A 54,971-nucleotide genomic window follows, 5' to 3' on the forward strand; every position below is an offset into this window, starting at 1 on the left:
CCGCCCGCCCGCGCCCGGCGCGCGCAGCAAGGCGCTGGCCGTCCGCTCCCATGCGGCAAGCAATGTTCCGCCCTCGGGCTCGGGCGGCATGTTCATGCCGGTGTCGCGCGGCGGCGGCCCGGCGGCAATCGCATCCTGCGGCAGCACGAAGCTCCCCGCCCGCCCGCGCGCACCGATCAGCCCGCGCTCGCGCGCCTGCTCATAGGCTTTGGTGACGGTGGTAAGGTCGATCCCGAGCCGTGCCGCGAGATCGCGCTGCGGCGGCAATCTGTCGCCCGCGCGGAGCGTGCCGGTTGCGACTGCCTTGGCGATCGCTTCGGCGATCGCGACATATTTGGCGCCGCCCGCCCGGGCGAGGTCGGGAATCCAGCCGTCAGCCATCGCCCTCGACCGCTTCCCCCTTCGCGCGCGCGTTGAGCTTCGCCCACAGCGCGTCGGTCCCCGCTTCCTGCGCCCGGTTCACATATTGCGACGCGACGAGCCAGCCCTTGATCGGCTGCAGCACCGCAAGGCACGGAATCACCATCAGCGGCACCGACACGATCAGGTGCATCCACCACGGCGGGTTCAGCGCGACCTCGAACCAGACGACGAGGAACAGCAGCGGGAAGGCGATGAAGCACAGCGAGAAGAAGGCCGGACCGTCGTCGGGCGCCGCGAAATCATAGTCGAGCCCGCAATGCGGACAGCGATCCTGCACCTTCAGCCAGCGCCGGAACATCCGGCCCTCGCCGCATTGTGGGCAGAGGCCGTGCAGCCCGGTCCGGTAAATCCACCGCCATTTGTCGCGGCCTTCGAGTTCGGTCGTCGTCATCGACTCACATCCTGTATCCATACACAATACCATACATAATGCCGGACATGACAAATGTCGAGCGGCGGATTACGTCCGGATCATGAGCGACGAGAAAATCTACATCAGCGCGAACGAGCTCCTCGCCGACTCGCTGCGGCTCGGGATGCAGGTGGTGGACAGCGGCTTCCGGCCGACGCATCTCGTCGGCATCTGGCGCGGCGGGGCGCCGGTCGGCATCGCGGTGCAGGAACTGCTCGACTATCACGGCCACCACTGCGACCATATCGCGATCCGCACCTCCTCCTACAAAGGCATCGACGATCAGGACCCGCAGGTACGCGTGTTCGCGCTCGGCTATCTGATCGACACGCTCGATCCCGAGGACCGGCTGCTGATCATCGACGATGTCTTCGATTCGGGGCGCAGCATCCGCGCCTTCATCGCCGAGCTTCGGGCGCGCTGCCGCCACAATATGCCGCGCGACATCCGCATCGCGACCGTCTGGTTCAAGCCGCGCCGCAACGTCACCGACCTCCGCCCCGACTATTTCGTCCATGAAACCGACCGCTGGCTGATCTTCCCGCACGAGATCGACGGATTGACCATCGAGGAAATCCGCCGCCACAAGCCCGAGGCGGCGATCATCCTGCGCGAGGAGGGGGTGTCCGATGCCTGATGGTTTCGCCTCGGCCGCCGACCGCGCGACCTTCATCGCCGGCCTCCCCAAGGCCGAGCTCCACCTCCATATCGAAGGCTCGCTCGAACCCGGGCTGATGTTCGAACTCGCGCAGCGCAACGGCGTCGCGATCCCCTTCGCCAGCGTCGAGGAGGTGCGCGCCGCCTATGCCTTCTCCAACCTTCAGGATTTCCTCGACATCTATTATCAGGGCATGGGCGTCCTCCGGACCGAGCAGGATTTCCACGACCTCACCGCCGCCTACGTCGCCCGCGCACATGCCGACAATGTCCGGCATGTCGAGATTTTCTTCGACCCGCAGGGGCACACCGAGCGGGGCATCGCCTTCGCGACCGTCGTCGCGGGCATCACCCGCGCGCTCGACGCGGCCGAAGCGCGCCACGGCCTGACCTCGAAGCTGATCCTCTGCTTCCTCCGCCACCTCAGCGAGGCCGAAGCCGAGGCGACGCTCGACGAAGCCCTGCCGTTTCTGGATCGTATCGCCGGTGTCGGCCTCGATTCCTCCGAGGTTGGCCACCCGCCCGCGAAGTTCGAGCGCGTCTTCGCACGCGCCCGCGCGCTCGGCCTCAAGATCGTCGCGCACGCCGGCGAGGAGGGCCCGCCCGCCTATGTCCGCGAGGCGCTCGACCTCCTGAAGGTCGATCGCATCGACCACGGTAACCGCAGCCTCGAAGATCCCGCGCTCGTCGCGCGCCTCGCGGCCGAGGGCATGACGCTCACCGTCTGCCCGCTCTCGAACCTCAAGCTCTGCGTCGTCGGCGACATGGCGGCGCATCCGCTGAAGACCATGCTCGATGCGGGCCTGAAGGCGACGGTGAACAGCGACGACCCCAGCTATTTCGGCGGCTATGTGAACGCCAATTATCAGGCCGTCGCCGACGCGCTCGACCTGTCGAAGGCCGATCTGGTCACGCTCGCGCGCAACAGCTTCACCGGCTCTTTCCTGAGCGACGCCGACAAGGCGAAACATCTCGCCGCGATCGACGCCTACGCCTGATCTCTGGAATTGCCATTCCCGCTGAAGCCGGAACGACAACGGATATAGGATTCGCTTTCAAAGGCAATGTGTCCCCGCGAAGGCGGGGACCCATCTCCAGTCGGTTCAAGATGGCACCGACCGGAGATGGGCTCCCGCCTTCGCGGGAGCGCGCGGCATGACGATCTAGCGCGGGTGCAACCGTGCAAGCGCAATCCCCGCCAGATTCTGCGCGCGTCCGATATGACGGACCCGCGGCGCCGGGCCGGCGCCCACAAGTGCGCGAAACACCGCCAGATGCGCCGCCGCCTCGCCCCGCGCCCGCACCCTCCCGGTCGCTTGCGCGACCACCGCCGCGGCATCGCCCAGCAACAGGAAATCCGTGAGCCCGCGCTCTCGTGCCAGCCGCAGCGCTGCGATCAGCGCCAGCCATTCGGCATCGAAGCTGCTTCCGACGCCAATATCGCGTTCGATCAAGACCGCGCCGCCGGTCGCCACCGCAATCTCCATCGGCCCGGGGTTCGGCCGGCATCCGCCGTCGAAATAGATTTTGGCCGGCCGCGCGATCATCCACCCGTCCTAGCTGGCGGAGAGCGCGATGACATCAAGGGAGTCGTCATTGCGAGGAGCATAGCGACGAAGCAATCTCCAGCTATCGTCGCCAATGAACGCGGACTGGAGATTGCTTCGCTTCGCTCGCAATGACGATAGCTGATGCAGCTGATCTTAGAATTTCCCGCGCACCGAAAAGCCGAAGATCGGCCCGATCAGGCGGTCGCGTTCCTCGACGAAGGCGATCTCGCTCGCCCCGCGCACCCCCTGATACACCGTCCGGTCACGCTTCGACCGCGCGTTGAAGATATTGTTGATCGACGCCCGGACGGTCAGGCCCATGACATTCTTGTGCTCGACGAACACCGACGCCCACACCGGGCCTTCCCACACCTTGTCGGTCTGGTTGCGGCGATAATTGGGCTGATTGTGCGAATATTCGGCATGGCCGCCCCACGCCCAGTCGCTGCCCGGAATGTCATGGCGCAGATCGATGCTCATCGAAGTGTCGGTAAAACCGCTCCATTGGCGTTTCTCGCCGGTGAAGGGATCGCGCAGCGAGGATTTCTGGAACAGGACGCTCGTGTCGATCTTCACGCCCTTCAGCCCGGCCGGGTCGAGGTTGATCGTCGAACTCCATTCGACCGCGCCGGCCTTCGCCTTGGCGATATTGCCCACGGCCTCGCCGTCGATACCGACCGGGATCACGTCGACGCGGTCCTCGACGTCGCGAAACACGAAATAGAGTTTCGTCGATCCCCACGCACCCAGCTTCCTGTTGATCTCGAGCTCATAGCTCCAGTCCTGCTGCGGCCTCAGATCATTGTTGCTCTCGTTCGCATTGCCGTCGTTGAGGAAGGCGCGCGCCAGAAAATCATAGAAGCTGAGCTGGAGCACCCGCCGCCGGATCTTCAGCGATGCATCGAAATCGGCCGAGGGCGCCCAGGCGAGCGTCAGCGACCCCTTCGGCCGGAAAAAGGTCCGGGTCAGCCCGTTCGGTCCGGTCTGGGTGATCGTCGAATGTTCGGCGCCCCCGGTCAGCTGGAAAGTGAAGCTGTCGGTGATCTTGCGTCCGAAGCTCAGCAGACCTTCGTAGCGATCCTCGCTGACCCCGCCGGTGCCGCCCTCGAACGGCTGATCGACCCACGCCCCCGCGGGGTCCAGCACCGCGATCGATGCGACATTATCGAGCGTATTATAGGCCGCCTCGCCCGACAGCTGCCAGTCGCCGCCTAGCATCTTCCACTGATATTCGCCGCGCGCGATCGTCTCGCCGAGGTCGCCGGTCTGCGCGAAGCGATCGCCGGTCGCGGGCGATCCGTCGTCGGGGGTCGTGACGATCTCCTGCGAATAGGGTTCGTGGCTGAATCGCCTGAGGCCGATCAGCTTGAGCTTGCCGGGGCCGAGCCCGAACTGGTAATCGCCGCCGATCTCATAATTCCAGCTGTCGGCATTTTCGCGCACGGTGCGCAGCCGGTCGGGAAGGCCGGGGCCGGAGCGCACCCCGTCTTCGTAATAGCGGTCATATTTGCGCTGATAATGGCCGCCGAGATTGGCGACCGTGTCGCCCGGCGGGTCCCAGGTGATGCGTCCCGACAGCTTCGGCGTATCGTAATGCGTGTTCCAGATGTCGCTACGCCGCTCGATGACGGCACCGGCACCGGCACCGTCATGGATCAGCGTCGGACCGCCGGCGCCGCTGCGCGCCGAGTCATTATTATTGAGGCCGGCCTCATATTCGATCTCGCCCGTCCGGCCGCGGATCGACACATCGCCGCGCGTGAACAGCGGATCGGTGTAATGCGCGCGGAATTCGGGTTTCCACGAAAATTGCCCCGAGAAGCTGTCGGCGCGATAGACGATATTGGCGACCTGCCCCGACAGGCCGGGAATATCCAGCGTCGCGCCGTCGATAATCTCGATCCGTTCGACATTGCCCGCGGGGATGCGCGACAATTGGGTGAACATGTCGTCGGCCTTGTTCGACGGCCGCTCGCCGTTGAACAGGACATTGCCGGTCGCCTGCCCCAGCCCGCGCCGATCCTCGCTGTCGCGGATCGAAAAGCCCGGAACCTGCGCCAGCATGTCATAGGCATTCTTCGGCGCGTAGCGCGCGAAATCGGCGGGCGTGAAGACCTGCCGCGCCGCGCCTTTGGCCGTCGCGGGAATCGCGGCCGCCGCCGCCGCCGGCGTATCGCCGGTCGGCGCCGCGTCCTGCGCCGCTACCGGCATGGTCGCGAGCGCGGCGGATAGCGCCGCAAGACTGATGACGATTTTCACCGGCTGCTCCCCCGCGCCCGGTTCATCGCCCGGGCATAGTCGGGCGTGACGCCCATCGCCTTCATGCCGACGACATCCTCGGCGCTCAGCTTCCTGTATCCCGCCGCGGCAAGGCCGCGCACATAGGCGCCGTCGACGCCCAGCGCCTTGCACGCGATCGCGTCCTCGACGTCGGTCAGCACCATCGCCTCGGACCTGAGATCGCGGACATAGGCGGGCGTGACCTTCAGCGCCGCGGCGGCGATCAGATCATCGTCGTCCTTCGGCCGTACTCCCGCGGCGGTGAGCCCATCGGCCAGCTCGATCGTCGCATCGACGAGCAGCATCGCGAGCAGATCGTCGCGGTCCTCCGGCGCGAGGCCGCGCGACGCCAACGCGGCCTCGAAACGCGGGTCGGCGGTGAAGCGGCAGTTGCCCGCCCCGTCGAACGCGCCCTTCAGAGTGCCCGAACAGGTGAGTGTTCCCGAATCATGCACGATCGTGAACGACACCGGCCCGCCCCCGCTCCGCAGCGCCGCCTCGGTGCCCGCGAGCTCGGGGCGCGAGCCGTCGATCGCGACATCGCTGTTCGACCGCGCCCGGCTGACCCGCAAATGCGGCTTGCCGTTTGCCGAGCTGGCCTGCCAGGCGACGTCGCTCAGCACCAGCGGGTCGGCGGCGGTACTCGGCGCAGCGCAGGCCAGAACCGACAGCAGGGCGGCGCCGGTGGCAAAAATCAGGGTCTTCATGGCACACTCCTCCCTCCGCGCACCAGACGAGCGCCATCGCTCGCCGCCGCGGCGGCAATTCAAAACCGTAACTCGATCAACGGAAGCTAAGGTTGGACGAACGTCCGAACGTCAGTTCTCGGGCGGCGCAGGCGGCGCGGGCGGTTCGGGAAATTCGATCCGCGCGACGCGGCCGTCGGCGCTGCGCGCTTCGAGGCCTCCGCGGCCGATCTCGACGCGCGTCTCATCCTTGCGGGTCGTGGTGCGCCGCTTCGCCCCCGGCGCCATGCCCGTCGCGCGCAGCTCGATCGCGGCGTCCGCGTCCTTCACCGAATAGCCCGCCCCACGCATCCGGCGGACATAGTCGCCGGTGACCCCCAGCGCGCGCAGCGCGTGCAGGTCGTCGATCGACAGGCCGGGGAATTGCGCCTTCATCTCGCGGGCATAGCCGGGCTCGATATGCAGCGCCGACGCGCCGATCACATCGTCCATGTCGGCGCCCGGAAAGATGCCGCGCATCGCGTTGACATAGGCCGCGTCGACCCCGGTCGCCTTCGCGGCGATGATGTCGTCGGGGTCCATCGAGCCGCCCTGCTCGCGCATGTGCGCGACATATTCGGGGGTCACGCCGACCGCGCGCATGCTGACGAGCTGTTCGGCGGTCAGCGGCTTGTGCGTCGCCGCCGCGGGCGCTTCATTCTCGGGCGAGGCCCCGGCCGTGGCGGACGGATGCGCCACGGCCGGGACGGCGGCGGCGAAAGGAACCGGGGAGTCCTTCGCCGCCTGTTTCTGATCAGCAGTCGCCGAAAAGGCGGCGAGCGGCGCGGTGATCCCCGCGAGCAGCACCAGGCTCATCAGCATCCAGCTCGCGCTGGCGGGGCCGCGCTTCAGGCTGCCGTCGAGAACGCGGGTGATCCGGCGCTTGAGGCTGCCCTTGCCGGGCGCGACGCCGTGCGCCGCCATCAGCGCGCCCTGATTGTCGTGGCGCGCCGCGCCGACGAGCAGGGTCGCATAATCGGGACCGTCGATGTCGGCCATCAGCACCGCATCGTCGGCGGCTTCCTCGCGCAGTTGGTGGCTCTCGCGCGCCAGCATCCACACCAGCGGGTTGAACCAGAAGAGCGCGCAGACGGCGCGCGCGCCGAGCAGCTTGGCCCAGTCGAGCCGCGCGACATGCGCCAGCTCGTGCGCGATGATCGCCTCGGCCTCACCGACCGCCTCGACCGCGACCGGGCTCAGCACGATCGTCGGGCGCAGCACGCCCCAGCTGATCGGCGAGCGGAGTTCACCGCTGACGAGCAGCGCGGTGCCGTGCTTGAAGCCCATGCGGCGCTGCGCCTCGGCGAGCGCCGACAGCCACGAGCCTTCGGTCAATATCTCGGCCCGGCCGCGCATCGCGAACAGCCGCACGATCGCGATCAGCATCACTCCAGACAGCAGCGCCAGCGGGATCGCATAGAGAAAGGGCGCGAAATCGCCGACCTCCGGCAGCGTGAAACGCGCTCCGTCGCTCGCGACCCCGGTCGCCGGTGCCGCCTCTGCAATCGGTACGGCGCTATCGGCAACCGGCGCGGCAACCACCGGCGCAGGCGCGGCGCTCCAGCTTTCGGGAAGCGGGTTCCACGACGGAAGCAGCAGCATCGCGGCGGGCAAGGCGAGCAGCGCGACGATCCCGGCGTGCGCGATCATCGACCGCTCGCCCGCCGAACGCGCCCGCGCGAGGCGCAGCAGGCCCAGCGTCAGCCCCGCGACGAGCGCCGATTTCCAGGCAAGGCCCAGCAGCAGGACGGTGGTGATCATGATGTTCTCCCTTCGCGCGCTTTCGCGATCATCTTTTCGAGCTCGTCGAGTTCGTTCGTGCTCATCTCGTCCTGCATCCCGAGCAGCGCGGCGGCGGCACTCGTCGCCGATCCGTTGAAAAAGACCCGCACGACCTGGCTCAGCGCCGATTTGCGCGCGGTCTTGTCCGACACGCTCGGCGCATAGACGAAGCCGCGCTCCGACGCCTCGCGCGCGACGAAGCCCTTGGCTTCGAGCCGCTTCAGCATCGCGCGGATCGCCGATCCCGACAGTTCGTCGCTCAGCGCCTCGCCGATCTCGGTAACCGTCGAGGCCCCGCGCTCGTAAAGGACATCGACGATTTCGCGTTCCCGCGGGGGCAGACTCGACAGCATTCCGAATCACTCCAATGCGCTACATTTGTAGCGTGCTACATTTGTAGCGCGAACATGGCAAGCAGTTTTATTCGGATAATACACACCGGCGACCGGCAGCAATCGGGATTGCAGCTTCGCCAGCGCCCGCTAGATTCCTCCCATGACCGAAGCCGTCGAAGTGATCGTGAACGACCGGATGCAGAAGGACTACCGCTACACGCGCACGGCCCCGGAGGGACAGGCCTTCGCCCCCGATTTCCAGCCCGAACTGACCCCCGCGGAGATGCTTCGCCTCGGGGTCTTCTGCGGCAGATATATGCGCGACTGCACTGGCGAATTTCCCGCGGCATGGTTCGAGGGCGCCCGGATCGCGAAGGGAGACGCCGACTGCTCGCTCAACTATTTCGGCGTCCGGGCGAGCGCGCCGCTTCGCGTCTGGATCGCGAAGGGATGGATACATCCCGACGATCCGCGCGGCTGGTTCCAATGGTATTGCCGCTATTATTCGGGGCGGCGGATGCCGGGCGAGGACGACCGCCAGATCGCCCGCTGGCGCGCCTTCCGGCGCCACGCCGCGCAGGTCCGCAGGCATTGCGAGCCCGGCGACCCCTTTTGCCGGCCCCGGCAGCGCCAGGCGCTGCTGCAATGGGCCTATGACAGCCGCACCCTCTAGCTTTCGCCTTTTCAGGAGCCCGCCGATGCCGATCATGGCCGCCCGCCACTATCATCAGGGCAAGCTCGTCCGCGACCTCGGACCCGACGACATCATTCCGGAGGATTGCGACGACAGCGATTTCTTCTGGCTCGGGCTTTACGAGCCCACCAAGGACGAGCTCGCGGGCATCGCCAGGCGCTTCGGCCTTCATCCGCTCGCGGTCGAGGATGCGCTGAAGGCGAAGCAGCTCCCGAAGGTCGAGGTCTATGGCGACCAGCTTTTCGTCATCGCCGCGACCGCCAATCTCGACGGCGACACGATCCAGTCGGGTGAGACCGCGATCTTCCTCGGCCGCCATTTCGCGGTCTCGGTCCGCCACGGCTCGGCGCGCGCGCATACCGAGGTGCGGGCGCGGCTCGAAACCCTGCCGCAGAAGCTCGCGCACGGCCCCGACTATGTCCTCTATGCGATCCTCGATTTCATCATCGACGGCTATTTCCCGGTGATCGACGCGATCGAGGACCGGCTGCTCCTCGTCGAGGAAAGCGTGATGGACACGCCGCTCGACGCCGAGGAAATCCGCCATCTCTATGCCCAGCGGCACGAGATCATCCGCTTCCAGCGCATCGTCGGCCTGATGAAGGACGTCGCGGGCCGCCTCGTCGGCACCGCCGACCTGCCGTGGATCGACGATGCCGTCCGCCCCTATTTCCGCGACATATGGGACCATGTCCAGCGCGCCGAATTCCGCCTGCAGGGCCTGCGCGAGGTCGCCGCCTCGGTTGTCGATACCAATTCGCTCCTCGAACAGCAGCGCCAGGGCGTCATCACCCGCCAGCTCGCCGCCTGGGCCGCGATCCTCGCGGTGCCGACCGCGATCGCCGGCATCTACGGCATGAATTTCCAGCATATGCCCGAACTCGGCTGGACCTTCGGCTATCCGTTCGCGATCGCGCTGATGGCGGGCATCTGCGGCCTCCTCTACTGGCGCTTCCGCAGCATCGGCTGGCTCTGACTTATCGGCCTGATTTATCGGTTCGCCGTATAATCGCGGGGGATGCATTGCAACTTGCCGCGCCTGCGCGCATCTCTTGCCGGCGCGCCGGCCAGGGCACCCCCCGCTAACCTTCTTTTAACCGCTTGCCCCGACACCTCTCCCATGGCCATTCCCGGATATTTCTTTCCCGCGGCGCCCGGCGCCGACGCGCGCGGCAGCGCCCGCCGCAAGCTCAGCCTTCCCGCCGAGGGCAAGCAGAACGGCGACACCGGCATCAAGGTGCTGATCCACAATATCTCCGAAACCGGGCTGCTCCTCGAAAGCGACGTCGACCTGCTCGCGGGCGACCGGATCGAGATCGATCTGCCGCACGCCGGCGACAGTTCTGCCACAGTGGTCTGGGTCAGCGACCGATTGTTCGGATGCCGCTTCGACGCGCCGGTTTCGCCCGCCACCTTGAGCGCCGCCCGGCTCCGCAGCGCCGTGACGCACGATGAGGAGGAGGCGCCGACCCCCGCCGACGAAGCCTTCGGCGCCCGCCTGCAGCGGCTGCGCGTCCGCGCCGGGCTCAACCAGGCCGAGGTCGCCGACCGCATGGGCGTCAGCGCACCCGCGGTTTCGGGCTGGGAAAAGGGCCGCGCGCGGCCCAAGCACGCCCGCATGGCGGCGCTCGCCGAGATCCTCGGCGTCCAGGCCGCCGACCTGCTCGGCGATCCTGCGCCCGAGGAGCTCCACGAGCTGATCGACCGCAGCCGCCGCCAGATCGCCCTCGCGATGGGCATCGGCGAGGACAAGGTGCGGATCATCGTCGAGCTTTAGCGGCAGGTTTCGGCCGAGAGTTGCCGCACTCTCTCCCTTCGTCATTCCCGCGAAAGCGGGAACCCAGGGATGGGTAAGCGGACGGACGCTCTGGGTCCCCGCTTTCGCGGGGATGACGAAGTAAAGAAAGGGCAGCGTCCGCTTACCACCCCGAAACCGGCACCCGCTCTCCCCTTGCCCCCACCCAGATCCGCGCTATATTCGCCGCATCCAAACCCCAAAGGAGTGACAGGATCATGGATCTGAACTGACCGCATCGCCCCAAGCCGTGCCTTCAGGAAAGCTCCATCCATGCCCTCGATCACCCTCGCCAACCTCGGTTGGTCCACCCCCGACAACCGCACTATCCTTTCGGGCCTCGACCTGATTTTCGCGCGCGAGCGCACCGGCGTCGTCGGCCGCAACGGCGTCGGCAAATCGACGCTGCTGCGCCTGCTGACCGGCGAACTCGCACCCGCTTCGGGGACGATCGCCATCGATGGCACGATCGCGATGCTGCACCAGACCGTGCAGGTCGGGCCGCACGAGACGATCGCCGACCTGTTCGGCGCGCGGGGCGGCCTCGCTCTGCTCCGCAAGGCCGAAGCGGGCGAAGCCAACGCCCAGGAGATCGGCGAGGCCGACTGGGCGCTCGAAGCGCGGATCGACGAAGCCCTCGCCGGCGTCGGCCTGCCGCTGCCCGCCGACACGCGGCTGACGACCCTCTCGGGCGGCCAGCGCACCCGCGCCGCGCTCGCCGGGGCGATGTTCGCGGCGCCCGATTTCCTTCTCCTCGACGAGCCCACCAACAATCTCGACCGCGACGGCCGCGCAGCGGTGCGCGACCTGCTCCGCGGCTGGCGCGGCGGCGCGATCGTCGTCAGCCACGACCGCCAATTGCTCGAAGAGATGGACGCGATCGTCGAGATGACCACGCTCGGCGCCGCGCGCTACGGCGGCGGCTGGAGCGCCTACCAGAGCCGCAAGGCCGTCGAGCAGGCGGCCGCCGAAGCCGAACTCGCGGGCGCCGAAAAGCGGCTGGATCACGCGCTACGACAAGCGCAGGCGGCGACCGAGAAGCAGGACCGGCGCGATGCCGGCGGGCGCCGCAAGGGCGCGCGCGGCGACATGCCGAAAATCGTCATCGGCGGCCTCAAGCGCCGCGCCGAGGAAACGCGCGCGGCAGCGAGCCGCCTCGCCGGGCGCCAGCGCGAGGAGGCCGAACAGGCGCTGGACGCGGCGCGCAGCCGGGTCGAGGTGGTCGATCCGCTCTCGGCCGGGCTCGCCTCGGCCGGCCTTCCCGCGTCGCGCACCGTGCTCGAACTCGATCATGTGACCGCGGGCTATGCGCCGGACCGGCCAGTCATCGACCATCTGTCGCTGACCGTCACCGGACCCGAGCGTATCGCGATCACCGGCCCCAATGGATCGGGCAAATCGACGCTGCTCGCGCTGGTGGCGGGGAGACTCGCGCCGTGGTCGGGGCGCATCCGCACCGCCGTGCCCTTCGCGATGCTCGACCAGCGCGTGTCGCTGCTCGATCCCGCCCGCTCGATCGCCGACAATTTCCTCGCGCTCAATCCCGGAACGACGAACAACCGGTGCCGCGCCGCGCTCGCGCGCTTCCGCTTTCGCGCCGATGCCGCCGACCGCATCGTCGGCACCTTGAGCGGCGGCCAGATGCTCCGCGCCGGCCTCGCCTGCGTCCTCGGCGCGCCCGAGCCGCCGCAATTGCTGATCCTCGACGAGCCGGGCAACCATCTCGACCTCGATTCGCTCGCCGCGGTCGAGACCGGTCTTGCCGCCTATGACGGCGCTTTACTCGTCGTCAGTCACGATCCGGACTTTCTGGAGGCGATCGGAATCACCCGCGCGGTCGCGCTCGGCTGACGCGACACGGCAATATCCGTCATCGGCCAGCCGCCGCTCTGGGGAACCGGATATTTGAGCCCGTGCAGCGCGACGACCCTGTCGCCCTCGCAGATCGGTGCCGCGACCAGCCGAATCCAGCGCGTGCGCGCCAGCGCAGGACCGATCTCGACATCGAGCGTGAAGCCGCGGCGGTGAGCGATCGCATGGTCGCGAAGCCGCTCCATCGCGACGCGCGATCCCTCGCAATAGCACGCGACCGCATCGTCGCGCGCGACCGCCGCATCGCGCGGAAAGCCGAACAGGTCGAACACCGCCTCCGACCAGGTCAGCCGGTCGCCCGCGAGGTCGCAACGCCACACGCCGACCCCCAGCCGCGCGAGCGCCTCTTCGCTGTCGGGCGCCGCCGTGGCGCTCCGGTCGGGCGGACGCACGCTGGTCCGCTGGACCCAGCCAAGATCGAAATGGCGCGCCTCTTCGTACAGCGGCCAGCTATGGTGGAGCGGCAGGGGATATTGGTGTCGCAAGGCGCTCGCTTCCTTCCCGCCCGGGTCTATGCGGTGGGCCTTAAGAAAGTCTCAGCGATCACGCCGCCATGACCTTCGCGATCATCTTTTCCTCCTTCGCGATCCACGGCGCGAGGCTCGGGCGCGACAAGACCGCTTCGCTCCACGCGGCGATCTTCGGATGCGCCGCACCGTCGATGCCCGCGCCGCAGTGACGAATGTTCATCAGCGGCGACGCGACCGCGAGGTCGGCGAGCGTTAAGCGGTCGCCGACGAGGTAGCCCGAGACGGGAATCGCGCCCTCCAGATAGGCGAGCAGCTTCGGCAGTTCCTCGGCCTCGGCCTGCGCCGCCGCCGCGAGGTCGCCTTCGCGGCCGAGAAATTTGGGCGAGACGATGCGGTTGAAGAACATCTTGCCGCTGCACGCCGCGAACACCGTGTCGCCGAACTCGTCCCACCAGATCACGCGCCCGCGTTCCTGCGGGTCGGCGGGGATCAAAGGCGGCGCGGGGTGCTTCGCCTCCAGATAATGGATGATCGCGCTCGAATCGGCGAGGAGGAAGCCGTCGTCGTCGATCGCCGGCATCTTGCCGAGCGGCGAGGCGGCCCGGAACCCCGGATCGGGATCGCCGATTCCGACGCCCTTCAATTCGAAATCGAGGCCCTTTTCACCCAGATAGCCCAGCAATTTGCGCACGAAGGGCGATACCACCGACCCATAGACGATCATCGCGCTCTCCCCTTCCCATTCCCCGGCACCCGCCGCCAGCATAGGATAAAGGTCCTTTTTTGCAATCCGTTCGGGGGGTGCCGGACGCACGATGAAATAAACTTGCCATCGCCCGCGCGCCATGGAACATCTCCGTGCGGAGGGGGGCGCTGCCGAGGCAGCCATCAGGCAGGATTATCGCATGCGCCCTTCGTTCTGGGCAGACCGGCTGATGGCATTGCTCGTCCGCTTTGTCGGCCTTGTCATCCTGATCGCAACGCTGCTCGCGGCGGCCGCCAGCTTCCTCTACAATCAGGCCGACGAAGCCGATCAGGCGGCGCGCGTCGCGGCGCAGGTCAACATGCGGCTGCGCGACCATCTCTCCGTCCTCGAAGCGGTGCGTGCGCTCTACCAGTCCGACAGCGCGCCGAGCGGCCCCGGCGTTCGCGCCTATCTCGCCGCGCTCAGCCCGCAAGTGCGGACGCCCGGAATGGAGGGGATCGGCATCGCCGCCGCGATGCGCGCCGGAGCTCCCGCTGCGATCGAGGCGCGGCTGCGCGAAAATTACGGCGAGGACATCAAGGTCCGGCCCGCCACCGACCAGCCGGTCGGCTTTCCCGTCGTCCTCGTCGAACCCTATACGCCGCGCCGCCACGCCGCGCTCGGTTTCGACATGTACAGCGAGCCGGTGCGGCGCGCGGCGATGCGGCGCGCATGGCAGACGGGGCGCCCCGCCGCGAGCGGCATCGTCCACCTCCAGCAGGAGCGCACCGCCGCGGTCAAACAGCCCGGCTTCCTCATCTATCTGCCCGTCTACGCCCGTACCGGCGAGGCCCGCGGCGGCGCGACCATCGCGACCACCGGCGGCGCGCGCGCGATCGAGGCGTTCGTCTATGCCCCGTTCCGCATCGACGACCTGATACCCGCGGTGTTCGGCACGCAGCTCGACACGATCAAGGGCATCGAAATCCACGCGGGCGCCGGCCCGTCGGCGCCGCTCGTCTTCCGCCGCGGGGCCATCGGCTGGGACGCGCACGAGGAAAGGCTGCGGATCGCCGACCGCGAATGGACGATGCGCATTTCCTACGGCCGCCTGCTCGAACGGCTGGGACGGCCGTTCGCCATCGTCCTCTTCGGCCTCGCGCTCGCGGTCCTCGCCACCCAGCTTCACCGCGTCCAGCAGCGCCGCGTCGGCGCGGCGCAGGCGCTCGCCGAGCAGCAGGCGCGCCACGCCGAGGACCGCGAGTTGATGATCGGCGAAATGGCGCACCGGATGAAGAACGCCTTCGCGCGCATCGGCGCGCTGGCGCGGATCACCTTGCGCGAGTGCGGCAGTCTTCAGGAGTTCGAGACGAAATTCGACGGACGGCTGCGCGCTTTGTCCGACGCAAAGCAGATGCTCGTCACCGGCGCCGTGGGGTTCGTCGAGTTGCGCGCGATCATCCGGCGCGAGCTCGAACTCGCGGGCTGGTCCGCCGAACGGCTGACGCGAGTCACGGGTCCCGAGGTCAGGCTCGATGACGACGCCGCGCAGGCGATCTCGCTCGCGCTGCACGAATTCGTGACCAACAGCATCAAATATGGCGCGCTGGCAGGCAAGGGCGAGCTGACGATCGAATGGGACCGCGAAGAGGGCGCCATCCTGCTGCGCTGGATCGAAAGCGGGCTGTCGTCGACGCCCGCCATCGACACCGAAAGCTTCGGCACCCAGTTCATCCGCTCGCTCATCGAAAGACAGCTCAAGGGCAGTTGGCAACGCACCGCCGTTGACAACAGCCTCGCCATCGTCATTCGATGGCCGGACAATGGCATCCTCGACTGACGATCGCTGGCACATCTGGATCGACCGCGGCGGCACCTTCACCGACGTCGTCGCCCGGCGTCCCGACGGCACGATCGTTACCGCCAAATATCTTTCCGAAGATCCGGCGCGTCCGGGCGATGCCGCGGTCGGCGCGATCCGCGACCTCACCGGCGCCGGAAGCGGCGCGCTGCCGCCGCTCGCGATCCGCATGGGCTCGACCGTCGCGACCAATGCGCTGCTCGAACGCAAGGGCGCGCCGACCCTGCTCGCGATCACGCGGGGCTTCGGCGACGCGCTGACGATCGGCTATCAGGACCGCCCCGACCTCTTCGCCCGCGCGCTGCACCGCACGCCGCCGCCGCACGCGATGGTCGCCGAAATCGCCGAGCGCGTGAGCCCGGAAGGGCATATCCTCACCCCGCTCGACGAAGACGCCGCGCGCACCGCAATGCAGGCGGCGCGCGATCAAGGCCTGACAAGCATCGCGATCGTCCTCATGCACGGCTATCGCCACCCCGCGCACGAGGCGCGCCTCGCCGCCATCGCGCGCGAACTCGGTTTCGCGCAAATCTCGACGAGCCACGAGGTCAGCGCGCTGATCAAGCTGATCGGCCGCGGCGACACGACGCTCGCCGACGCCTATCTCTCGCCCGTCCTGCGCCACTATGTCGATCAATTCTGCGCCCAGCTTGAGGGCGGCACCGATCCGCAGTTCATGAAAAGCTCGGGCGGTCTCGCTTCCGCCACCGCCTTCCACGGCCGCGACGCGATCCTCTCGGGCCCCGCGGGCGGCATCGTCGGCATGGTCGGCAGCGCCGCACCCCTCGGCAAGACGCGCCTGATCGGCTTCGACATGGGCGGCACCTCGACCGACGTCAGCCATTATGCCGGGCGACTGGAGCGCGACAATGAGACCGTCGTCGCGGGCACCCGCATCCGCGCCCCGATGCTGCGCATCCACACCGTCGCGGCGGGCGGCGGCTCGATCTGCCGCTGGGATGGCGCGCGCCTCACCGTCGGCCCCGAAAGCGCGGGCGCCAACCCCGGCCCCGCCGCCTATGGCCGCGGCGGCCCGCTGACGGTCACCGACTGCAACGTCCTGCTCCGGAAGATCCAGCCCGATCATTTCCCCAAGCTCTTCGGCCCGAACGGCAACCGGCCGCTCGACCGCGACATCGTCGCGGAAAAATTCGCCGCCATGGCCGCCGAAGTCGGCGACATCACCCCCGAAGCGCTCGCCGAGGGTCTTCTCGGAATCGCGGTCCAGCAGATGGCGAACGCGATCAAGCGCATCACCATCGCGCGCGGTCACGACCTGACGCAAGGCTACAACCTCGTCGGCTTCGGCGGCGCCGCGGGCCAGCATGTCTGCCTTGTCGCCGACGCGCTCGGCATCGACGAAATCTTGCTCCACCCGCTCGCCGGGGTGCTGTCCGCCTATGGCATGGGGCTCGCGAGGCCGTCGGCGATCCGCGAGCGCACATTGGCGCTGCCCCTCGACGATGAATGTGCCGTAACGCTTGCCGCTGCCGAAGCCGAATTGTCGGACGCGGCCCGAAGCGATCTTGCACCCGACGGCGACACCCTCCGCGAAACCCTGCTCTTCGTCCGCCTCGCCGACAGCGACAATGCGATCGAACTCCCGCTCGCACCGCCCGCCGAGGTCGCGCGGGCCTTCGCTACCGCCTTCCGCCAGCGCTTCGGCTACGCCCCGCACGGCGATCTGGTGATCGACCGCATCCGGGTCGAACTGACCGGGGCGGGCGACGCCCCGCCCGCGCTGCCGCCGCCCGCTGCATCCGCCGAAACCGAACCCGAAATCGTCGCCGCCTGGCTTGCCGGCACACGGCACGACATGCCGCTCCACCAGCGCAGCGCCCTTCCCCCCGGCCGCGGCGTCCCGGGACCGGCGATCATCGTCGATCCGCTCTCAACGACGGTGGTCGAACCCGGCTGGACCGCGACGGTCGAGCGGGAGGGAACGCTGCGGCTCTCGAAAAGCCCCTCCCCTTCAGGGGAGGGGTTGGGGTGGGGTCCAGCGGCCTTGCGCAAGGCCGCTGGACCCCACCCGCGGCTACTCGGCCCGGCTTCGCCGAGCCAAGTCTCGCTGCCCTCCCCTGAAGGGGAGGGCTTGACTCGGCCTCCCGACCCCATCCGCCTCGAAATCTTCAACAGCCTGTTCATGGCGATCGCCGAGGAGATGGGCGGCGCGCTTCAGCACAGCGCCTCGTCGATCAACATCCGCGAGCGGCTCGATTTCTCCTGCGCGATCTTCGACGGCGAAGGCCGCCTCGTCGCCAACGCGCCGCACATGCCGGTGCATCTCGGCTCGATGGGCGAAAGCGTCCGCACGATCTTGCGCCAAAGAACCAGCGACGGCCGCGGCATCAGGCGCGGCGACGCCTACGCCCTCAACGCCCCCTATGACGGCGGCACCCACCTCCCCGACATTACCGTCATCATGCCTGTGTTCGTGGCCAAAGAAGATGAGGGGGGCGAAGAACCGAGCTTCTTCGTCGCCGCACGCGGCCATCACGCCGATCTCGGCGGCATCGCCCCCGGCTCGATGCCGCCGGACAGCACCAGCATCGATCAGGAAGGCGTGCTCTTCGACAACCGGCTGATCGTCGACGACGGTCAATTCCTCGATGCCCAGGTTCACGCGCACCTCACCGCCGGCCCCTTCCCGGCCCGCAACCCCGCGCTCAACATCGCCGACCTGAAAGCACAGGTCGCCGCCTGCCAGCGCGGCGCGAGCGCGCTCGCCGAGCTCAGCGCCGCGCACGGCGCCGCCACCGTCGCCGCCTATATGGCGCACGGCCAGAAGCAGGCCGAGACCGCGGTCCGCCAACTCATCGCCCGTTTGAGCGACGGCCGGTTCCGCTACGCGATGGACAATGGCGCCGAGGTCGCGGTTGCGGTGCGCGTCGACCGCGAGGCACGCCACGTCACCATCGACTTCACCGGCTCGTCGCCGACGCTCCCCGACAATTTCAACGCCCCGCTCCCCGTCGTCCGCGCCGCCGTCCTCTATGTCCTCCGCACCATGCTCGACGACCCGATCCCGATGAACGAAGGCTGCCTGGCCCCCGTCACCCTGATTGTGCCGCAGGATTCGATGCTCAGCCCCAGCTATCCCGCCGCGGTCGTCGCGGGCAATGTCGAGACGAGTCAGGTCATCACCGACGCGCTGTTCGCGGCCTTCGGCGCGATGGCCCCGGCGCAGGGGACGATGAACAATTTCACCTTCGGCGATGAAGCGCGCCAATATTATGAGACGATCGCGGGCGGCTCGGGCGCCGGGCCGGGTTTTGACGGCACCGCCGTCATCCAGACCCACATGACCAACAGCCGCATGACCGACCCCGAAGTGATGGAGACCCGCTTCCCGGTGATCGTTGAGGAGTTCTCGATCCGGGAGAATTCGGGCGGCGCGGGCCGCTGGCACGGCGGCGACGGCGCAAGGCGCCGCATCCGCTTCCGCGAGCCGATGGCGGCGAACATCCTCGCGAACCGCCGCAAGATCGCTCCCGCAGGCCTTGCGGGTGGAGAAGACGGCGCGCCGGGGCGCAACTGGGTCGAGCGCTCCGACGGCGCGCTCGAAATGCTGGCGGCGACCGGGAGCGCCGATCTCGCGTCAGGCGACGCCTTCGTGATCGAAACGCCGGGCGGCGGCGGATATGGCGAAGTGGGGGCTTCGGAATGAAAAGGGTTCACGCGGAGACGCGGAGGCGCGGAGAAGGAAGAAAAGAGAAGAGGGAAGATTCGCGTCGAGGCGCAAAGAGCGCAGAGAAAAGAAAGGCCGTGTCCCCGCGCAGGCGGGGGAACACGCGATATTCAAGATCGCTTTCTCTGCGCTCTTTGCGCCTCTGCGCGAAGCATATTCTCCGCGCCTCCGCGTCTCCGCGTGAACCCTTTTCAAGCCAAAACGGGAGTCGATGATGCTCGTCCTGATCGGCATCGTCATCATCATCGCGGGCTTCCTGCTCCGCTTCAATCCGTTGCTTGTGATCATGGCCTCGGCGCTCGCGACCGGGCTCGCCGCCGGGCTCGACGTGACGGCGATCATCGCCGCCTTCGGCAAGGCCTTCAACGATACGCGCTACGTCAGCATCGTCTGGATCGTGCTGCCCGTCATCGGCCTGCTCGAAGCCTATGGGCTCCAGCAGCACGCGCGCAGCCTGATCGACCGGATGAAGGGCGCGACGCTCGGCCGCCTGCTCACCTCTTACCTGCTGCTGCGCCAGGCGATGTCGGCGATCGGCCTCACTTCGGTCGCCGGCCATCCGCAGACCGTCCGCCCGCTCGTCGCGCCGATGGCCGAAGCCGCCGCCGAGGCGAAGAACGACGCGCTCACCGAAGACCAGCGCGAGGAGGTAAAGGCCTTCGCCGCCGCGACCGACAATATCGGCCTTTTCTTCGGCGAGGATATTTTCCTCGCGATCGGCTCGATCCTGCTGATGAAAGGCCTGCTCGAGGGCTATGGCTATAATATCGAGCCGCTCCATCTCTCGCTCTGGGCGATCCCGACCGCGATCGCCGCCTTCCTGATCCAAGGTTTCCGCCTCCGCCGCCTCGAAAGGCGAATGCGAAAGCGGGAGGCCGGCGCATGATCACGCTCGATTTCGTCTATATTCTCGCCGGCTGGACCTTCGCGCTCTTCGCGCTCCTCGGCCTTTACGACCGCACCAACCCGAAACGCTTCGGCAACGCTGCCTTCTGGGGCCTGCTCGCCCTCTCGATGCTCGGCGGCGACTATCTGAGCGATTTCCAGAACGGCCTGCTCGTCCTCGCACTCGTCGCGATCGCGGGCACAGGGCAGATTGGCCGCGCCCCCGGCGGCGAAGTCGCGGCCGAGGTGCAGGCCGAGCGCGCCGCGCGCTACGGCAATTTCCTGCTCCTCGTCGCGCTGATCATCCCCGCGGTCGCGCTCGCGGGTACTTTTTTGTTCAAATATGTCCCCGGCCTCGCCGATCCGAAGCAGGCGACCCTTATCTCGCTTGCCATCGGCGTGCTGATCGCGCTCGCGGCCGGCATGGCGCGTTTCAAGCCGCCGCTGCTCCTTCCCGCGCAGCAGGGCCGCCGCCTGCTCGACGCGGTCGGCTGGGCGGCGATCCTGCCGCAGATGCTCGCCAGCCTCGGCGCGGTCTTCGCGCTCGCCGGGGTCGGCGAGGTCGTCGGCGGGCTGATCGGCGGCGCGATCCCGCAGGGCAGCCTGTTCGGCGCGGTGCTCGCCTTCGGGCTCGGCATGGCCTTCTTCACCATGGTGATGGGCAACGCCTTCGCCGCCTTCCCGGTGATGATGGCGGCGGTCGGCCTGCCCTTGCTGATCAAGCAGTATCATGGCGATCCCGCGGTCGTCGCGGCGATCGGCATGCTCGCGGGCTTCTGCGGCACGCTGATGACCCCGATGGCGGCGAACTTCAACCTCGTCCCCGCCGCCTTGCTCGAACTCAAAAACCCCTATGGCGTGATCAAGGCGCAGATCGGCACCGCGCTGCCCCTGCTGGCGGCAAACATCCTCTTCATCTGGCTGTTCGCTTTCCAATGACCCGTCTGACCCCCGACCACGCCGCCCGCTTCGCGACCGCAACCCTCGGACACCTCGACCGCGAATATCCGTACAAGATGGACCTCGTCCTGAACGGTCCCGAGGATGCGAAGCCGCCGCGCGAGCATCACCCGATCTTCCACGGCAGCTTCGACTGGCACAGCTGCGTCCACGGCTGGTGGCAGGTCCTCCGCCTCGCGCGCCGTTTCCCCGACCTGTCCGTCGCCGCCGAGATTCGCGCCCGCGCCGCCGCGATGCTCGTCCCCGAAAAGGTCGCGGGCGAACTCGCTTTCCTCGCGCGTCCCATGTCGGCCGGCTTCGAGCGCCCCTATGGCTGGGCGTGGCTCCTCACGCTCCACGCCGAGGCCGCGCGCCACGACGCGCCGTGGGCTGCCGCGCTCGAACCGCTCGCCACCGCCTTTGCCGCGCGCTTCCACGCCTTCCTCCCCAAGCTCACCTATCCCTTGCGCGTCGGCACCCATTTCAACATCGCCTTCGCCCTCCTGCTCGCACGCCATTGGGCCGGGAGCCGCGACCCCGGCCTTATCCGCCTGATCGACACCAGCGCCCGCCACTGGTTCGCCGGCGACCGCGACTGTCAGGCATGGGAGCCCGGCGGCGACGAATTTCTCTCCCCGGCGCTCACCGAGGCGTATCTGATGGCCGCCGTCCTCGGCGACGATTTCGCCGGCTGGTTCGACGCCTTCCTCCCCCGCGCCGCCGGCCAGCAGCCCGCGACTCTCTTCACCCCCGCCACTGTCTCCGACCGCAGCGACGGCAAGATCGCCCATCTCGACGGCCTCAACCTCCGCCGCGCCTGGTGCTGGCGCGCCATTGCAGCCGCGCTCGGCCCCGCGCACCCCGTCGCCCCGGTCGCCAAAGGCACCGCCGAGCGCCACCTCGCCGCCGCACTCGCGCACGTGACCGGCGACTATATGGGCGAACATTGGCTCGCGAGCTTCGCTCTCCTCGCACTCGACGGCCTCGCCGATTGACAAGCCCCGCCCTCACGGCGAGAGACGGCGCAAGAGGGAGACGAGGCCGCACATGAAAACGCTACGCCCGACATCGTTCGACGTCGCCGAGCGCGCCGGCGTCTCGCAATCGACCGTCTCGCGCGCGCTCCGGAGCAGCCCCGGTGTCAATGCCGAGACGCGCGCCCGCGTTGCCGCCGCCGCGCGCGAGCTCGGCTATGTCGTCGACCGCCACGCCTCTTCCCTGCGCCTGAAAAGCAGCGAGACGCTCGCCCTCGTCACCATCTGCCGCCCCGGCGAGGATCGCAGCGCGATCAACCCCTTCTATTTCGCGCTGCTCGGCAGCATCGCCGCCGCGACCTCGGCGCGCGGGTTCAACCTGCTCGTCTCCTTTCAGGAGAGCGAGGCCAATTTCCGCGCCGATTTCGTCGCCTCGGGCCTCGCCGACGCGATGATCGTCATCGGCACGACGAGCAACCGCGCCGCATGGGACTATTTCGCCGAAGCGCAAGCCACCGGCCTCGGCTTCGTCTGCTGGGGCAGCCCGGGCGATCCCTTTCACTGGATGCGCAGCGACAACCGCACCGGCGGCGGCATCGCCGCCGAGCATCTCGTCGCGAGCGGGCGCCAGCGCATCGCCTTCGTCGGCCCGCAGCGCTCGCCGCAGCGCCAGTTCGACGAGCGCCGCGACGGTTTCGTCGAAGCGCTGGGCCGCCACGGCCTGACCCCGATCCTCGCCGAGCCGCCCGCCGCCGCCGACCGCCATGCGCAGGGCGTCGCCGCAGCGCATGCGCTGCTCGCCGCGCACCCCGGTGTAGACGCGATCTTCGCGGCGTCGGACATGCTCGCCTTGGGCGTGCTTCAGGGCCTCAAGGAAGCCGGGCGCCGGGTCCCGCACGATGTCGCGCTGATCGGCTTCGACGGCATCCGCGCCGGCAATATGGCCGATCCGGCGCTCACCACGCTCGAACCCGATCTCGACGCCGCGGGCGAAGCGCTCGTCGCGATGGCGCTCGAGGATGAGGATTTCACGCGCAGCGGCACGCGCGTCCCGGTGCGGCTCGCCGTCAGGGGCACCGCCTGACCTCGAAGGGCGCCGGAAAATCCGCGCCCGCGGCCGATCAGGCGACCGCCGGCGGCAGCTTCGCCAGCGCGCCGTTCGCCTCCGCCCGGTCGAGGTCCGCGAGTTCGGCGTCGGTGAGCGGCGCCTTCTGCCCGCACATCGCGCACGGCGGGTGAAAGCGGCGCCGATAGCGGCGATAGCCCTCCACCATCCGGATGCGCTCGATCAATGCCGCGTCGGTTTCCTCCTGCGTCGCGCCCTGCACCTTGCCCGTGCCGGGCCATTTGTCGAAGACCATGCCGCTGAAATATTCCTCGCGCGACAGAAAGCGGTGCCGCACCGCCTCCGGCAGCACATAGGCCTCGGCCTCCTCCGCCGTCAGATGGACATTCTGCCCACCCTTCAGGTCGCCGCGCTTGATGAGCAGCCCCAGCAGCGAATCCGACGGCACGATCCGCCGCTCGACCTCCTTGCCGTTCCGCACGATCACCATCTCGCGCCCCTCGACCGCGCGCTCGTAAGCGACCGCCTCCAGCCCGCGCAACGCCCGCGCGATCGCCTCGCCGCACGCCGTGTCGAACGGCGCGAACAGCGCGCGCGATCGATTGACCGAGGTCGTGCTGACCCCCGCGACCCGCGCCGCGTCACTCACGCACCCCGTGCGCCCCAACGTAGCCAGAAACACCCGCGTCCGCGCCGCCGTCCACCCGTCCGACCGCACGCGAAGGCCGGGCATGAAGGGATTGCCCTTTTCCGTTCGTGCTGAGCTTGTCGAAGCATCGTCCTTCCTCAAGGGCGCCACCGCCTTCTCCCCCGATTTCCCCCGCGAACCCCGCGCCACCTTACGCCCCATAGCTCCATCTCCCGAATCACTTGGAATGAATCGGAGAAGATTTGAACCTATTTGGATATATTAGGAAAGAGGAAAGATTCCTTTGCGTTAATCGCCGCTCCCCGCACATTACACCCATGATCCTACGGGGAATGGTCGAGTGCCTCGTTACCTTCAAGTGGATTGCCTTGGATGCCAGTACGCGGGCCGCTGAAGATGACGAGCTAAAGGAACGTTTACTAGCGGCGGCAAGGATGCAGGAGGCTTGGATTGACTCGCAAATCCTCATGCCATTCGTAGATGTTAATCTCGGATCGTGGGCCGGAACGTCTATAAGGAATATGTGCGAGGAGATTGGTGAAAGTGATCTCTATCGCTTTTGGTTCACCCCATTTAGCTCAGCCGTTCACAGCACATGGCAACATGTATCAGTTTGGAATACAGCGGTTTGTCGTAATCCTCTTCACATGGAACATCGCGTCTCTGCCATTGCGGAAACTGGGATGGACCCCGAGATTGTCGCCAAGGCAGCCTACTTTTTTGATCGCTTGGTCGAAGCGTTTGATAGCTACTACGGTCTAAAATTGGATGAGGAGGCTACAGCCGATCGATATCGATCTGGGTTACTCGCTGCTTTTTAGTCTTAAATCCAATTACGGAGACAGGTACACAATCTCCAATTAGCGCCTGCTCTCAAACCAAATCATCCACCCTAACCCCCAGCGCATCCGCCAGCTTCCGCGCCGTCTCGACCGACCCCTTGCCGCGCCCGGCCTCGATATCGGCGATCTGCACCCGATTGACCCCTGACGCCGCCGCCAGCTTCACCTGGCTCAGCCCGCGCAGTTCGCGCCAGACGCGCAGCGGGTTTTCGCCGGCGATCAGCCGCTTGGCATAGTCGGCGGGCACCACTTCATCCTCGCCCGCCGCAAGGGCCGCCTTGGCGCCGTCATAGGCGCGGAGGTCGGCCAGATCCTCGGCCGCTTCGCGCAGGCGGTCATATTCTTCGCGGGGGATCGTCACCATCTTGTTCATGGGATCATTCCTTCATTCATAAACGCTGCCGCGCGGGCCGATTTCCAGCACCGCCAGCACGACGCCATCCTCCATGATCACGCGCCAGTCACCGACGCGCAGCCGGATGCCGTCGCGCCCCTTCAGCGCCTTCACATTGTTCGCCTGCGACGCGGGATCGGCGGCATAGGCCTCGATCTTGCCGACGATCCGCGCCGATGTATTGGCGGGCATGCGTTGCAGCGCCTTGATCGCGGATCGCGTGTAGCTGATCGGCTTCATCGGCGGGTATGTAGTATATGACTACACTGTAGTCAATAACTACATCCCATTCCGTTCGTGCTGAGCTTGTCGAAGCACCGTCCTTCTCCTTTCCTGCGCCAAGGGAAAGGACAGCCCTTCGACAAGCTCAGGGCGAACGGCTAAGAACAACATGGCGAACCAACCCTCCCCCACCCCCTTGCATTTCCCACCTCCCGGCGTAAGGCACCGCCAACATAAACCTGCGCGCGCGACTCCGCTGGCTCCGCTCTCCCGAACGGGCATCGGCCGTCATTCCCCGCCGCGCCAACATGGGGACTGCAATCCTATGACGACCACGGGCAACGACACGCTGGGCACCCGTTCGACGCTGAGCGTCGGCGGCAAGACTTACGCTTATTATTCGCTCGACAAGGCCGCGGCGAAGCTCGGCGACGTGTCGCGCCTGCCCTTCTCGATGAAGGTGCTGCTCGAAAATCTCCTCCGCTTCGAGGATGGCGGCTTCACCGTCTCGACCGACGACGTGCAGGCACTGGTGGATTGGCAGAAGGACCCGCATTCGAACCGCGAGATCCAGTATCGCCCGGCGCGCGTGCTGCTGCAGGATTTCACCGGCGTCCCCTGCGTGGTCGACCTCGCCGCGATGCGCGATGCGATCGCAAAGCTCGGCGGCGACACGACCAGGATCAACCCGCTCGTCCCCGTCCACCTCGTCATCGACCACTCGGTCATGGTCGATGAATTCGGCACGCCGAAAGCGTTCGAGCAGAATGTCGAGATCGAATATTATCGCAACGGCGAGCGCTATGACTTCCTGAAATGGGGGTCGAAGTCGCTGTCGAACTTCAAGGCGGTGCCCCCGGGCACCGGCATCTGCCACCAGGTCAACCTCGAGCATATCGCGCAGGCGGTGTGGTCGAGCGACGATGGCGCGGGCGAGACCGTCGCCTATCCCGACACCTGCGTCGGGACCGATAGCCACACGACGATGATCAACGGCCTCGGCGTCCTCGGCTGGGGCGTCGGCGGCATCGAGGCCGAGGCCGCGATGCTCGGCCAGCCTGTCAGCATGCTGATCCCCGAAGTCGTCGGCTTCAAATTCACCGGCAAGCTGAAGGAAGGCGTCACCGCGACCGACCTGGTGCTCACCGCGACGCAGATGCTGCGCGCGAAGGGCGTCGTCGGCCGCTTCGTCGAATATTTCGGCCCCGGCCTCGCTTCGCTCAGCCTCGCCGACCGCGCGACGCTCGCCAATATGGCGCCCGAATATGGCGCGACCTGCGGCTTCTTCGGCGTCGATGACAAGACGATCGACTACATGCGCCTGACCGGCCGTTCGGACGAGAATATCGCGCTGGTCGAGGCCTATGCCAAGGCGCAGGGCCTGTGGATCGTCGAGGGTGCCGCCGACCCGGTGTTCACCGACACGCTCGAACTCGACCTTTCGACCGTCGTTCCGTCGCTGGCGGGGCCGAAGCGCCCGCAGGACCGCGTCTCGCTTCCCGAGGTCGACGATGTGTTCAACGCCGACATGGCGAACACCTACAAGAAGGCGCAGACGCGCGTGCCGGTCGAGGGCAAGGATTTCGACATCGGCGACGGCGACGTCACCATCGCCGCGATCACGAGTTGCACCAACACCTCGAACCCCGGCGTCCTCGTCGCGGCGGGGCTCGTCGCGAAGAAGGCCGACGCGTTCGGCCTCAAGCCCAAGCCGTGGGTCAAGACCAGCCTCGCGCCGGGGTCGCAGGTCGTCACCGACTATCTGGAGAAGGCCGGGCTGCAGAAGCATCTCGACAATATCGGCTTCAACCTCGTCGGTTATGGCTGCACGACCTGCATCGGCAATTCGGGCCCGCTCGCCGAGCCGATTTCGAAGGCGATCAACGAGAACGGCCTCGTCGCCGCGGCCGTTATTTCGGGCAACCGCAACTTCGAAGGCCGCGTGTCGCCTGACGTGCGCGCCAACTTCCTCGCCTCGCCGCCGCTCGTCGTCGCCTATGCGCTGAAGGGCACGGTGATCGAGGATTTCACCACCACCCCGATCGGTCAGGCCGAGGACGGGAGCGACGTGTTCCTCAAGGACATCTGGCCGACCAATGAAGAGGTTTCGACCGTTGTCGCGGGCGCGGTGAGCCGCGACATGTTCGAGGCGCGCTACGCCCATGTCTACACCGGCGACGTGCATTGGCAGAAGATCGAGGTCGAGGGCAGCGACACCTATCAGTGGCGCGCGGGCTCGACCTATGTCGCCAACCCGCCCTATTTCGAGGGGATGACGATGACTCCGGCGCCGGTGTCGGACATCGTCGGCGCCAAGCCGCTCGCGATCCTCGGCGATAGCATCACCACCGACCACATCTCGCCCGCGGGCTCGATCAAGGCCGACAGCCCCGCCGGCCAGTGGCTGATGGAGCATCAGGTCGCAAAGGCCGACTTCAACAGCTACGGCTCGCGCCGCGGCCACCACGAAGTGATGATGCGCGGCACCTTTGCCAACATCCGCATCAAGAACGAGATGGTCCCCGGTATCGAGGGCGGCATGTCGCGCTACGGCGCCGAGGTCATGCCGATCTATGACGCCGCGATGCGCCACAAGGCAGACGGCACGCCCTTGGTGGTCATCGCCGGCAAGGAATATGGCACCGGCTCGTCGCGCGACTGGGCGGCGAAGGGCACCAACCTGCTCGGCGTCCGCGCGGTGATCGTCGAGAGCTTCGAGCGCATCCACCGCTCCAACCTCGTCGGCATGGGCGTGCTGCCGCTGCAGTTCCTCGAAGGGCAGACCCGCGAGACGCTTGGCCTGACCGGCGACGACCAGTTCACCATCACCGGGGTCGCGGAGATCAAGCCGCGCCAGACCGTGACCGTGACCGTCACCCGCCCCGACGGCTCGACCTTCAGCTTCGACACGCTCTGCCGCATCGATACGGCGAACGAGGTCGAATATTATATGAACGGCGGCATCTTGCACTACGTGCTGCGCAAGCTCGCGGCCTGACGGATATCGGGGGGCGATGAGCGGTTTTCTTCTCTTCGCCCTCGGCGTCCTCTGCGGCGCGGGGCTGGTCCTTGCGCTGCGGCGCGGCGGCGGGCGCGACCTCACGGGTCCGCCGCGCACGCTTTCGCAGCCGCGTCCGGTTGCGCCGGTCGATCTGCCAAGGATCGACGTCGCGACCGCAAGCCGCGACGAAGAGCTTCTCGACCTGATCCGCCGCGGCCGGAAGATCGAGGCGATCAAGCATCTGCGCGATCGGACCGGCCTCGGCCTCCGCGAAGCGAAGGACGCGATCGAAGCCCTCGAACGCACGGTGGGCTGATTATCCATTTGGGGAATGGTGGTGGGCGCTGACGGGCTCGAACCGCCGACCCTCTCGGTGTAAACGAGATGCTCTACCAACTGAGCTAAGCGCCCCCAAAAGTTGGGAAGCGCGCCCCTGCCACAGCTTCCTTCCGCTGGCAAGCCGTCCCGCTATTCCTCCAGCGCTTCGAAATAGCGCGCCATCGCGTCGAACGCGCCCTCCGACAGCGCGATGAAGATGCGGCGCCCATCGAGCGGGTCGGCTTCGCGCAGGAACAGACCCGCGTCGGTCATCGTCTTGATCCAGCGCAGCGCGGTGGTCGCCGGGACCGCCGCGGCGATGCAGAGGCTCGACACCGATACCGGCTGGCGTTCCAGCCGCGCCGCATAGAGATCGAGCAGCATGTCCCACGCGGGGTCGGCGAACAGGTCGGCAGGAAAATATTGCTCGCGCATCCGCCGTTGGCGCAGCATCCGGCGCACCGCCTTGGCGCGCTGACGGTCGGCGGTACGCTCCTCGGGAACAAAGCTGCGCGGCATCGCCGAGAAGTCGCGTGCCGGTGCGCGGACCTGTCCCGGATAATCGCCATAATCCTCGTTCGCGGGCGCATAGGAAACCGGCGTGCCCGGGAGCCCGCCGCGTTGCCCCGCAAGGTCGCCGAGCAGACGCGAGATGCGTGCAACCTCCTCTTGCAGCCGGTCGATGCGTTCCATCGCCGGATCGCGTGTCACCTCGTGCACCACTTGACCGCCGGCGCGGCGGCAGGCGGCAGCGAACGCTACGCGGCGATCCAATGCGTCCGCATCGATCAGCCATTCGACAGGAAACCCGTCGACCACCCTTGCCGCCAAGCCGTCCAGGGCCTCAAGCGAGGTTTCGCACACCAGCGTTGTTCTTCCGTGCGCAAGAGCCGCGCAGACGGCGGAGAATGTCGCAATATCGATCCCATGCGCCGGGACCAGCCAAGCTATGTCGGCGCCGCATGCCTTCAGACGACCAGCGGCCTCGTCGATCGAGGCCGACGAGAAATCGATCCCGTCGAGCTGCTCCAGCTCGTCGCCGATGATCGAAGGCCCGACGAACAGCAAAGACGACTTGCCACCGCAATGGCGTCGCGGTTTCGGATCTTCTTCGTAGAAGCCGCCCGCAGGAAAAGCCGGCAGCCCGGAAAGCCTCTGTATCGCCTGGTCCATAAAGGTCCTCCCTGTTCCCTCAATCCGCCCCGATGTCCTTATGCCGTCATTCCGGACATATTCACCTTTTGTTCGTTCCCATCTGCCGCCAGATCGGACCCAAGCGCGTGAAGGCTATGAAGCGGCTGCGCGGAAGTTAATCCATTTTGGACACTTTTTGTTCTTTCCGTCAACCCTTTCTTGACGCTTGCCAAGGCCGGGGCGACGCGCCAGTCGATCGCCATGCCGCTGTCGCCCCTCACCCGCATCCGCTGGCGCCGTCGCCTGCGATCGGTCGCGGCGCTGCTCTTGCTGGCCGCGCTCGCCTTCACCGTCTGGTTTGCAACCCCGGCGCCGGTCGAGCCGCTGCCGCTGGCGCATGTCATCGACGGCGACAGCCTGACCGTTCGGCAGAACCGGAATGAAACGGTTGTTCGGCTTACCGGAATCGATGCGGTCGAATATCGGCAGGACTGCGCTCGCGCCGATGGAAGCCGTTGGCCGTGCGGACGCGACGCGCGACGCGCGCTCGGTCGTCTCGCAGGGCGCGGTCCGCTGTATTGCGCGTTCGCGGCGAAGGACCGCTATGGCCGCACCTTGGCATCATGCCGGACCGGGGCGGCCCCGGACGGTATCGATCTTGGCGCCGAAATGGTGCGGCAGGGCTGGGCGGTGGCAACCGGCGACGACTATGGGATCGAGGAAGCGGAGGCGCAGACCAGACGGCGCGGCATCTGGCAGGGCGCTTTCGTGCAGCCCGCCGACTGGCGCACCGTGCACGAGCGGCCTGCGGGCGCTATCGCCATACCCGACGTCTAGCTTTCCGCGACGCGCTTTTGCGGCTAGGGCAGGCGGCATGAACGGACTTTTCCCAGTCATGGTCGGCGGCGCGATCGGGGCCGGCGCGCGGCATCTGGCCGGCCAGCTCATGCTCGCACGGCTCGGCCCCGGCTTCCCCTGGTGGACGCTGTCGATCAATATCGCCGGCAGCCTGCTCATGGGCCTGCTCATCGGCTGGCTCGCGCGCAGCGGCGGCAGCGAACCGGCGCGGCTGTTCCTCGGCGTCGGCATTCTCGGCGGATTCACCACGTTCTCGTCGTTCAGCCTCGAATTCTGGCTGCTGTTCGAACGCGGGCAGGTCCTGCAAGCCGCCGCCTATGTGCTCGCGTCGGTGATCGCCGGCATCGCCGTCTGCGGCCTCGGGATGCTCGCGATGCGGCAGCTTCCCGCATGAGCCGCGACAACGCCACCGTCGCCGATGAGGATCACGGCATCCGCCTCGACCGCTGGTTCAAGCGCCATCGGCCGGGGACGCCGCATGCGCTGATCGCGCGCTGGGCGCGCGCCGGCGAGCTGACGCTCGACGGCAGGAAGGCCGATGTGTCCGACCGCATCGAGGCGGGACAGGTCATCGCGATGCCGGTCCCGCCCGCGGCGCCCTCGGGGCCGAAGCCGCGCAAGGAAAAGCCCTTGTCGCCCGCCGACATCGCATTGGCGGAATCGATGGTGATCCACCGCGACGCGAGCGCGCTCGTCCTCGACAAGCCGCCGGGGCTCGCGACGCAGGGCGGCACGAAGACCGAGAGCCACGTCGATGGCCTGCTCGGCGCGTTGCAGGGAGAGGCGCCGGTGCGGCCGAAACTCGTCCACCGGCTCGATAAGGATACGTCGGGTGCGCTGCTCATCGCGCGCACCCCGCGCGCTGCGGCGTGGTTCGCCAAGGCTTTCTCGAACCGCAGCGCGCGCAAGACCTATTGGGCGATCGTCGTCGGCGTCCCCGACATCGCGCAGGGCGAGATCGACCTGCCGCTCGCGAAACAGCCCGGATCGGGCGGCGAGAAGATGCACGTCGATGAAAAGGGCCTGCCGTCCAAATCGCGCTACCGGGTCATCGAACGGGCGGGGAACAGCGCGGCGTGGGTCGAGCTCCAGCCGCTTACCGGCCGCACCCATCAGCTGCGCGTCCATATGGCGGCGATCGGCCATCCGATCGTCGGCGATGGCAAATATGGCGGCAAGACCGCCTTCCTGACCGGAACGATCAGCCGCAAGCTGCACCTCCACAGCCGCCGTCTGCGCATCGACCATCCCGACGGCGGCGCGCTCGATATTTCGGCGCCGGTCCCCGAACATTTCGCCGCGAGCCTCGACGCACTGGGGTTCGATCCGCTGCTCGGCGACGTGCTGACAGAGGAGGCGCCGAAGCCCTCGGCAAAGACGGTCCAGAAGGCGAAGGCGAAGGCGCACGCCAAGCAGGTCCGCAAGGCGCGCCGTGGCGAACGGCGCGGCCGCGCCGAGGCGAAGGCCAAGCCCGCCGGCAAACCGCCGGCGAAGCGCGGCTCGCCCAAGCCCGCGGGAAAACGTCCGTCGCCCAGAAAGCCGCGCTGATGCACCCCAATCCGGCTTTCCGTCCGAAGCAGGACGATCTTGCCGCCCTGCTGGTGCGCGAGATCGGTTTCGGCGCCATCTTCGCCGCGACGCGCGACGGGCCGCGCGTCGCCCATGTTCCGGTGGTGCTGAGCGAGGATGCGGCGACGCTGCAATTCCATGTGGCGAACGGCAACGGGCTGACCAGGCATCTGGCCGGCGCCACGGCGCTCGCCGTCGTGCAGGGTCCCGACGCCTATGTCAGCGCGAACTGGTATGACGATCAGGCGAAGGCGGTGCCGACGTGGAATTATGTCGCGGTCGAGATGGAGGGGACGGTCCGCACGCTCGACCACGCCGGCCTGATCGCTCAGCTCGACACGCTCTCGGCGTTGCACGAGGCGCGGATCGGCGAGAGCCCGCCCTGGACGCGGGGCAAGATGGACACCCATTATTTTGCCCGGCTGACCGGCGCAATCACCGGGTTCGAGATGCGGATCACCGCCTGGCGACCGACGGTCAAGCTGTCGCAGAACAAGAGCGCCGGGGAGCGCGAGCGCGTTGCGGCGGGGATCGAGCGGACCGGGCACGGCGCACTCGCCCATTTGATGCGCCAGCTTGGCGGCGAAAGGGAAAGTCATGACAGAGGCCAGTGATGCTCTCGCCAAAAGGCGCTTCTTCGCGCTGTCCTCGATGCGGCTGATGGGCGCACTCTTCATCCTGGCCGGTTTCGTGCTGATCCGCGGCGCGTGGACGCTCGCGGGGCAGCCGACCGACCGTTGGATCGGGGTCGCAGTCGTGCTGATCGGTGTCTTCGATTTCGCCGTCATGCCGCGCATCCTCGCCCGCCGCTGGCGGTCGCCCAAAGAGCTATGAAGCGCTTCTGGAAGCAGGCCGAAGTCATCGCCGAAGATGGCGGCTGGGGTATTGCGCTCGACGGGCGGCCGGTGCGGACACCGGGGCGGGTGCCGCTGGCGGTTCCGAGCCGCAAGCTCGCCGAAGCGATCGCCGCCGAATGGGACGCGCAGGGCGAGACGATCGACCCCGCGTCGATGCCGATGACCGGCCTCGCCAACGCCGCGATCGACCTTGCCAGCGCCGATCCCGCCGCCTTCGCCGAGCCGATCGCCGCCTATACGGCAAGCGACCTCCTTTGCTACCGCGACGACCGCGATGCGGCGCTGCAGGCCGAGCAGGCGGCGGCGTGGAACCCGCTGCTCGCCTGGGCCGAGGCGCACCACGGGATCGAATTCGCGCTGGCGCAGGGCGTGCTGCCGGTCGATCAGCCCGAACCGACGGTCGCCGCGCTCCGCGCCGCCGTTCTTGGCCAAGACCCGTTCCGCCTTGCCGCGCTGACCCTGCTGGTCACGATCGGCGGGTCGCTCGTCGCCGGGCTCGCACTCGCCGAAAAGGCCTTCACCGCCGACGCGCTGTGGGAGGCGGTCAGCCTCGACGAGCTGTATCAGGAGCGCCGCTGGGGCGCCGACAGCGAAGCGCAAAAGGCGCGCGCCCGGCGCGAGGCCGACTGGCACAATGCGGCGCGGTTCCTGAGCCTGCTCGACGATTAATCCGCGAAGTCGGGCTTCCGTTTCTGCATATGCGCCATCACCGCCTCGATCTGGTTGGGGGTGCGGATGACCTTGACCTGCTCGTCGCTTTCGGCCTGCAATATCCCGGCATCGCTCGCATCGGCGAGCATGTTGCAGAGCCGCTTGGCGCCGCGGATCGCGTGCGGGTTCTTGCCCGCGATGACCCGCGCCAGTTCCAGCGCCTTGGCGAGCGGATCGTCCGAGACATGCGTCGCGAAGCCAAGCAGCTTCGCTTCCGACCCTGTGAACTCGCGGTTGGTGTAGATCATCTCGCGCAGCACGTCATCGGCGACCTGCGTCCGCCACAACGCCATCCCCGCGACGTCGGGGACGAGGCCCCAGCGCATTTCCATGATCGCAATCCGCGTGTCGGGGTGGACGATGCGGATGTCGGCGGCGGCCATAATCTGGCTGCCCGCGCCGAAGGCGACGCCGTGCACCGCCGCGATCACCGGCACCGGCAACTCGCGCCAGCCCCACGCCGCATATTGGGCGTTGTTCGCGATGCCCCTCGTGCGGTCGGCGAGCGTGCCGCCCGCGCTGCTCGCGCCGGGGTCGCGCTCGGCGCTGAGGCTGGAGAGGTCGAGCCCGGCGCAGAAGGCGCGGCCCTCGCCCGACAGGACGACGGCGCGCAGGCCCTGTTTCGCCTTCAATTCGTCGATCGCCTCGGCGAGCGCCGACCACATCGCGGCGTCGAGCGCGTTCATCTTGTCGGCGCGGATCAGCCGGACGTCGGCGATGCCGTCCTCCAGCATGGTGATCGAAATGCGGTCTTTCATCAACGAACCCTTCTATTGTGCGATCACGGTAAAGCTCTTGCGTGTCCCCGCGAAGGCGGGGACCCATCTCCGGTCGGTTTCAGATGGCGCCGGCCGGAGATGGGCTCCCGCCTTCGCGGGAGCACACGGCTTTTTTCTCAAAGACGTTCATGTTCTCAGCGCGGCTTCGACGAGCGGAAGCTGGTCGTTGCCGAAATACATGTCGGTGCCATCGACGAAGATCGTCGGCGAGCCATAGCCGCCGCGCGCGATCACCTCCTCGGTATTGGCGCGCAGCCGCGCCTTCACCGCGTCGGTGGTCGAGGCGGCGCGGATCGCGGCGCCGTCGAGCCCGACGGCGTTCGCGGCAGCTTCGAGAACGCCCGGATCGTCGAGATTTTCCTGCCGGTCGAAATAGTTCGCGAAGGCGGCGCCCGCGAAGCGGACGAGTGCGTCCTGATCGTCCTCGATCGCAGAGCAGAAGCGCATCGCGTGGATGCTCTTCGCCGGGTGCCATTGCGACGGAAAATTCATCGGCACCCCCGCCAGCCGCGCCCAGTCCTTCAAGATCTTCCAGCTATGCGCCATGCGACGGTTGTCGGTCTGCTCGCGCGCGGCGTAGACAGCGGGGTTGACCGCGTTGAACACCCCGCCGACGAGGATTGGACGGTATGTCGCGGCGGACCCCGTGCGTTCGAGTACCCCCGGCAGATTATGGAAGGCCAGGCAAGTCCACGGGCTCGACAGGTCGAAGAAGAATTCGACGCGCGCGGTCATTCCCCCGCCTTCGCCTTTTCCCAATATTGGTCGCGCAGCAGGCGCTTGTAGAGCTTGCCGGTGTCGTGGCGCGGCAGCGCCTCCAGGAAATCGATCCGCCGCGGAATCTTCACCCCCGACAATTTCTCGCGCGCATAGACCATGAGCTCGTCGCGGAAGGCGTCGGTCGCGTCGGCCATGTCGGCAGGCTGGACGACCGCGATCACTTCTTCGCCCATTTCCTCGTGCGGGCCGCCGACGACCGCGACATCGGCAACCTTCGGGTGGGTGACGAGATGATTCTCGATCTCCTGCGGATAGATGTTCACCCCGCCCGAGATGATCATGAAGCTCTTGCGGTCGGTGAGATAGAGGAAGCCGTCTTCGTCGAGCTTGCCGACGTCGCCAAGGGTGGACCAGCCTTTCGAATTGCGGCTGGAAGCGGTCTTTTCGGGATCGTCATGATATTCGAACAGGCTGTCGCTTTCAAAGAAGACCGCGCCCTCCTCGCCGACCGGAACCTCGGTCTCATTGTCCTCGCCGACGATATGGACGACGCCGTTGAGCGCACGCCCGACGGTGCCCTTGTGCGTCAGCCAGTCCTGGCTGGTCGCGAAGGTCATGCCATTGCCCTCCGACCCCGCATAATATTCGAGCAGCACCGGTCCCCACCAGTCGATCATCGCCTGTTTGACCGGGATCGGGCACGGCGCGGCGGCGTGGATCGCCCCCTTCATCGAGGTCACGTCATATTGGGCGCGGATTTCGGGCGCGAGCTTGAGCATCCGCACGAAATGGGTCGGCACGAACTGCGCCGAATTGCAGCGATAATGCTGGATCGCCGCGAGCGCGCCTTCGGGATCGAATTTCTTCATCAGGATGACGGTGCCGCCGAGGCGCTGAATCGTCATCGACCAGCGCAGCGGCGCGGCGTGATAGAGCGGGGCGGGCGAGAGATAGACGGTGTCGGGACCGAGCCCGAACGCCGCCGCGGCGAGCGTCACGAGGCTGTTCGGCGCGTCGATCGCGGGTTCCTCGGGCAGCGGAACCTTCACCCCCTTCGGCCGGCCCGTCGTCCCCGAGGAATAGAGCATATCGACCCCGGCGCGCTCGTCGGCGATGCGCTCCGCCGGCATCTTCATCAGCGCGTCCTCGATCGCCGGCCAGCCCGGAATCGCGCCGCCCATCGAAAAGCGCTCGATCCTGGTCTGGAGCTGAAGCGCCGCGGGGGCGAGGCTCGCCGACACGACGAGCATCTTCGCCCCCGAATTTTCGAGGATATAGTCGGTCTCGTCCTGCGTCAGCCGCGACGAGATGCAGACATAACGCAACCCCGCGCGCTGCGCGCCCCAGGTCAGCCCGTAATAATAGGGCGTGTTGTCGAGCATGAAGGCGACGACATCCTCATGCCCCAGCCCATGCGCGCGAAAGAGCTGCGCGGCGCGGTTCGAGGCGGCGTCGAGTTCGCCATAGCTGATCGTCTCGCCGGTTTCGGCGACGACGACCGCGGGCTTGTCGGGGTGGGTCTGGGCATGGACTGAGGGGTGCATCGGGCGATCTCTCCAAAGCTTATTGGTATCTTTATACCCAAGACCCGTAGCAAACTGAAACTTTTGGTCAAGCAAGCTGGAGGTGGTGCGCAGGCGCGCGCGGGTGCGGAACTTTGCGCGCGAAGACCCCGAGGCCATGGTTGGGAAACATCCGCTTCCTCAAAGCTGACATCCCGCCGCCCTTTACCCAAGCCCCGCGGTCTTTACCGCCCCGAGCGCGTTTTCGAGCCGCTCGTTGCCGTCGCCGGTGACCCAGGCCCAAGGCAATCGGCGCCGGTCGAGTTCGGCGAGCGCGACGTCCATGAACTGACGCCGCGCAAGGTCGCTACCGAAGAGACGGGTGCCGTCCTCCTGCCAGGGCAGATCCATCGCTGGGACAAGATAAAGATCGGCGGTGTCGGTCCACGCATCGATCCGGGGCAGGCGGCGCCCGTGCAGCATGATCGCCCACGCTTGCGTCATCAGCGGATCGGTGTCCGATATCAGCCATTCGGGTTTTTGCGCCAGCGCCGCATGCGTCGCCGCGACATGGCCGTCGAAGATCGCGAGCAGGTCGGCCTCGCCGAACTCGGTACCGTTCGTCTCGGCATAGAGGCGGCCATATTCGGGGACGACCAGCCCGCCAAGGCGCGCGGCGAGGCGCGGGGCGAGCGTCGACTTGCCGGTGCTTTCGGCACCGTGGAGGCAGATGTGGCGCGTCACGCCCTCGCCTCCGGCGCGGCGGCGCAGCGCCACTGGATCAAGCCGTCGATCGACAGGCCGAGCAGCACGACATAGACCGCACTCGTCGCATAGAGGCCGCGCCACGCAAAAAGCGGCACCGCGATCAGATCGACGAGAATCCAGAGGAACCAGCTTTCGACGCGCCGCCGCGCGAGCAGCCATTGGGCGGTGATGCTGACCATCGCGATCGCCCCGTCGATCCACGGCGCGGCTGCATCGGTGTAGCGGTGCATCGCGGCGCTCCAGACGATCCACGCGGCGAGCGTCGCACCACCCCAGGTCGCACGCGCCCGTGCGCTCATCCAGCCCACGGGAATGCCGCTTTCCGCGCGCGCGCGGAGCCAGGCGAACAGGCCGTAGAGGTTGAGCGCGAAGAAAAAGCCCTGGAGCAGCATGTCGCTATACAGCTTCGCCTCGAAAAAGACGAAGGCGTAGAGCGTGACCGCAACGAGCGCGAAGGGATAGTTCCAGACGCTCCTGAGCGCGACGAGCGCGACGTTGATCAGAACCAGAACCGCCGCGATCCATTCGAGCTGGCTCATGCCGTCCCCCCGTGGCGCGGCCGCGTCCACAGGCCATCGCGGCTGATCCGGCGCTGCGGCGGGCGGCGCAGCACCGACCAGCCGGCGCGCGCGACCCAGCCGAGCTTGGCGGGCAGCGAGGTCGCGGCGCGATGATCCCACGCATGGTCGCCGCGTGCCCTGACCTCGCGCGCGATGTCGCCATAGATGCCCGCTGCGGCGAGCACCGCCCAACGGCTGCGCGGACCCAGTTTGCGCGCGCCCCAGCGCGCCGACGCCTCATAGTCCGCCGCCATCTCCGACAGCCATTTCGCCATAACCGACAGGCGCGGGCGAAAGGCGGGATGCATGTGCTGGCCGGGCGGAATGTCGAGCTCGACCATCCATTCGACCGGCAGGTAGCAGCGGTCGGCGGCGGCGTCCTCGGCAATGTCGCGCGCGATATTGGCGAGCTGGAACGAGATGCCGAGATCGGAGGCGCGGTCGAGCGTCGTCTCGTCCTTCGGGTCGATCCCCATCACCAGCGCCATCGCGACCCCGACCGCGCCCGCAACATGATAGCCGTAGCGCAGCAGATCGGCCTCGCTGCGCGGGCGCCAGTCCTTCGCGTCGAGATCGAACCCCGCGATGATATCGTGGATGATCGCCCGCGGGATCGCGATCTCGGTGAGCAGCAGGCCGAGCGCATCGAAGGCGGGATCGCCCGTCGGGTCGCCGGCATAAGCGCGGTCGGTCAGGTCGTGGATCTTCGCGATCGCCGCCGCGGCATCGTGCCCCGGCACCATCGCGCCGCCATGGTCCTGCCCGTCGGTCAGGTCGTCGGCGGCGCGGCACCAGGCGTAGAGCAGCCAGACCCGCTCGCGGGTGATGCGGTCGAACAGCTGGCTCGCGAGCGCGAAGCTTTTCGAGCCCTTTACGATGCTGTCGTGCGCAAAGCCGTGGAGGGCCTGTGCGTCATAGCCCCCCGCGTCCGTCATTACAGATCGTCGGCCTTCATCGCGAAGATCGGCTCGTGCGGCTGATAGGCCGCCATCTTGTCGAGCAGTTCGTCGATCCCCGCATCGACGATCATGATCCCGGCGTGCGCGGGCCGGACGAAGCCGACCTCGATCATCCGGCGGTTGAAGGCGATGAGATCGTTGTAGAAGCCCGCCGCATTGAGCAGGCCCACGGGCTTGGCATGATAGCCGAGCTGCGCCCAGCTGATCGCTTCCCAAAGTTCGTCCATCGTCCCCACACCGCCGGGGATGGTCAGGAAACCATCCGACAGATCGGTGAACATTCGCTTGCGCTCGTGCATTCCCGAGACGACGTGCAGTTCGGTGCAGCCGCGATGCGCGACCTCGGTGCCGACGAGCGCGTCGGGGATCACCCCGATCACCTCGCCGCCCGCTTCCAGGGCGCTGTCGGCGACCGCGCCCATCAGCCCGAGCCGCCCGCCGCCATAGACGACGCCGATGCCCCGCGTCGCGAGAGTGCGGCCGACGTGGCGCGCGGTTTCGATATAGATCGGATCGGCGGGGGTCGCAGACCCGCAATAGACGGCAAGGCGTTTCATAAATCTTCCCTTAGCCGTTCGTGTCGGGCGAAGTCGAGACACCCATATGGCGTGTACGACCGATGGGCATCTCGACTTCGCTCGATGCGAACGGAATCATATGTTCAGCATCAACGCGGCGGTCGCCTTTGCGCTTCCGACCACTCCCGGAATCCCCGCACCGGGATGCGTCCCCGCGCCGACGAAGTAAAGGTTCGAAATCCGGTCGTCGCGATTATGAGCGCGAAAGTACGCGCTTTGCCGGAGCAAAGGTTCGAGACTGAAAGCGCTGCCGAGATGCGCCGACAGGTCGCGGCCGAAATCGGTGGGGGCATAGTGGAAGCGCGTGACGAGCCGGGCGCGTAGGTCCGGGAGGACGCGGCGCTCGACCTCTTCCAATATCGCGTCGGCGAAGCGCGCGCCGAAATCGCCGTCCCAGTCGGCCTTGGCCTTGCCGAGATGCGCGACGGGGGCGAGCGCGTAAAAGGTCGCATGGCCTTCAGGCGCCATGCTGCGATCGGTCGCGCTGGGGTGGTGGAGGTAGAGCGAGAAATCCTGCGGTACGACGCCGCCGTAAATGTCGCGCAGCAGCCCCGCGTAACGCGGGCCGAACAGGATGCTGTGGTGCGCGATGCCGGGATAGTCGCCCTTCACCCCGAAATGAACGACGAACAGCGATGGCGACCAGCGCTTGCGCGACAGGCTCCGCGCGACCCTGGCCCCGCGCGGATGCCCGGCGAGCAGGTCGCGGTAGCTGTGCATCAGATCGCCGTTGCACGCGACCATCTCGGCGTCACCGTGCCAGCCGCCGAGCGTCCGGACGCCGGTTGCGCAGTCGCCCGCCGTCTCAATCGCGGTGACCGGGTCGCCGAGGCGCAATGTCCCGCCGAGCCGCTCGAACAATCGCACCATGCCGGCGACCAGCGCGTTGGTCCCGCCGCGCGCCCACCAGACGCCGCCCTGCTTCTCGATGGTGTGGATCAGCGCATAGATAGCGCTGGTCGTCATCGGATTGCCGCCGACGAGCAGAGTGTGGAACGACAGCGCCTGCCGCAGCCTTTCGTCCTTTACATAGGAAGAGACGACCGCATAGACGCTGCGCCACGCCCGATATTTCATCAGCGCGGGCGCGGCGCGGATCATCGAAGCGAAATCGAGGAAGGCGACCGAACCCAGCTTGACATAGCCCTGCTCGTAGACGCCCCGCGAATAGTCGAGGAAGCGTTCGTATCCCGCGACGTCGGCGGGGCTGAGCCGGTCGATCTCGGCGCGCAGCGCGGCCTCATCGTTCGCATAGTCGAAGCGCGATCCATCGCGCCAGTCCAGCCGGTAGAAGGGCATCACGGGGATCAGATCGACGTCGCGCGCCATGTCCTGCCCGCTGAGCGCCCACAGCTCGCGCAGGCACGGCGGATCGGTGATCACGGTCGGTCCCGCGTCGAAGGTGAAGCCGCCCTGGGTCCAGTGATAGGCGCGCCCGCCGGGCTTGTCGCGCGCCTCGACGGTCGTCGTTGCGATCCCCGCCGACTGGAGCCGGATCGCCAGCGCCAGGCCGCCGAAACCCGCACCGATGACGATGGCGCGCCTCATCGCCAATCCAGCTTCGCCAGCGCGGCCAGCGCCTTGCCGACGGGGATGGGCGGCTTGCCCGAGAGGATACGCAGCTTGTCGCGCGCCGTCGATGCCCCGGCATAGAAGCGCGCGATCAGGCCGGGCGACAGGCGGTAAAAGCGTTCGAAGATGCGATAGCGCCGGTTCGGCGCGGCGGCGCGGAACAGCATCGCGCCGAGCATCCGGTAGAAGCGCTGGCGCCGCCACGAAGCCGCCGCCTGATCGCGCAGCACCATGGCGAGGTCGGTCCGGTCAACGAGCGCAGGCAGCGCCGCCGCCGTGCGGACCGCGTCGGGTAGCGAATAGCCGGTGGTCGCGTGGAAGCGGCCCGCGCGAACACCGATGCGCGCCACGCCGTCCGCTTCCGGCCACAGCGCATCGAAATCGCCCGCCACCACGACGGGGAGCCAGCCGGTCTCCTCGCGCTCGATTTCGACGATGGTCCAGCCACGTGCGGTGGCATAGGCGGCGATCCGCTCGCGCACCGCCGCGATGTCGAGCGCGGCATCGTCGCTGTAATAAGTATCCTCGACGAAAACGGTCTCGGCATCGAACGGCAGAGCATAGAAGAAACGGTAGCCGCCGATCTGCTCGGCCGTCGCGTCCATCACCGTCGGCTGGGCCAGCCCGTGCCCACCCTCGATCCGTAGCGCCTGTCCGACGAATTTTTGCCAGCCGCAATCGATTCCCGCGAGGTCGCCAATCCCCCGCGCGTCGATGACATGCCGCGCACCGAGCCGGGTGCCGTCGTCGAAGTGAACCCGTTGCGGTTCCAGCCGGATCGCCGATTGGGCGATCCGCCGGTCGGCGGGGAGTACCGCAGCGACCGCTTCGGCGAGCGCCTCGCCGGTGATGCTGTTGTAAGGCATCGCGAGATCGCGCCGATAGGCAGGGAAAGTGACGGCATAGCCGTCCCAGTGATGACGAATCAACGGTTCGACGAGCCAGCGGTCGCGCGTCGCGACATCGGCGCCAAAGAAGGACCAGATATGGTTGCCGCCGACCGTGCCCGGCTCGATCAGCCGCACGTCGAGGTCGGGCCGCCGCCGCGCGAGCGCCAGCGCCGCGAGCCCGCCCGCGAGTCCGCCGCCGACGATGGCGATGTCGCAGGAAACGGGTTCGGGCACGGCCATGCGGCAGGCTTAGCGGAGCGGGGAGAGCGGGGGAAGCGGCTCCGCCTTGCTCTCCCGTCACCCCGGACTTGATCCGGGGTCCTGCTCTGCACCGTCCGAAAGCGGGGCCCCGGATCAAGTCCGGGGTGACGAAGAATGCAGGCGCGGCAAAGTCAGACTATGCCGCCACCCTCTCCTGAGCGAAGGTGACAAGCGAATTCGCTTCCGGCACAACGCTCTCCATGTCGGATGCGCCCACCTTTACCGTCACCCCCGCCACCCCCGACGATGCGAAGCCGGTCGCCGCCATCTATGCGCATCATGTCGCGCACGGCACCGCGACCTACGACATCGAGCCGCGTAGCGTGCTCGCCACTGCGGGACTGATTTCCGAGCATCGAGCGAAGGACTGGCCCTTCCTGATCGCGCGCGACGAAAACGGAGCGGTCGCGGGCTATGCCTATGCCAGTCAGTTCCGCGACCGCCCGGCCTATGCCTGGACGTGCGAGGACAGCATCTATGTGGGCCCGGCGCATCAGGGGCGCGGGATTGGCCGCGCGCTGCTCGATGCTCTGCTGGTCACGGCGGAGGCGGCGGGGTTTCGCACGATGATCGCGGTGATCGGCGGCGCCGAGCCCGCGTCGGTCGCGCTCCACGCGCGCTGCGGCTTCGCCCATGCCGGACGGCTCGAGGCGAGCGGGTGGAAGCAGGGCCGCTGGCTCGACACGGTTTTCATGCAGCGCGCGCTCGGCGCGGGTGCCGCGAGCCCGCCACCCGGATGAATGCCGCCGCCGCCATCGCGCTGTCGGCGCTCGCGATGACGGCGATCGTCGGGGGGCGCTATCTGCTCAGCAGCGGCGGCTTCGCGCTGGCGACGCGGCTCAGGCATCCCGGCCTCTATCGCGGGCTCGAGGCGCAGATGCGGCGCGAGATCGGCTGGAGCCTAGCCAGCGCCGCCATCTATGGCGTGCCCGCGGGCATCGTCGCCTGGGGATGGCAGGCGCGCGGCTGGACGCGCATCTACACCGATCTCCAGGCCTTTCCGCTCTGGTATCTGCCGGTCAGCCTCTTCGCCTATCTGCTGATCCACGATATGTGGTTCTATTGGACGCACCGGCTGATGCACCGCCCCCGGCTGTTCCGCCTTGCGCACGCCGTCCATCACCAGAGCCGCCCGCCGACCGCATGGGCGGCGATGAGCTTTCACCCCGTCGAGGCGATCAGCGGCGCCATCGTCATTCCGGCGCTGGTGTTCGTCGTTCCCATCCATGCCGCAGCGCTGGGGCTGGTCCTGGCGATTATGACGATCATGGGCGTCGGCAACCATATGGGGTGGGAGATGTTCCCGCGCGCGCTCGTCCATGGACCGGCGGGGCGATGGCTGATAACCGCAACGCATCACGAAGCGCATCACGCCGCCTATCGGGGGAATTATGGCCTTTACTTCCGTTTCTGGGACAAGGCGTGCGGCACGGATATCGGGCTGGGCGCTTTTGCCGCTGCTGGCCGCGGCGAGCACGCCGCCGCCGAGCGTTGAGGTCAGCATCACCGGGCTGCGCAACGCCAAGGGGCAGCTTCTCGTCTGCCTGACCACCAATCCGAAAGCCTTTCCCGATTGCAGCAAGGACAAGGCGTCGGTGCGAATGGCGGTAAAGACGGCCGACGCAGGCGACTTCATCGTCCGTGCGCCCGCCGACGGCACCTATGCGATCGCAGTCGTTCACGATGAGAACGGCAACAACAAGATGGACATGGCGCTGTTCCTGCCAAGAGAGGGTTTCGGCTTCTCGCGCAACCCGGCGATCCGAATGGGACCGCCGAAGTTCAAGGCGGCGAGTTTTGCGGTCGCGGGCGAGGTGCGGCAGGCGATCCGGATGAAATATATGCTGTGAAGGCGGCTTTGGGGTGGTGAGCGGACGCTGCCCTTTCTTTACTTCGTCATCCCCGCGAAAGCGGGGACCCAGAGCGTCCGTCCGCTTACCCATCCCTGGGTTCCCGCTTTCGCGGGAATGACAAAGTTAGGAGAGGCAGGGCGTCCGCTTCCGGTCGAAACCGGCCGACAGGTCCGCCGTCCCGAAACGCGCAAGTCATTGTCGGGGCACCGCCGCGCGGCTAAAGAGCGCGCGTGACCGCGATCTCTTCCCGCATCATCGCTTTCGCCGACCGCTGGCCGAAGCTCCTCGCCCTGGCTCTCGGTGCCGTGTCAGCGACGGGGTTCGCACCGTTGAACCTCTGGCCGCTGACCTTGCTCGCCTTCGCGGGCTGGATAGCGCTGGTCGCGCGGAGTTTCAAAGGGCGGCGCGCGCTCGGGATCGGCTGGGCCTTCGGGGTCGGGCATTTCGCCATCGGCCTCAACTGGATCGCGACCGCCTTCACCTATCAGGCGGCGATGCCGGCGTGGCTGGGGTGGGTCGCGGTGCTGCTATTGGCGCTCTATCTGGCGGTCTATCCGGCGCTGGCGGCATGGGGGGCGTGGCAGGTCCGGCAGCGGCCCGCAACGGAGCCATCCTATATCCTCGCTTTCGCAGCGCTATGGGCGCTCACCGAATGGCTGCGGAGCTGGGTGTTCACCGGCTTTGCGTGGAATCCGCTCGGCGCGATCGCAGCCGGGCCTTTTGCTTCGGCGGCAATCTGGATCGGAACCTACGGAATAGGCGCGCTGATCCTGCTCGTGGCGGGCGCGCTGCCGCTGCTTGCAGCGCGGCGCTGGAAAGCGGCGGCGCTCGTTGCGGCGGGGCCGGGGCTGCTCACCGCAGCTGCCATTGCCGGCATCGCGAGTGCGAGCGTCACCGTCGCGATCAACGGCAAGGCCATGAACGCCCCATCACGCATCCCGATCACCGTCGTCCAGCCCAATGTCGGGCAGCAGGACAAATGGGAGGGCAGCAAGGCCGACGCCAATTTCGCCAAGCTGGCGCGGCTGACCGCGCCGAAGGATGACGTGCCGCGGCTGATCCTGTGGCCCGAGGCGGCGATCCCGGACTATCTCGAAACCGGATATCCGCCCGTCTATTACGACCGCTCGCCCGCCGAGGCGCGCGGGCGGCTGACCAGCCTGATGAACCCCGGCGACGTCATGCTGCTCGGCGCACTCAAGCTCGAGTTCGACAGACGCGGCGAGGCGGTCGGCGCGCGCAATGCGGTGATGACCGTGCATTCCGACGGCACGCTCGGCGCGCGCTACGACAAGGCGCATCTCGTCCCCTATGGCGAATATCTGCCGATGCGGCCGATATTGTCGGCGATCGGCCTGTCGCGCCTCGCGCCCGGCGACATCGATTTCTGGCCCGGCCCCGGCCCGCACACGCTCGACCTCGGGCGCTTCGGTCGGGCGGGGCTGCAAATCTGCTACGAGATCATCTTCTCGGGGCAGGTCGTCGACCGCACCCATCGCCCCGACTTCATCTTCAACCCGTCGAACGACGCCTGGTTCGGCGGCTGGGGTCCGCCGCAGCATCTGGCGCAGGCGCGGCTGCGCGCGATCGAGGAGGGGTTGCCCGTGATCCGCGCAACGCCGACCGGGATCAGCGCGGTAATCGATGCCGACGGCCGCGTCCGCGAATCGATCCCGATGCACACGGCAGGGCGGATCGATACCGTCATCCCGCGCCCCCACGCCCCGACGCTCTTCGCGCTATATGGCAATATGCTGCCGGTCGGTTTTGCCCTGCTGCTGCTCGCCGCCGCCATTGCCTTTCGGCGGCGCGGGCGCTAACAGGCGCCGACATAAAGCATCCTTTATATTCGATTCCACAAAAGGTCCCCTCCATGCGCAACAGCTTCCTCTTCACCTCCGAAAGCGTGTCCGAAGGCCATCCCGACAAGGTCGCCGACCAGATTTCGGATTCGATCGTCGATCTGTTCCTGTCGAAGGACCCCGAAGCGCGCGTCGCGTGCGAGACGCTGACCACGACGCAGCTTGTCGTGCTGGCGGGCGAAATTCGCTGCAAGGGCGTGTTCGAGAATGGCGAATGGGCGCCCGGCGCGCTCGACGAGATCGAGGCGACCGTCCGCAAGACGGTGAAGGATATCGGCTATGAACAGTCGGGCTTCCACTGGAACGAGTTCCGCTTCGAAAACAACCTCCATGGCCAGTCGGCGCACATCGCGCAGGGCGTCGACGAGAGCGCCGACAAGGACGAAGGCGCGGGCGACCAGGGCATCATGTTCGGCTATGCATCGGACGAGACACCCGACCTGATGCCCGCGACGCTCGATTACAGCCACAAGATCCTCGAGCGCATGGCCGCCGACCGCAAGGCCGGCACGGCGCCCTTCCTCGAACCCGACGCCAAGAGCCAGGTCACGCTGCGCTATGCCAACGAGCGCCCGGTCGAAGCGACCGCGATCGTCGTGTCGACGCAGCATGCGCCGGGTTATTTCTTCCACGGCGGCGACGGCGACGAAGCGAAATATCAGGAGCTGCGCAAATATGTGCTCGGCGTGATCGCCGACGTGCTGCCGGCCGAGCTGCTGACCGCGAACACCGTCTATCACATCAATCCGACCGGCCGTTTCGAGATCGGCGGCCCCGATGGCGACGCCGGGCTGACCGGCCGCAAGATCATCGTCGACACCTATGGCGGCGCCAGCCCGCATGGCGGCGGCGCGTTCAGCGGCAAGGACCCCACCAAGGTCGATCGCTCGGCGGCTTATGTCACCCGTTATCTTGCAAAGAACATCGTCGCCGCGGGGCTTGCCCGCCGCTGCACGATCCAGCTGAGCTATGCGATCGGCGTCGCCGAGCCGCTGTCGATCTATGTCGACCTGCACGGCACCGCCGCCGAGGGTGTGACCGAGGGCGCGATCGAGCAGGCGATTCCGCAGCTCGTCCGTCTGACGCCGAAGGGCATCCGCACCCACCTCGGCCTCAACAAGCCGATCTACAAGCAGACCGCCGCCTACGGCCATTTCGGCCGCACCGCGACGGGCGACGCCTTCCCGTGGGAACGCACCGACCTGACCGAGAAACTGAAGGCCGCCATCGCCGCTTGACGGCTTGCCCGCGCCCGGCGCCAAGGCTAGGGCGCGCGGCATGACGGCTTATAAATCAGGCGATCCGACGACGCTCAACCGGCTCTATGGCCGCGCGAAGGGCAAGCCCCTGCGCGCGGGGCAGCAGGATCTGGTCGATCATCTGCTGCCGCAGATCGCGGTGCCGGAAGTTGGCGAAGTTGCCGCGCAGCATCTGTTCGGCGACGAACGTCCGTTGCATTTTGAAATCGGTTTTGGCGGCGGCGAGCATATGGCGGGGCGCGCCGACATGCTCCCCGATCATGGCTTCATCGGCGCCGAGCCGTTCGTCAACGGCGTGGCGCAGGCGCTGGTCCATATCGCGGGCGATCATGGTGCGCGCCTGCCGCTCGCCAATGTCCGCATCCATCATGGCGACGCACTCGAGGTGCTGCGCCGGATTCCCGACGGCGCGCTCTCCTTCGCCTATCTGCTCCATCCCGATCCGTGGCCAAAGGCGCGCCATGCCAAGCGGCGGATGATGAACGACGGGCCGGTCGATCTGATCGCCGCGAAGCTGAAGCCCGGCGGCGAATTCCGCTTCGGCACCGACCATCCCGTCTATCTGGCGCACGCGCTGATGGTCATGCGGCGCCATCGCCACCAGTTCGAGTGGCTCGCGAAGGAGGCGAAGGACTTCCTCGTCCGCCCAGGCGGCTGGCCCGAAACGCGCTACGAGGCCAAGGCCCGTGCGCAAGGGCACGAGGTATGGTATTTCCGCTACCGGCGGAAATAAAACGGAACGCGGATTTTCAGCGACATATGGGGAGAAACAGATGATAGCCGGTCGCCCCCTCGTCTTTGCGCTGCTGCTCGGCTGTGCGGTGCCTGCGGTCGCGGCGGAGCCCGCCTATGACGTCGTGATCCGCGGCGGCACGCTTTACGACGGGTCGGGCAAGCCGCCGGTCGCCGGCGATGTCGCGATCAAGGACGACCGGATCGTCGCGGTCGGCAAGGTCGCGGGCAAGGGCCGGACCGAGGTCGCGGCCAAGGGCATGGCGGTCGCGCCGGGCTTCATCAACATGCTGAGCTGGGCGACCGAATCGCTGATCGCCGACCCGAAGAGCCAGAGCGACATCCGTCAGGGCGTGACGCTGGAAGTGATGGGCGAAGGCTGGTCGATGGGCCCGATGAATGCGACGATGAAGGCGCAGGAAACCGGGCGGCAGGGCGACATCAAATATCCGATCGCGTGGACGAGCCTCGGCGACTATCTCGGCTATCTGGAGAAGCGCGGCATCTCGACCAATATCGCGAGCTTCGTCGGCGCCGCGACGGTGCGCGTCCACGAACTCGGCGAGGACGACGTCGATCCGACCCCCGAACAGCTCGGCCGGATGAAATTGCTCGTCCGGCAGGCGATGAACGAGGGCGCGCTCGGCGTCGGCAGTTCGCTGATCTACGCCCCCGGCTCCTATGCCGAGACGCCCGAGCTCGTCGCGCTGATGACCGAGGCGGGCAAATGCGGCGGCATGTATATCAGCCATATGCGGTCGGAGGGCGACCGGATCGAGCAGGCGGTCGACGAGCTGATCGAGATCGCGCGCCGGTCGAACGCGCCCGCCGAAATCTATCATCTCAAGATGGCGGGGCGCGGCAATTGGGACAAATATGACGCGGTGGTGAAAAAGATCGAGGATGCGCGCGCCGAAGGGCTGCGGATCACGACCGACATGTACACCTATACCGCGGGCGCGACCGGGCTCGACGCCGCGATGCCGACCTGGGTGCAGGCGGGCGGACTCGAGGAATGGATCAAGCGGTTGAAGGACCCCGCGGTCCGCGCCCGCGTCGCCGCCGAAATGCAGAAGCCCGGCAGCGACTGGGAAAATCTCTATATCGGCGCGGGCGCCGACAAGATGATCCTCGCGGGCTTCAAGAGCGAGGCCCTGAAGCCGCTCACCGGCAAGACGCTCGCCGAGGTCGCGGCGACGCGCGGTAAGTCGCCCGAAGAGACCGCGATGGACCTCGTGATCGAGGACGGCTCGCGTGTCGGCACCATCTATTTCCTGATGTCCGAGGATAATGTCCGCAAGCAGGTGCAATTGCCGTGGATGAGCTTCGGATCGGACGCCGAATCGCAGGCGCCCGAGGGGGTTTTCCTGAAATCGAGCACGCATCCGCGGGCTTACGGCAATGTCGCGCGCCTGCTCGGCCGCTATGTCCGCGACGAGAAATTGATCCCGCTGGAAGAGGCCGTGCGCCGCCTGACCTCGCTCCCCGCGACGAACCTGCGCATCGAGGGCCGCGGCGCGCTGAAGCCCGGCTATTATGCCGATGTCGTCGTGTTCGACCCGGCGACGATCACCGATCATGCGACCTTCGAGAAGCCGCAGCTTTATGCGACGGGCGTGCGCGACGTGTTCGTGAATGGCGCCGCGGTGTTGCGGAATGGCGAGCATACCGGCGCGACGCCCGGACGAGCCGTGCGCGGCCCCGGCTGGAGGCACTGTTCCTGAAAATAAAACGGGGCGGCCCTTTTATAAGGTGCCGCCCCAGTTTGCGGGGTCCGCTGGGAGAGGGAGAGAGCGGACCGGAGATTGGTGTCGGTTTGTCTTAGCGCCCCATTTTTTAACGGGAGGCCATCTTGGCGTCGGTTTCGGCTTCGGCGACGCCGGCGAGTTTCAGCGCGGCGCGGAACTGCTTGGCGGCGGCGCGTTCGTTACCGGCTTCGCACAGCTTCTTGCCGGTCACGACGAAGCGCTTGGCGCTTGCCTGCTTGCTGCCTTCGGCGCCGTTGGCAGCGGTGTAGGCCTGTTCGGCGAGCGCCGAGCAGCGATAGTCGCTGCCGCTCTGGGCATAGGCCGGAGTGGTCGAGGCGATCAGGCCGGTGAAGGCGAGCGCCGAAGCGGCGACGATCGCGAAGGCGGCAGGAAAGCGGCGGAAAGAGGAGAGCTGAGAGGTCATGGGAGAGGTTTCCTTTCGTTTCGTTGTGCAACCTTTTTAGGAGCAGTTGCGCCTATGGATAATCCTCTATAATCTGCAAGTGCCTTGAAGCAGGATTTAACAATCCCCCATGGGGCGCTCGACGGGATCGAAGCCTTCCTCCGCGTCGCGGAAAGGCGGAGCTTTTCCGCCGCTGCCGCCGACCTCGGCGTCTCCCCCTCGGCGATCAGCCAGACGGTGAAGGCGCTCGAAGCGCGCGTCGGCGCGCCCTTGTTCATGCGCACGACGCGCAGCGTCGGGCTGACCCAGGCGGGCGAGATGTTCCTCGAACGCGCCGCGCCCGCCTATTCGGGGCTTGCCGACGCCTATGAGGCGGCGCGCAACCTTGGCAACCGGCCCGCGGGACGGCTGCGGATCAACCTGATGCGCGGCGCGGTGCAGCCGATGTTCGAGCCGATCATCGCGGGCTTCATCGACGCCTATCCCGACATCGAGTTGGAGATTTATGCCGACGACGCACTCGCCGACCTCAGCGCCGGCGGGTTCGACGCGGGGGTACGGATGGGCGAATCGCTCGATGCCGATGTCATTGCGGTCCGCCTCACCGGCCCGTTCCGCTTCGTCGCCGCGGCCTCTCCCGCCTATCTCGACCGCTTCGGGCGGCCCGAGACGCCCGAGGATCTGAAGGACCATCGCTGCATCCGCTTTCGCCTCGCGACCGGCGCGCTGATGCCGTGGACCTTCGCGCGCGGCAATCGCGAGATCGAGGTTCCCGTGTCGGGGCCGGTCATCGTCAACGACTGGATCGCGGCGCTGGTCGCGATGCGGACCGGCGCCGCGATGGGGATGCTCGCCGAACCGATGGCGAAAAAGATGGTCGAAACGGGCGAGCTCGAACTGGTGCTCACCGACCATGCCGACGAGACGAGCGGCCTCTTCCTCTATTATCCCAGCCGCAAGCAGGTGATGCCCAAGCTGCGCGCCTTCATCGATTATGTGCGTGAATATCTGCCCGCCAACATCACCGATCGGGTGGAATGACCGGCCGCTTGGGCGCGGAAATAAATCCCTTCATCGTCAGCAGAAAAATTGGGCTGGCGAATCCCCGCGAAAAGCGGCAACCCGTTCTCAATTAAAATAGTTGGGATGAAGATATGTTCGATCTGGCGGCACTGGACCCCTCTGCCCTTTTGCCCTTCATCCTGATCGGGTTCGCCGCGCAGCTCGTCGACGGCGCGCTCGGCATGGCGTTCGGGGTGATCTGCAACACGCTGCTTGTCGCGGTGATGGGCGTGCCGCCCGCGACCGCTTCGGCACGCATCCATGTCGTCGAGGTGTTCACGACCGCGGTGTCGGGGATCAGCCATCTGCTCCATCGCAACATCGAATGGCCCCTGTTCTGGAAGCTGCTGATCCCGGGCGTAATCGGCGGGATGCTCGGCGCCTATGTGCTGACCTCGCTTCACGCCGATGCGGTCAAGCCTTTCGTGCTCGCCTATCTGGTCGCGATCGGTATCTGGCTGCTCGTTCGCGGCATCCTCTATCCGCCCAAGGTCCAGAAGCCGACGGTGATCGCGCCGCTCGGCCTCGTCGGCGGCTTCCTCGATGCCGCGGGCGGCGGCGGCTGGGGGCCGGTCGTCACCTCGAACCTGCTCGTCCAGGGCGCCGAGCCGCGCAAGGTCGTCGGCACGGTGAACAGCGTCGAATTCTTCCTGACCCTCGCGGTATCGGCGACCTTCATCTTCAAGCTGGGTTTCGCCGACGTTGCGGGCGCGACGCTCGGCCTGCTGATCGGCGGCGTACTCGCCGCGCCGATCGGCGCCTTCATGGCGAAGCGCTTTTCGGTCAAGCTGATGCTGACGCTGGTCGGCGTCGTGCTGACCGCGACGAGTGCGTTCGGGCTTTACCGCGCACTGTTTGCCTGAGTTTTAATTCGCCGGTTTGGTCTCGTCGATCTTGTCGACCCATTCGGGATAGAAGCTCGGCTCGCGCGCCGACCAGCCGGGCGCGGTCGCGGCGGCTTCGCTGATCGACTGGAGCAGCGTCTTGCGCTTGTCGGGGTGGAGGTGCGGCAGTGACGCCGCGGCGCAGAAGGCCCCCGGCAGCCACGGCCGCGCATGCGCGCCGAGCAGACGCTCGTAAAGGAAGCGATAGGGGGCGAAGCCGGGCAGCCGGTCCTGCCCGAGATCGAACGCCGACACCGCCACGAGCGGCGCCATGAAATGTTCGAGCGCGTCGAGCCCGCTATCGTCAGGAATATGGGCGCGAATATCGATCAACCGCTGATAGACCTTGGCCTGCACGCGGATCGCGGTTTCCTCGACCATGTCGCGCGACCAGCGGGCGATCGCGTCGTCGCGTTCGAGGCCGATATCGAGCGAGCGGCGGATATACCGCTGCGTCGCCGCGGGGAAGCCCGCGAATTCCTTGATTTCCGAGATGGACAGGTCGCCTGCGGCCGGTCCCGAACGCGTCACCATGGTCATGCTCCCGCACAGCGCCCGGGGAGCCATCCCCCCGGAGGCCTGCGTCAGATACTCTGCCACCAAAATGGTTAGTGGCGGGTTAACCATGGCGTCGGGACATGTTCAGGGTGATTGCGAGCCGTTGCGCCTCTTCGCGACCGGGCCTAATCAGCATGCCTTCGAAAACAAAACATGCAGGACTGCCATGTCGCACGCACCGCAGCCGGTCATTTCCGCAACCGGCCTCTTCACCCCCGCCGAACGCATCTCCAACGAAGAACTTGTCGATGGTTTTAACCGCTATGTTGCGCTGCACAATAGGGAAAATGCCGCCGCGATCGCCGCTGGTGAGATGTCCGAACTCACCGAATCGAGCGTCGAATTCATCGAGAAGGCGAGCGGGATCGGGTCGCGCCATGTCGTCGACAAGGCGGGCATATTGGACCCTGCGCATATGGCGCCGCGCCTGCCCGAACGCGGCAACGACGAGCTGTCGATCCTGGCCGAGATCGGCGTCGCGGCGGCGAAGGACGCGCTCGTGCGCGCCGGGCGCGATGCGAAGGACGTCGATGCCGTGCTCTGCGCCGCGTCGAACATGCAGCGCGCCTATCCGGCGATGGCGGTCGAGATTCAGGACGCGCTCGGCATCGACGGCTTCGGCTTCGACATGAACGTCGCCTGCTCGTCGGCGACCTTCGGCATCCAGACCGCCGCCGACTATATCCGCGCGGGGCACGCGAAGAGCGTCCTCGTCGTGAACCCCGAAATCTGTTCGGGGCATTTGAACTGGCGCGACCGCGACAGCCATTTCATCTTCGGCGACGTCGCGACCGCGATTCTCGTCGAGGACAAGGCCATCGCGCCCGCGGGGCATTGGGACATCCTCGGCACCAAGCTCAAGACCGTCTTCTCGAACAATATCCGCAACAATTTCGGTTTTCTGAACCGCGCGCACGGGGGGATCGACCAGACGGGGCCGAAAAGCGACAAGCTTTTCGTCCAGGAAGGCCGCAAGGTGTTCAAGGAGGTGGTGCCGATGGTCGCGGCGATGATCGTCGAACAGATGGAGGTGCTGGGCCTCGAGGGCGGCGACATGCGCCGCTTGTGGCTGCATCAGGCGAACACCAATATGAACCGGCTGATCGCGCAGCGCGTGCTGGGACACGAAGCGAGCGCGGACGAGAGCCCGACCGTGCTCGATACCTATGGCAATACGTCGAGCGCAGGGTCGATCATCGCCTTTCACCTGAACCATGCGGACATGGTCGCCGGCGACACCGGGCTGATCTGCTCGTTCGGCGCGGGCTATTCGGCGGGAACGGTGTTCATCCGCAAGACCTGACGCCCTTCAGGGCACGAAGGTCGTGAAAAGATAGACCGCAAACAGCATCAGGTGGATCGCGCCCTGCAGCACCGTGGTGCGCCCGTTGGCCAGCGTCTGCGACGCGACGATCAGCGACAGGAACAGCAGCACCGTCGATTTGGCGTCGAGGCCGAGGCTGATCGGCAGGTCGGTGGCGATCGACAGGATTGCGACCGCCGGAATGGTGAGCCCGATCGTCGCGAGCGCCGAACCCAGGGCGAGATTGAGGCTCGTCTGCAGGCGGTCGGCCTTCGCCGCGCGCACCGCCGCAAGCCCTTCGGGGGCGAGAATCAGCGCCGCGATCAGCACGCCGAGCACCGCGGGCGGCGCGCCCCAGTCGGCGAGCAGCGCGCCGATGACGGGGGACAGGTTCTTTGCGAGCAGGACGACCGCGAACAGGCTGGCGAGCAGCAGCGCGCCCGAAATGGCGGTGCGCTGGGCGCTCGGCGGGGCGGCGTGGGCATCGGGCTCCCCGTCGCCATCGGCATCGCCGTCGGGCAGGAAATAGTCGCGGTGGCGCACGGTCTGGACGAGCGCGAAGGTCGCATAGAGGATCAGCGACACCGCAGCGACGAAGCCGAGCTGCTTCGCCGAATAGAAAGGCCCCGGCACGCTCGATGTGAAATTGGGCAGCACCAGCGTCACGACGGTGAGCACGGTCAAGGTCGCGAGCGCGGCGCCGATGCCGGTACGCTGGAACCGCTGTTCATGGTGCCGGATCGCGCCGCTGAGCAGACAGAGGCCCATCAGCAGGTTGAGGATCACCATCACCGCTGCGAACACCGTGTCGCGCGCGAGCGTCTGTGCCTTTTCGGGCTCGGCCTGCATCAGGGTCAGGATCAGTCCGACCTCGATCACCGTCACCGCGAGCGCAAGGATCAGCGTCCCGAACGGCTCGCCGACGCGGTGCGCGATGACCTCGGCATGGTGGACCGCCGCGACCACCGCGCCCATCAGGATGATCGCGACGAGCCATGCATTGAGCGGCATCGCGAAGCTCGCCAGCGCCGCGACGAAACCGAGGATCGGGAAGATGTCGTTGGTGCGGT

At 67.1% G+C, this 54,971-nt stretch carries 56 protein-coding genes and 1 tRNA gene (1 of these 57 running past the window's edge); 31 read left to right on the forward strand and 26 right to left on the reverse strand.

The genetic code is table 11. The features are described from left to right. The coding region (locus ACE3SL_RS03600) for a GntR family transcriptional regulator (protein WP_374524390.1) at window positions 1–381 on the reverse strand (381 nt) is incomplete at its 3' end. Continuing rightward, window positions 374–814, reverse strand: coding sequence for a DUF983 domain-containing protein (locus ACE3SL_RS03605; protein WP_374524391.1), 441 nt, complete (start codon window positions 812–814; stop codon window positions 374–376). The genes ACE3SL_RS03605 and ACE3SL_RS03600, both read right to left, overlap by 8 nt. An 82-nt stretch (window positions 815–896) precedes the next feature. Between ACE3SL_RS03605 and ACE3SL_RS03610 the strand changes: the two genes are divergently transcribed. Both ACE3SL_RS03610 and ACE3SL_RS03615 read left to right on the forward strand, forming a co-directional pair. Next, window positions 897–1,472 carry a phosphoribosyltransferase gene (locus tag ACE3SL_RS03610; protein WP_374524392.1) on the forward strand — a complete coding sequence of 192 codons (576 nt, stop codon included), beginning with the start codon at window positions 897–899 and terminating at the stop codon, window positions 1,470–1,472. After that, window positions 1,465–2,490 carry an adenosine deaminase gene (locus tag ACE3SL_RS03615; RefSeq protein ID WP_374524393.1) on the forward strand — a complete coding sequence of 342 codons (1,026 nt, stop codon included), beginning with the start codon at window positions 1,465–1,467 and terminating at the stop codon, window positions 2,488–2,490. The genes ACE3SL_RS03610 and ACE3SL_RS03615 overlap by 8 nt, the downstream gene beginning before the upstream one ends. Window positions 2,491–2,655: 165 nt before the next feature. On the opposite strand, the gene ACE3SL_RS03620 is transcribed toward ACE3SL_RS03615, so the two are convergent. The 5 genes from ACE3SL_RS03620 to ACE3SL_RS03640 form a co-directional block, all read right to left on the reverse strand. Then, window positions 2,656–3,039, reverse strand: coding sequence for a reverse transcriptase-like protein (locus tag ACE3SL_RS03620; protein WP_374524394.1), 384 nt, complete (start codon window positions 3,037–3,039; stop codon window positions 2,656–2,658). A gap of 156 nt (window positions 3,040–3,195) precedes the next feature. Beyond that, window positions 3,196–5,301, reverse strand: coding sequence for a TonB-dependent receptor plug domain-containing protein (locus ACE3SL_RS03625; protein WP_374524395.1), 2,106 nt, complete (start codon window positions 5,299–5,301; stop codon window positions 3,196–3,198). Beyond that, a complete protein-coding gene (locus tag ACE3SL_RS03630; protein WP_374524396.1) occupies window positions 5,298–6,029 on the reverse strand; it encodes a hypothetical protein in 732 nt (243 codons plus the stop codon). The genes ACE3SL_RS03625 and ACE3SL_RS03630 overlap by 4 nt, the downstream gene beginning before the upstream one ends. A gap of 111 nt (window positions 6,030–6,140) precedes the next feature. Then, window positions 6,141–7,808 carry a M56 family metallopeptidase gene (locus ACE3SL_RS03635; RefSeq protein WP_374524397.1) on the reverse strand — a complete coding sequence of 556 codons (1,668 nt, stop codon included), beginning with the start codon at window positions 7,806–7,808 and terminating at the stop codon, window positions 6,141–6,143. Further along, complete coding sequence (locus ACE3SL_RS03640) at window positions 7,805–8,182, reverse strand: BlaI/MecI/CopY family transcriptional regulator (protein WP_374524398.1); 378 nt, start codon at window positions 8,180–8,182, stop codon at window positions 7,805–7,807. Before ACE3SL_RS03640 ends, ACE3SL_RS03635 begins: the two co-directional genes overlap by 4 nt. Window positions 8,183–8,324: 142 nt before the next feature. On the opposite strand from ACE3SL_RS03640, the gene ACE3SL_RS03645 reads away from it, so the two are divergent. From ACE3SL_RS03645 to ACE3SL_RS03660, 4 genes are all read left to right on the forward strand, one after another. Next, window positions 8,325–8,837 (forward strand): hypothetical protein, encoded by a 513-nt coding sequence (locus ACE3SL_RS03645; RefSeq protein WP_374524399.1) that lies wholly within the window; start codon window positions 8,325–8,327, stop codon window positions 8,835–8,837. 25 nt (window positions 8,838–8,862) lie between these two features. Continuing rightward, a complete protein-coding gene (corA, locus tag ACE3SL_RS03650) occupies window positions 8,863–9,834 on the forward strand; it encodes a magnesium/cobalt transporter CorA (RefSeq protein WP_374524400.1) in 972 nt (323 codons plus the stop codon). A gap of 144 nt (window positions 9,835–9,978) precedes the next feature. After that, on the forward strand, window positions 9,979–10,635 hold the full coding sequence (locus tag ACE3SL_RS03655) for a helix-turn-helix domain-containing protein (RefSeq protein WP_374524401.1): 657 nt from the start codon (window positions 9,979–9,981) through the stop codon (window positions 10,633–10,635). A 291-nt stretch (window positions 10,636–10,926) separates the two neighbouring features. Further along, window positions 10,927–12,504, forward strand: a complete 1,578-nt coding sequence (locus ACE3SL_RS03660) for an ABC-F family ATP-binding cassette domain-containing protein (RefSeq protein ID WP_374524402.1) — start codon at window positions 10,927–10,929, stop codon at window positions 12,502–12,504. Here the strand turns inward: ACE3SL_RS03660 and ACE3SL_RS03665 are convergent. Both ACE3SL_RS03665 and ACE3SL_RS03670 read right to left on the reverse strand, forming a co-directional pair. After that, window positions 12,447–13,010, reverse strand: a complete 564-nt coding sequence (locus ACE3SL_RS03665) for a hypothetical protein (protein WP_374524403.1) — start codon at window positions 13,008–13,010, stop codon at window positions 12,447–12,449. The genes ACE3SL_RS03660 and ACE3SL_RS03665 overlap by 58 nt on opposite strands. Window positions 13,011–13,068: 58 nt before the next feature. Then, a complete protein-coding gene (locus ACE3SL_RS03670) occupies window positions 13,069–13,761 on the reverse strand; it encodes a glutathione S-transferase family protein (RefSeq protein ID WP_374524404.1) in 693 nt (230 codons plus the stop codon). Between the two features lie 139 nt (window positions 13,762–13,900). On the opposite strand from ACE3SL_RS03670, the gene ACE3SL_RS03675 reads away from it, so the two are divergent. The 6 genes from ACE3SL_RS03675 (at window position 13,901) to ACE3SL_RS03700 (ending at window position 23,111) form a co-directional block, all read left to right on the forward strand. Further along, on the forward strand, window positions 13,901–15,520 hold the full coding sequence (locus tag ACE3SL_RS03675) for a CHASE domain-containing protein (protein ID WP_374524405.1): 1,620 nt from the start codon (window positions 13,901–13,903) through the stop codon (window positions 15,518–15,520). Beyond that, window positions 15,504–19,208, forward strand: coding sequence for a hydantoinase B/oxoprolinase family protein (locus ACE3SL_RS03680; RefSeq protein ID WP_374524406.1), 3,705 nt, complete (start codon window positions 15,504–15,506; stop codon window positions 19,206–19,208). The genes ACE3SL_RS03675 and ACE3SL_RS03680 overlap by 17 nt, the downstream gene beginning before the upstream one ends. Window positions 19,209–19,443: 235 nt before the next feature. Continuing rightward, window positions 19,444–20,115, forward strand: a complete 672-nt coding sequence (locus tag ACE3SL_RS03685) for a DUF969 domain-containing protein (protein ID WP_374524448.1) — start codon at window positions 19,444–19,446, stop codon at window positions 20,113–20,115. Beyond that, entirely contained in the window at window positions 20,112–21,053 is a 942-nt protein-coding gene (locus tag ACE3SL_RS03690) for a DUF979 domain-containing protein (RefSeq protein ID WP_374524407.1), read from the forward strand. Before ACE3SL_RS03685 ends, ACE3SL_RS03690 begins: the two co-directional genes overlap by 4 nt. Continuing rightward, window positions 21,050–22,048 (forward strand): DUF2891 domain-containing protein, encoded by a 999-nt coding sequence (locus tag ACE3SL_RS03695; protein ID WP_374524408.1) that lies wholly within the window; start codon window positions 21,050–21,052, stop codon window positions 22,046–22,048. The genes ACE3SL_RS03690 and ACE3SL_RS03695 overlap by 4 nt, the downstream gene beginning before the upstream one ends. A gap of 52 nt (window positions 22,049–22,100) precedes the next feature. Then, window positions 22,101–23,111 carry a substrate-binding domain-containing protein gene (locus ACE3SL_RS03700; protein ID WP_374524409.1) on the forward strand — a complete coding sequence of 337 codons (1,011 nt, stop codon included), beginning with the start codon at window positions 22,101–22,103 and terminating at the stop codon, window positions 23,109–23,111. 37 nt (window positions 23,112–23,148) lie between these two features. Here the strand turns inward: ACE3SL_RS03700 and ACE3SL_RS03705 are convergent, their stop codons facing one another. After that, window positions 23,149–23,742 (reverse strand): hypothetical protein, encoded by a 594-nt coding sequence (locus ACE3SL_RS03705; protein WP_374524410.1) that lies wholly within the window; start codon window positions 23,740–23,742, stop codon window positions 23,149–23,151. Between the two features lie 242 nt (window positions 23,743–23,984). Here ACE3SL_RS03705 and ACE3SL_RS03710 point away from each other — a divergent pair, with 242 nt between their 5' ends. Beyond that, window positions 23,985–24,563, forward strand: coding sequence for a DUF5677 domain-containing protein (locus tag ACE3SL_RS03710; RefSeq protein ID WP_374524411.1), 579 nt, complete (start codon window positions 23,985–23,987; stop codon window positions 24,561–24,563). 52 nt (window positions 24,564–24,615) lie between these two features. Here ACE3SL_RS03710 and ACE3SL_RS03715 read toward each other — a convergent pair whose 3' ends face one another. Next, a complete protein-coding gene (locus tag ACE3SL_RS03715) occupies window positions 24,616–24,957 on the reverse strand; it encodes a helix-turn-helix transcriptional regulator (protein WP_374524412.1) in 342 nt (113 codons plus the stop codon). A gap of 12 nt (window positions 24,958–24,969) precedes the next feature. Further along, a complete protein-coding gene (locus ACE3SL_RS03720) occupies window positions 24,970–25,218 on the reverse strand; it encodes a type II toxin-antitoxin system RelE/ParE family toxin (protein WP_058817150.1) in 249 nt (82 codons plus the stop codon). A 307-nt stretch (window positions 25,219–25,525) separates the two neighbouring features. Here ACE3SL_RS03720 and acnA point away from each other — a divergent pair, with 307 nt between their 5' ends. After that, complete coding sequence (acnA, locus tag ACE3SL_RS03725) at window positions 25,526–28,198, forward strand: aconitate hydratase AcnA (RefSeq protein WP_374524413.1); 2,673 nt, start codon at window positions 25,526–25,528, stop codon at window positions 28,196–28,198. 16 nt (window positions 28,199–28,214) lie between these two features. Continuing rightward, on the forward strand, window positions 28,215–28,517 hold the full coding sequence (locus ACE3SL_RS03730; protein ID WP_374524414.1) for a ribosomal protein L7/L12: 303 nt from the start codon (window positions 28,215–28,217) through the stop codon (window positions 28,515–28,517). Window positions 28,518–28,536: 19 nt separating this feature from the next. Here the strand turns inward: ACE3SL_RS03730 and ACE3SL_RS03735 are convergent. Then, a tRNA-Val gene (locus tag ACE3SL_RS03735) sits at window positions 28,537–28,612 on the reverse strand. Between the two features lie 57 nt (window positions 28,613–28,669). Then, window positions 28,670–29,692, reverse strand: a complete 1,023-nt coding sequence (locus ACE3SL_RS03740; protein ID WP_374524415.1) for a MarR family transcriptional regulator — start codon at window positions 29,690–29,692, stop codon at window positions 28,670–28,672. A 180-nt stretch (window positions 29,693–29,872) separates the two neighbouring features. Between ACE3SL_RS03740 and ACE3SL_RS03745 the strand changes: the two genes are divergently transcribed. From ACE3SL_RS03745 to ACE3SL_RS03770, 6 genes are read left to right on the forward strand one after another with little or no spacing between them, the layout of a single operon-like run. Beyond that, window positions 29,873–30,490 (forward strand): thermonuclease family protein, encoded by a 618-nt coding sequence (locus ACE3SL_RS03745; protein WP_374524416.1) that lies wholly within the window; start codon window positions 29,873–29,875, stop codon window positions 30,488–30,490. Window positions 30,491–30,527: 37 nt separating this feature from the next. Further along, window positions 30,528–30,905: a fluoride efflux transporter CrcB gene (gene crcB / locus ACE3SL_RS03750; protein ID WP_374524417.1), complete on the forward strand. Its 378-nt coding sequence runs from the start codon at window positions 30,528–30,530 to the stop codon at window positions 30,903–30,905. Beyond that, complete coding sequence (locus ACE3SL_RS03755; RefSeq protein WP_374524418.1) at window positions 30,902–32,059, forward strand: RluA family pseudouridine synthase; 1,158 nt, start codon at window positions 30,902–30,904, stop codon at window positions 32,057–32,059. The genes crcB and ACE3SL_RS03755 overlap by 4 nt, the downstream gene beginning before the upstream one ends. After that, on the forward strand, window positions 32,059–32,694 hold the full coding sequence (locus ACE3SL_RS03760) for an FMN-binding negative transcriptional regulator (protein ID WP_374524419.1): 636 nt from the start codon (window positions 32,059–32,061) through the stop codon (window positions 32,692–32,694). The genes ACE3SL_RS03755 and ACE3SL_RS03760 overlap by 1 nt, the downstream gene beginning before the upstream one ends. Next, window positions 32,678–32,914 carry a hypothetical protein gene (locus ACE3SL_RS03765; RefSeq protein WP_374524420.1) on the forward strand — a complete coding sequence of 79 codons (237 nt, stop codon included), beginning with the start codon at window positions 32,678–32,680 and terminating at the stop codon, window positions 32,912–32,914. The genes ACE3SL_RS03760 and ACE3SL_RS03765 overlap by 17 nt, the downstream gene beginning before the upstream one ends. Then, window positions 32,911–33,606 (forward strand): ATP12 family chaperone protein, encoded by a 696-nt coding sequence (locus ACE3SL_RS03770; protein WP_374524421.1) that lies wholly within the window; start codon window positions 32,911–32,913, stop codon window positions 33,604–33,606. Before ACE3SL_RS03765 ends, ACE3SL_RS03770 begins: the two co-directional genes overlap by 4 nt. Here ACE3SL_RS03770 and ACE3SL_RS03775 read toward each other — a convergent pair. From ACE3SL_RS03775 to crtY, 9 genes are all read right to left on the reverse strand, one after another. Then, entirely contained in the window at window positions 33,603–34,406 is an 804-nt protein-coding gene (locus ACE3SL_RS03775; RefSeq protein ID WP_374524422.1) for a crotonase/enoyl-CoA hydratase family protein, read from the reverse strand. The genes ACE3SL_RS03770 and ACE3SL_RS03775 overlap by 4 nt on opposite strands. A gap of 147 nt (window positions 34,407–34,553) precedes the next feature. Beyond that, a complete protein-coding gene (locus ACE3SL_RS03780; RefSeq protein ID WP_374524423.1) occupies window positions 34,554–35,162 on the reverse strand; it encodes a 2-hydroxychromene-2-carboxylate isomerase in 609 nt (202 codons plus the stop codon). Next, a complete protein-coding gene (locus ACE3SL_RS03785; RefSeq protein WP_374524424.1) occupies window positions 35,159–36,691 on the reverse strand; it encodes an acyl-CoA synthetase in 1,533 nt (510 codons plus the stop codon). Before ACE3SL_RS03785 ends, ACE3SL_RS03780 begins: the two co-directional genes overlap by 4 nt. 183 nt (window positions 36,692–36,874) lie before the next feature. After that, on the reverse strand, window positions 36,875–37,393 hold the full coding sequence (locus ACE3SL_RS03790; RefSeq protein ID WP_374524425.1) for an AAA family ATPase: 519 nt from the start codon (window positions 37,391–37,393) through the stop codon (window positions 36,875–36,877). Beyond that, window positions 37,390–37,956 carry a nicotinamide riboside transporter PnuC gene (gene pnuC / locus ACE3SL_RS03795; RefSeq protein ID WP_374524426.1) on the reverse strand — a complete coding sequence of 189 codons (567 nt, stop codon included), beginning with the start codon at window positions 37,954–37,956 and terminating at the stop codon, window positions 37,390–37,392. The genes ACE3SL_RS03790 and pnuC overlap by 4 nt, the downstream gene beginning before the upstream one ends. Beyond that, entirely contained in the window at window positions 37,953–38,912 is a 960-nt protein-coding gene (locus tag ACE3SL_RS03800) for a phytoene/squalene synthase family protein (RefSeq protein WP_374524427.1), read from the reverse strand. The genes pnuC and ACE3SL_RS03800 overlap by 4 nt, the downstream gene beginning before the upstream one ends. Further along, the gene (locus ACE3SL_RS03805; RefSeq protein ID WP_374524428.1) at window positions 38,912–39,493 is read right to left on the reverse strand and encodes a TIGR00730 family Rossman fold protein; all 582 of its coding nucleotides are present in this window, start codon (window positions 39,491–39,493) and stop codon (window positions 38,912–38,914) included. Before ACE3SL_RS03805 ends, ACE3SL_RS03800 begins: the two co-directional genes overlap by 1 nt. A gap of 96 nt (window positions 39,494–39,589) precedes the next feature. After that, window positions 39,590–41,062: a phytoene desaturase gene (locus tag ACE3SL_RS03810; RefSeq protein WP_374524429.1), complete on the reverse strand. Its 1,473-nt coding sequence runs from the start codon at window positions 41,060–41,062 to the stop codon at window positions 39,590–39,592. Further along, on the reverse strand, window positions 41,059–42,216 hold the full coding sequence (gene crtY, locus ACE3SL_RS03815; protein ID WP_374524430.1) for a lycopene beta-cyclase CrtY: 1,158 nt from the start codon (window positions 42,214–42,216) through the stop codon (window positions 41,059–41,061). Before crtY ends, ACE3SL_RS03810 begins: the two co-directional genes overlap by 4 nt. Window positions 42,217–42,437: 221 nt before the next feature. Here crtY and ACE3SL_RS03820 point away from each other — a divergent pair, with 221 nt between their 5' ends. The 7 genes from ACE3SL_RS03820 (at window position 42,438) to ACE3SL_RS03850 (ending at window position 49,667) form a co-directional block, all read left to right on the forward strand. Further along, window positions 42,438–42,977 (forward strand): N-acetyltransferase family protein, encoded by a 540-nt coding sequence (locus tag ACE3SL_RS03820; RefSeq protein ID WP_374524431.1) that lies wholly within the window; start codon window positions 42,438–42,440, stop codon window positions 42,975–42,977. Next, window positions 42,974–43,732 carry a sterol desaturase family protein gene (locus ACE3SL_RS03825; RefSeq protein WP_374524432.1) on the forward strand — a complete coding sequence of 253 codons (759 nt, stop codon included), beginning with the start codon at window positions 42,974–42,976 and terminating at the stop codon, window positions 43,730–43,732. Before ACE3SL_RS03820 ends, ACE3SL_RS03825 begins: the two co-directional genes overlap by 4 nt. Next, complete coding sequence (locus tag ACE3SL_RS03830) at window positions 43,689–44,087, forward strand: DUF2141 domain-containing protein (RefSeq protein WP_374524433.1); 399 nt, start codon at window positions 43,689–43,691, stop codon at window positions 44,085–44,087. Before ACE3SL_RS03825 ends, ACE3SL_RS03830 begins: the two co-directional genes overlap by 44 nt. Window positions 44,088–44,320: 233 nt before the next feature. Then, window positions 44,321–45,910, forward strand: a complete 1,590-nt coding sequence (gene lnt, locus ACE3SL_RS03835) for an apolipoprotein N-acyltransferase (RefSeq protein WP_374524434.1) — start codon at window positions 44,321–44,323, stop codon at window positions 45,908–45,910. 53 nt (window positions 45,911–45,963) lie between these two features. Beyond that, window positions 45,964–47,190, forward strand: a complete 1,227-nt coding sequence (gene metK, locus ACE3SL_RS03840; RefSeq protein WP_374524435.1) for a methionine adenosyltransferase — start codon at window positions 45,964–45,966, stop codon at window positions 47,188–47,190. Window positions 47,191–47,230: 40 nt separating this feature from the next. Further along, window positions 47,231–47,944 carry a tRNA (guanosine(46)-N(7))-methyltransferase TrmB gene (locus tag ACE3SL_RS03845; protein ID WP_374524436.1) on the forward strand — a complete coding sequence of 238 codons (714 nt, stop codon included), beginning with the start codon at window positions 47,231–47,233 and terminating at the stop codon, window positions 47,942–47,944. A gap of 40 nt (window positions 47,945–47,984) precedes the next feature. Continuing rightward, window positions 47,985–49,667, forward strand: a complete 1,683-nt coding sequence (locus ACE3SL_RS03850) for an amidohydrolase family protein (protein ID WP_374524437.1) — start codon at window positions 47,985–47,987, stop codon at window positions 49,665–49,667. Between the two features lie 112 nt (window positions 49,668–49,779). On the opposite strand, the gene ACE3SL_RS03855 is transcribed toward ACE3SL_RS03850, so the two are convergent. Next, a complete protein-coding gene (locus ACE3SL_RS03855) occupies window positions 49,780–50,115 on the reverse strand; it encodes a hypothetical protein (RefSeq protein ID WP_374524438.1) in 336 nt (111 codons plus the stop codon). Window positions 50,116–50,199: 84 nt separating this feature from the next. On the opposite strand from ACE3SL_RS03855, the gene ACE3SL_RS03860 reads away from it, so the two are divergent. Further along, entirely contained in the window at window positions 50,200–51,135 is a 936-nt protein-coding gene (locus ACE3SL_RS03860) for a LysR family transcriptional regulator (protein WP_374524439.1), read from the forward strand. 113 nt (window positions 51,136–51,248) lie between these two features. Beyond that, window positions 51,249–52,019: a sulfite exporter TauE/SafE family protein gene (locus ACE3SL_RS03865; protein ID WP_374524440.1), complete on the forward strand. Its 771-nt coding sequence runs from the start codon at window positions 51,249–51,251 to the stop codon at window positions 52,017–52,019. 3 nt (window positions 52,020–52,022) lie between these two features. Here the strand turns inward: ACE3SL_RS03865 and ACE3SL_RS03870 are convergent, their stop codons facing one another. Further along, window positions 52,023–52,574 (reverse strand): hypothetical protein, encoded by a 552-nt coding sequence (locus ACE3SL_RS03870; RefSeq protein ID WP_374524441.1) that lies wholly within the window; start codon window positions 52,572–52,574, stop codon window positions 52,023–52,025. A 190-nt stretch (window positions 52,575–52,764) separates the two neighbouring features. Between ACE3SL_RS03870 and ACE3SL_RS03875 the strand changes: the two genes are divergently transcribed. After that, window positions 52,765–53,901 (forward strand): beta-ketoacyl-ACP synthase III, encoded by a 1,137-nt coding sequence (locus ACE3SL_RS03875; RefSeq protein WP_374524442.1) that lies wholly within the window; start codon window positions 52,765–52,767, stop codon window positions 53,899–53,901. A 6-nt stretch (window positions 53,902–53,907) separates the two neighbouring features. Here the strand turns inward: ACE3SL_RS03875 and ACE3SL_RS03880 are convergent, their stop codons facing one another. Beyond that, window positions 53,908–54,971, reverse strand: the 3' portion of a protein-coding gene (locus ACE3SL_RS03880) for a calcium:proton antiporter (RefSeq protein ID WP_374524443.1). Its footprint extends 25 nt past the window's final position; only the last 1,064 of its 1,089 coding nucleotides appear in the window; its start codon lies off the right edge, out of view — the gene reads right to left on this strand; it ends in the stop codon at window positions 53,908–53,910.

Source organism: Sphingopyxis sp., from assembly GCF_041916015.1.
In the GTDB taxonomy this organism is placed as follows: Bacteria; Pseudomonadota; Alphaproteobacteria; order Sphingomonadales; family Sphingomonadaceae; genus Sphingopyxis.

Coding starts and splice junctions, on each gene's coding strand:
- ACE3SL_RS03605 (WP_374524391.1), bottom strand. CDS start 814: ATGACGACGACCGAACTCGAAGGCCGCGACAAATGGCGGTGGATTTAC.
- ACE3SL_RS03610 (WP_374524392.1), top strand. CDS start 897: ATGAGCGACGAGAAAATCTACATCAGCGCGAACGAGCTCCTCGCCGAC.
- ACE3SL_RS03615 (WP_374524393.1), top strand. CDS start 1,465: ATGCCTGATGGTTTCGCCTCGGCCGCCGACCGCGCGACCTTCATCGCC.
- ACE3SL_RS03620 (WP_374524394.1), bottom strand. CDS start 3,039: ATGATCGCGCGGCCGGCCAAAATCTATTTCGACGGCGGATGCCGGCCG.
- ACE3SL_RS03630 (WP_374524396.1), bottom strand. CDS start 6,029: ATGAAGACCCTGATTTTTGCCACCGGCGCCGCCCTGCTGTCGGTTCTG.
- ACE3SL_RS03635 (WP_374524397.1), bottom strand. CDS start 7,808: ATGATCACCACCGTCCTGCTGCTGGGCCTTGCCTGGAAATCGGCGCTC.
- ACE3SL_RS03640 (WP_374524398.1), bottom strand. CDS start 8,182: ATGCTGTCGAGTCTGCCCCCGCGGGAACGCGAAATCGTCGATGTCCTT.
- ACE3SL_RS03645 (WP_374524399.1), top strand. CDS start 8,325: ATGACCGAAGCCGTCGAAGTGATCGTGAACGACCGGATGCAGAAGGAC.
- corA (WP_374524400.1), top strand. CDS start 8,863: ATGCCGATCATGGCCGCCCGCCACTATCATCAGGGCAAGCTCGTCCGC.
- ACE3SL_RS03655 (WP_374524401.1), top strand. CDS start 9,979: ATGGCCATTCCCGGATATTTCTTTCCCGCGGCGCCCGGCGCCGACGCG.
- ACE3SL_RS03660 (WP_374524402.1), top strand. CDS start 10,927: ATGCCCTCGATCACCCTCGCCAACCTCGGTTGGTCCACCCCCGACAAC.
- ACE3SL_RS03670 (WP_374524404.1), bottom strand. CDS start 13,761: ATGCTGGCGGCGGGTGCCGGGGAATGGGAAGGGGAGAGCGCGATGATC.
- ACE3SL_RS03675 (WP_374524405.1), top strand. CDS start 13,901: ATGCGCCCTTCGTTCTGGGCAGACCGGCTGATGGCATTGCTCGTCCGC.
- ACE3SL_RS03680 (WP_374524406.1), top strand. CDS start 15,504: ATGGCATCCTCGACTGACGATCGCTGGCACATCTGGATCGACCGCGGC.
- ACE3SL_RS03685 (WP_374524448.1), top strand. CDS start 19,444: ATGCTCGTCCTGATCGGCATCGTCATCATCATCGCGGGCTTCCTGCTC.
- ACE3SL_RS03690 (WP_374524407.1), top strand. CDS start 20,112: ATGATCACGCTCGATTTCGTCTATATTCTCGCCGGCTGGACCTTCGCG.
- ACE3SL_RS03695 (WP_374524408.1), top strand. CDS start 21,050: ATGACCCGTCTGACCCCCGACCACGCCGCCCGCTTCGCGACCGCAACC.
- ACE3SL_RS03700 (WP_374524409.1), top strand. CDS start 22,101: ATGAAAACGCTACGCCCGACATCGTTCGACGTCGCCGAGCGCGCCGGC.
- ACE3SL_RS03715 (WP_374524412.1), bottom strand. CDS start 24,957: ATGAACAAGATGGTGACGATCCCCCGCGAAGAATATGACCGCCTGCGC.
- ACE3SL_RS03720 (WP_058817150.1), bottom strand. CDS start 25,218: ATGAAGCCGATCAGCTACACGCGATCCGCGATCAAGGCGCTGCAACGC.
- acnA (WP_374524413.1), top strand. CDS start 25,526: ATGACGACCACGGGCAACGACACGCTGGGCACCCGTTCGACGCTGAGC.
- ACE3SL_RS03730 (WP_374524414.1), top strand. CDS start 28,215: ATGAGCGGTTTTCTTCTCTTCGCCCTCGGCGTCCTCTGCGGCGCGGGG.
- ACE3SL_RS03740 (WP_374524415.1), bottom strand. CDS start 29,692: ATGGACCAGGCGATACAGAGGCTTTCCGGGCTGCCGGCTTTTCCTGCG.
- crcB (WP_374524417.1), top strand. CDS start 30,528: ATGAACGGACTTTTCCCAGTCATGGTCGGCGGCGCGATCGGGGCCGGC.
- ACE3SL_RS03755 (WP_374524418.1), top strand. CDS start 30,902: ATGAGCCGCGACAACGCCACCGTCGCCGATGAGGATCACGGCATCCGC.
- ACE3SL_RS03760 (WP_374524419.1), top strand. CDS start 32,059: ATGCACCCCAATCCGGCTTTCCGTCCGAAGCAGGACGATCTTGCCGCC.
- ACE3SL_RS03765 (WP_374524420.1), top strand. CDS start 32,678: ATGACAGAGGCCAGTGATGCTCTCGCCAAAAGGCGCTTCTTCGCGCTG.
- ACE3SL_RS03770 (WP_374524421.1), top strand. CDS start 32,911: ATGAAGCGCTTCTGGAAGCAGGCCGAAGTCATCGCCGAAGATGGCGGC.
- ACE3SL_RS03775 (WP_374524422.1), bottom strand. CDS start 34,406: ATGAAAGACCGCATTTCGATCACCATGCTGGAGGACGGCATCGCCGAC.
- ACE3SL_RS03780 (WP_374524423.1), bottom strand. CDS start 35,162: ATGACCGCGCGCGTCGAATTCTTCTTCGACCTGTCGAGCCCGTGGACT.
- ACE3SL_RS03785 (WP_374524424.1), bottom strand. CDS start 36,691: ATGCACCCCTCAGTCCATGCCCAGACCCACCCCGACAAGCCCGCGGTC.
- pnuC (WP_374524426.1), bottom strand. CDS start 37,956: ATGAGCCAGCTCGAATGGATCGCGGCGGTTCTGGTTCTGATCAACGTC.
- ACE3SL_RS03800 (WP_374524427.1), bottom strand. CDS start 38,912: ATGACGGACGCGGGGGGCTATGACGCACAGGCCCTCCACGGCTTTGCG.
- ACE3SL_RS03805 (WP_374524428.1), bottom strand. CDS start 39,493: ATGAAACGCCTTGCCGTCTATTGCGGGTCTGCGACCCCCGCCGATCCG.
- ACE3SL_RS03810 (WP_374524429.1), bottom strand. CDS start 41,062: ATGAGGCGCGCCATCGTCATCGGTGCGGGTTTCGGCGGCCTGGCGCTG.
- crtY (WP_374524430.1), bottom strand. CDS start 42,216: ATGGCCGTGCCCGAACCCGTTTCCTGCGACATCGCCATCGTCGGCGGC.
- ACE3SL_RS03820 (WP_374524431.1), top strand. CDS start 42,438: ATGTCGGATGCGCCCACCTTTACCGTCACCCCCGCCACCCCCGACGAT.
- ACE3SL_RS03825 (WP_374524432.1), top strand. CDS start 42,974: ATGAATGCCGCCGCCGCCATCGCGCTGTCGGCGCTCGCGATGACGGCG.
- metK (WP_374524435.1), top strand. CDS start 45,964: ATGCGCAACAGCTTCCTCTTCACCTCCGAAAGCGTGTCCGAAGGCCAT.
- ACE3SL_RS03845 (WP_374524436.1), top strand. CDS start 47,231: ATGACGGCTTATAAATCAGGCGATCCGACGACGCTCAACCGGCTCTAT.
- ACE3SL_RS03850 (WP_374524437.1), top strand. CDS start 47,985: ATGATAGCCGGTCGCCCCCTCGTCTTTGCGCTGCTGCTCGGCTGTGCG.
- ACE3SL_RS03855 (WP_374524438.1), bottom strand. CDS start 50,115: ATGACCTCTCAGCTCTCCTCTTTCCGCCGCTTTCCTGCCGCCTTCGCG.
- ACE3SL_RS03865 (WP_374524440.1), top strand. CDS start 51,249: ATGTTCGATCTGGCGGCACTGGACCCCTCTGCCCTTTTGCCCTTCATC.
- ACE3SL_RS03870 (WP_374524441.1), bottom strand. CDS start 52,574: ATGGTGACGCGTTCGGGACCGGCCGCAGGCGACCTGTCCATCTCGGAA.
- ACE3SL_RS03875 (WP_374524442.1), top strand. CDS start 52,765: ATGTCGCACGCACCGCAGCCGGTCATTTCCGCAACCGGCCTCTTCACC.